This is a genomic window from Pseudomonas sp. zbq_18 (assembly GCF_043102245.1).
Classification (GTDB): Bacteria; Pseudomonadota; Gammaproteobacteria; order Pseudomonadales; family Pseudomonadaceae; genus Aquipseudomonas.
This window is the reverse complement of record NZ_JBICIT010000016.1, coordinates 113,624-170,079: the sequence shown is the minus strand read 5'-3', so window position 1 is coordinate 170,079 and position 56,456 is coordinate 113,624. Positions and strand designations below refer to the sequence as shown.

General features: G+C 62.5%; 54 protein-coding genes and 2 tRNA genes (1 of these 56 cut by a window edge). 42 read left to right on the top strand and 14 right to left on the bottom strand.

The window, feature by feature from the left end:
- Positions 1-87 precede the first annotated feature (87 nt).
- The 23 genes from ACF8C6_RS13405 to ACF8C6_RS13295 all read left to right on the top strand — a co-directional run bounded on the left by ACF8C6_RS13405 (position 88) and on the right by ACF8C6_RS13295 (position 23,376).
- Complete coding sequence (locus ACF8C6_RS13405; RefSeq protein WP_392499753.1) at positions 88-2,310, top strand: AsmA family protein; 2,223 nt, start codon at positions 88-90, stop codon at positions 2,308-2,310.
- Positions 2,307-3,374 (top strand): A/G-specific adenine glycosylase, encoded by a 1,068-nt coding sequence (mutY, locus tag ACF8C6_RS13400; protein WP_341689739.1) that lies wholly within the window; start codon positions 2,307-2,309, stop codon positions 3,372-3,374. Before ACF8C6_RS13405 ends, mutY begins: the two co-directional genes overlap by 4 nt.
- Positions 3,371-3,643, top strand: a complete 273-nt coding sequence (locus ACF8C6_RS13395; protein WP_277689620.1) for an oxidative damage protection protein — start codon at positions 3,371-3,373, stop codon at positions 3,641-3,643. The genes mutY and ACF8C6_RS13395 overlap by 4 nt, the downstream gene beginning before the upstream one ends.
- A 177-nt stretch (positions 3,644-3,820) precedes the next feature.
- Positions 3,821-3,896: transfer RNA gene (locus tag ACF8C6_RS13390), tRNA-Phe, on the top strand.
- A gap of 242 nt (positions 3,897-4,138) precedes the next feature.
- Positions 4,139-4,912: an ABC transporter ATP-binding protein gene (locus ACF8C6_RS13385; RefSeq protein ID WP_277689621.1), complete on the top strand. Its 774-nt coding sequence runs from the start codon at positions 4,139-4,141 to the stop codon at positions 4,910-4,912.
- Positions 4,913-4,930: 18 nt separating this feature from the next.
- The gene (locus ACF8C6_RS13380) at positions 4,931-5,683 is read left to right on the top strand and encodes an ABC transporter substrate-binding protein (protein ID WP_277689622.1); all 753 of its coding nucleotides are present in this window, start codon (positions 4,931-4,933) and stop codon (positions 5,681-5,683) included.
- A 58-nt stretch (positions 5,684-5,741) separates the two neighbouring features.
- Positions 5,742-6,434 (top strand): ABC transporter permease, encoded by a 693-nt coding sequence (locus tag ACF8C6_RS13375; protein ID WP_392499752.1) that lies wholly within the window; start codon positions 5,742-5,744, stop codon positions 6,432-6,434.
- Positions 6,434-7,123 carry an ABC transporter permease gene (locus ACF8C6_RS13370; protein WP_277689624.1) on the top strand — a complete coding sequence of 230 codons (690 nt, stop codon included), beginning with the start codon at positions 6,434-6,436 and terminating at the stop codon, positions 7,121-7,123. Before ACF8C6_RS13375 ends, ACF8C6_RS13370 begins: the two co-directional genes overlap by 1 nt.
- A 40-nt stretch (positions 7,124-7,163) precedes the next feature.
- Positions 7,164-8,369, top strand: a complete 1,206-nt coding sequence (locus tag ACF8C6_RS13365) for a methyltransferase (RefSeq protein WP_392499751.1) — start codon at positions 7,164-7,166, stop codon at positions 8,367-8,369.
- A gap of 291 nt (positions 8,370-8,660) precedes the next feature.
- Positions 8,661-8,736: transfer RNA gene (locus ACF8C6_RS13360), tRNA-Thr, on the top strand.
- 226 nt (positions 8,737-8,962) lie between these two features.
- A complete protein-coding gene (locus ACF8C6_RS13355) occupies positions 8,963-10,393 on the top strand; it encodes a mannose-1-phosphate guanylyltransferase/mannose-6-phosphate isomerase (RefSeq protein WP_392499750.1) in 1,431 nt (476 codons plus the stop codon).
- 80 nt (positions 10,394-10,473) lie between these two features.
- Positions 10,474-11,625 (top strand): glycosyltransferase family 4 protein, encoded by a 1,152-nt coding sequence (locus ACF8C6_RS13350; RefSeq protein ID WP_392499749.1) that lies wholly within the window; start codon positions 10,474-10,476, stop codon positions 11,623-11,625.
- A 72-nt stretch (positions 11,626-11,697) separates the two neighbouring features.
- Positions 11,698-12,819, top strand: coding sequence for a GDP-mannose 4,6-dehydratase (gmd, locus tag ACF8C6_RS13345; RefSeq protein ID WP_392499748.1), 1,122 nt, complete (start codon positions 11,698-11,700; stop codon positions 12,817-12,819).
- 14 nt (positions 12,820-12,833) lie between these two features.
- Positions 12,834-13,817 carry a GDP-L-fucose synthase family protein gene (locus tag ACF8C6_RS13340; RefSeq protein ID WP_392499747.1) on the top strand — a complete coding sequence of 328 codons (984 nt, stop codon included), beginning with the start codon at positions 12,834-12,836 and terminating at the stop codon, positions 13,815-13,817.
- A gap of 9 nt (positions 13,818-13,826) precedes the next feature.
- The gene (locus ACF8C6_RS13335) at positions 13,827-14,624 is read left to right on the top strand and encodes an ABC transporter permease (RefSeq protein ID WP_392499746.1); all 798 of its coding nucleotides are present in this window, start codon (positions 13,827-13,829) and stop codon (positions 14,622-14,624) included.
- Complete coding sequence (locus ACF8C6_RS13330) at positions 14,624-15,955, top strand: ABC transporter ATP-binding protein (RefSeq protein ID WP_392499745.1); 1,332 nt, start codon at positions 14,624-14,626, stop codon at positions 15,953-15,955. Before ACF8C6_RS13335 ends, ACF8C6_RS13330 begins: the two co-directional genes overlap by 1 nt.
- On the top strand, positions 15,952-17,220 hold the full coding sequence (locus ACF8C6_RS13325) for a sulfotransferase (RefSeq protein WP_392499744.1): 1,269 nt from the start codon (positions 15,952-15,954) through the stop codon (positions 17,218-17,220). Before ACF8C6_RS13330 ends, ACF8C6_RS13325 begins: the two co-directional genes overlap by 4 nt.
- 80 nt (positions 17,221-17,300) lie before the next feature.
- A complete protein-coding gene (locus ACF8C6_RS13320; RefSeq protein ID WP_392499743.1) occupies positions 17,301-18,332 on the top strand; it encodes a glycosyltransferase family 2 protein in 1,032 nt (343 codons plus the stop codon).
- Positions 18,325-19,509: a hypothetical protein gene (locus tag ACF8C6_RS13315; RefSeq protein WP_392499742.1), complete on the top strand. Its 1,185-nt coding sequence runs from the start codon at positions 18,325-18,327 to the stop codon at positions 19,507-19,509. Before ACF8C6_RS13320 ends, ACF8C6_RS13315 begins: the two co-directional genes overlap by 8 nt.
- Before the next feature lie 14 nt (positions 19,510-19,523).
- A complete protein-coding gene (locus ACF8C6_RS13310; RefSeq protein ID WP_392499741.1) occupies positions 19,524-21,137 on the top strand; it encodes an aldolase catalytic domain-containing protein in 1,614 nt (537 codons plus the stop codon).
- 9 nt (positions 21,138-21,146) lie between these two features.
- Entirely contained in the window at positions 21,147-21,887 is a 741-nt protein-coding gene (locus ACF8C6_RS13305) for a 3-deoxy-manno-octulosonate cytidylyltransferase (protein WP_392499740.1), read from the top strand.
- Complete coding sequence (locus ACF8C6_RS13300) at positions 21,884-22,546, top strand: HAD family hydrolase (protein ID WP_392499738.1); 663 nt, start codon at positions 21,884-21,886, stop codon at positions 22,544-22,546. The genes ACF8C6_RS13305 and ACF8C6_RS13300 overlap by 4 nt, the downstream gene beginning before the upstream one ends.
- A gap of 68 nt (positions 22,547-22,614) precedes the next feature.
- Positions 22,615-23,376: a glycosyltransferase family 2 protein gene (locus ACF8C6_RS13295; RefSeq protein ID WP_392499737.1), complete on the top strand. Its 762-nt coding sequence runs from the start codon at positions 22,615-22,617 to the stop codon at positions 23,374-23,376.
- Here ACF8C6_RS13295 and ACF8C6_RS13290 read toward each other — a convergent pair.
- Complete coding sequence (locus tag ACF8C6_RS13290; protein ID WP_392499736.1) at positions 23,373-24,458, bottom strand: glycosyltransferase family 4 protein; 1,086 nt, start codon at positions 24,456-24,458, stop codon at positions 23,373-23,375. The genes ACF8C6_RS13295 and ACF8C6_RS13290 overlap by 4 nt on opposite strands.
- A 126-nt stretch (positions 24,459-24,584) precedes the next feature.
- On the opposite strand from ACF8C6_RS13290, the gene rfbB reads away from it, so the two are divergent.
- The 11 genes from rfbB to ACF8C6_RS13235 all read left to right on the top strand — a co-directional run bounded on the left by rfbB (position 24,585) and on the right by ACF8C6_RS13235 (position 38,494).
- Entirely contained in the window at positions 24,585-25,649 is a 1,065-nt protein-coding gene (gene rfbB, locus ACF8C6_RS13285; RefSeq protein WP_392499735.1) for a dTDP-glucose 4,6-dehydratase, read from the top strand.
- The gene (gene rfbA / locus ACF8C6_RS13280) at positions 25,646-26,518 is read left to right on the top strand and encodes a glucose-1-phosphate thymidylyltransferase RfbA (RefSeq protein WP_392499733.1); all 873 of its coding nucleotides are present in this window, start codon (positions 25,646-25,648) and stop codon (positions 26,516-26,518) included. The genes rfbB and rfbA overlap by 4 nt, the downstream gene beginning before the upstream one ends.
- Positions 26,515-27,060 (top strand): dTDP-4-dehydrorhamnose 3,5-epimerase, encoded by a 546-nt coding sequence (gene rfbC / locus ACF8C6_RS13275; RefSeq protein ID WP_392499732.1) that lies wholly within the window; start codon positions 26,515-26,517, stop codon positions 27,058-27,060. Before rfbA ends, rfbC begins: the two co-directional genes overlap by 4 nt.
- A complete protein-coding gene (gene rfbD, locus ACF8C6_RS13270; protein WP_392499731.1) occupies positions 27,057-27,926 on the top strand; it encodes a dTDP-4-dehydrorhamnose reductase in 870 nt (289 codons plus the stop codon). The genes rfbC and rfbD overlap by 4 nt, the downstream gene beginning before the upstream one ends.
- 45 nt (positions 27,927-27,971) lie before the next feature.
- On the top strand, positions 27,972-29,780 hold the full coding sequence (locus ACF8C6_RS13265; protein ID WP_392499730.1) for an ATP-binding protein: 1,809 nt from the start codon (positions 27,972-27,974) through the stop codon (positions 29,778-29,780).
- On the top strand, positions 29,777-31,138 hold the full coding sequence (locus ACF8C6_RS13260) for a sigma-54-dependent transcriptional regulator (RefSeq protein ID WP_392499729.1): 1,362 nt from the start codon (positions 29,777-29,779) through the stop codon (positions 31,136-31,138). The genes ACF8C6_RS13265 and ACF8C6_RS13260 overlap by 4 nt, the downstream gene beginning before the upstream one ends.
- A gap of 389 nt (positions 31,139-31,527) precedes the next feature.
- The gene (arcD, locus tag ACF8C6_RS13255; protein WP_392499728.1) at positions 31,528-32,955 is read left to right on the top strand and encodes an arginine-ornithine antiporter; all 1,428 of its coding nucleotides are present in this window, start codon (positions 31,528-31,530) and stop codon (positions 32,953-32,955) included.
- A gap of 18 nt (positions 32,956-32,973) precedes the next feature.
- The gene (gene arcA / locus ACF8C6_RS13250) at positions 32,974-34,224 is read left to right on the top strand and encodes an arginine deiminase (RefSeq protein ID WP_392499727.1); all 1,251 of its coding nucleotides are present in this window, start codon (positions 32,974-32,976) and stop codon (positions 34,222-34,224) included.
- Between the two features lie 90 nt (positions 34,225-34,314).
- The gene (locus ACF8C6_RS13245) at positions 34,315-35,325 is read left to right on the top strand and encodes an ornithine carbamoyltransferase (RefSeq protein WP_392499725.1); all 1,011 of its coding nucleotides are present in this window, start codon (positions 34,315-34,317) and stop codon (positions 35,323-35,325) included.
- 153 nt (positions 35,326-35,478) lie between these two features.
- A complete protein-coding gene (gene arcC / locus ACF8C6_RS13240; RefSeq protein ID WP_392499723.1) occupies positions 35,479-36,405 on the top strand; it encodes a carbamate kinase in 927 nt (308 codons plus the stop codon).
- Between the two features lie 205 nt (positions 36,406-36,610).
- Positions 36,611-38,494, top strand: coding sequence for a beta-ketoacyl synthase (locus tag ACF8C6_RS13235; protein ID WP_392499721.1), 1,884 nt, complete (start codon positions 36,611-36,613; stop codon positions 38,492-38,494).
- 107 nt (positions 38,495-38,601) lie between these two features.
- Here the strand turns inward: ACF8C6_RS13235 and cysQ are convergent, their stop codons facing one another.
- Positions 38,602-39,423 (bottom strand): 3'(2'),5'-bisphosphate nucleotidase CysQ, encoded by an 822-nt coding sequence (gene cysQ, locus ACF8C6_RS13230; RefSeq protein ID WP_392499720.1) that lies wholly within the window; start codon positions 39,421-39,423, stop codon positions 38,602-38,604.
- A complete protein-coding gene (nudE, locus tag ACF8C6_RS13225; RefSeq protein ID WP_392499719.1) occupies positions 39,420-39,983 on the bottom strand; it encodes an ADP compounds hydrolase NudE in 564 nt (187 codons plus the stop codon). Before nudE ends, cysQ begins: the two co-directional genes overlap by 4 nt.
- A gap of 92 nt (positions 39,984-40,075) precedes the next feature.
- Between nudE and yrfG the strand changes: the two genes are divergently transcribed.
- Entirely contained in the window at positions 40,076-40,744 is a 669-nt protein-coding gene (yrfG, locus tag ACF8C6_RS13220) for a GMP/IMP nucleotidase (protein ID WP_392499718.1), read from the top strand.
- Positions 40,745-40,888: 144 nt separating this feature from the next.
- Positions 40,889-41,353, top strand: a complete 465-nt coding sequence (locus ACF8C6_RS13215) for a hypothetical protein (protein WP_392499717.1) — start codon at positions 40,889-40,891, stop codon at positions 41,351-41,353.
- Between the two features lie 57 nt (positions 41,354-41,410).
- Here the strand turns inward: ACF8C6_RS13215 and ACF8C6_RS13210 are convergent, their stop codons facing one another.
- From ACF8C6_RS13210 to ACF8C6_RS13190, 5 genes are all read right to left on the bottom strand, one after another.
- On the bottom strand, positions 41,411-42,757 hold the full coding sequence (locus ACF8C6_RS13210) for a DUF1329 domain-containing protein (RefSeq protein ID WP_277689757.1): 1,347 nt from the start codon (positions 42,755-42,757) through the stop codon (positions 41,411-41,413).
- Between the two features lie 156 nt (positions 42,758-42,913).
- Complete coding sequence (gene trmB / locus ACF8C6_RS13205) at positions 42,914-43,585, bottom strand: tRNA (guanosine(46)-N7)-methyltransferase TrmB (protein WP_277689758.1); 672 nt, start codon at positions 43,583-43,585, stop codon at positions 42,914-42,916.
- 199 nt (positions 43,586-43,784) lie between these two features.
- The gene (locus ACF8C6_RS13200) at positions 43,785-44,576 is read right to left on the bottom strand and encodes a thiazole synthase (protein ID WP_392499716.1); all 792 of its coding nucleotides are present in this window, start codon (positions 44,574-44,576) and stop codon (positions 43,785-43,787) included.
- Positions 44,577-44,593: 17 nt separating this feature from the next.
- Positions 44,594-44,794 carry a sulfur carrier protein ThiS gene (gene thiS / locus ACF8C6_RS13195; protein ID WP_392499714.1) on the bottom strand — a complete coding sequence of 67 codons (201 nt, stop codon included), beginning with the start codon at positions 44,792-44,794 and terminating at the stop codon, positions 44,594-44,596.
- 94 nt (positions 44,795-44,888) lie between these two features.
- Positions 44,889-45,260: a DUF423 domain-containing protein gene (locus ACF8C6_RS13190; protein WP_392499713.1), complete on the bottom strand. Its 372-nt coding sequence runs from the start codon at positions 45,258-45,260 to the stop codon at positions 44,889-44,891.
- 65 nt (positions 45,261-45,325) lie between these two features.
- On the opposite strand from ACF8C6_RS13190, the gene mtgA reads away from it, so the two are divergent.
- Positions 45,326-46,069: a monofunctional biosynthetic peptidoglycan transglycosylase gene (gene mtgA, locus ACF8C6_RS13185; protein ID WP_392499711.1), complete on the top strand. Its 744-nt coding sequence runs from the start codon at positions 45,326-45,328 to the stop codon at positions 46,067-46,069.
- A 28-nt stretch (positions 46,070-46,097) separates the two neighbouring features.
- Here mtgA and ACF8C6_RS13180 read toward each other — a convergent pair whose 3' ends face one another.
- From ACF8C6_RS13180 to ftsY, 5 genes are all read right to left on the bottom strand, one after another.
- Positions 46,098-46,688 (bottom strand): hypothetical protein, encoded by a 591-nt coding sequence (locus ACF8C6_RS13180; protein ID WP_392499710.1) that lies wholly within the window; start codon positions 46,686-46,688, stop codon positions 46,098-46,100.
- Positions 46,689-46,747: 59 nt separating this feature from the next.
- Positions 46,748-47,602: an RNA polymerase sigma factor RpoH gene (rpoH, locus tag ACF8C6_RS13175; RefSeq protein ID WP_277689650.1), complete on the bottom strand. Its 855-nt coding sequence runs from the start codon at positions 47,600-47,602 to the stop codon at positions 46,748-46,750.
- A gap of 114 nt (positions 47,603-47,716) precedes the next feature.
- A complete protein-coding gene (gene ftsX, locus ACF8C6_RS13170; RefSeq protein ID WP_392499709.1) occupies positions 47,717-48,727 on the bottom strand; it encodes a permease-like cell division protein FtsX in 1,011 nt (336 codons plus the stop codon).
- Positions 48,724-49,392 carry a cell division ATP-binding protein FtsE gene (ftsE, locus tag ACF8C6_RS13165; protein WP_277689652.1) on the bottom strand — a complete coding sequence of 223 codons (669 nt, stop codon included), beginning with the start codon at positions 49,390-49,392 and terminating at the stop codon, positions 48,724-48,726. The genes ftsX and ftsE overlap by 4 nt, the downstream gene beginning before the upstream one ends.
- Positions 49,389-50,831 (bottom strand): signal recognition particle-docking protein FtsY, encoded by a 1,443-nt coding sequence (gene ftsY, locus ACF8C6_RS13160; protein ID WP_392499708.1) that lies wholly within the window; start codon positions 50,829-50,831, stop codon positions 49,389-49,391. Before ftsY ends, ftsE begins: the two co-directional genes overlap by 4 nt.
- A 128-nt stretch (positions 50,832-50,959) precedes the next feature.
- On the opposite strand from ftsY, the gene ACF8C6_RS13155 reads away from it, so the two are divergent.
- From ACF8C6_RS13155 to ACF8C6_RS13135, 5 genes are all read left to right on the top strand, one after another.
- Positions 50,960-52,327, top strand: coding sequence for a M16 family metallopeptidase (locus ACF8C6_RS13155; protein WP_392499707.1), 1,368 nt, complete (start codon positions 50,960-50,962; stop codon positions 52,325-52,327).
- A complete protein-coding gene (locus ACF8C6_RS13150) occupies positions 52,324-53,802 on the top strand; it encodes a M16 family metallopeptidase (protein WP_392499706.1) in 1,479 nt (492 codons plus the stop codon). Before ACF8C6_RS13155 ends, ACF8C6_RS13150 begins: the two co-directional genes overlap by 4 nt.
- Positions 53,802-54,392 carry a 16S rRNA (guanine(966)-N(2))-methyltransferase RsmD gene (gene rsmD, locus ACF8C6_RS13145; RefSeq protein ID WP_392499705.1) on the top strand — a complete coding sequence of 197 codons (591 nt, stop codon included), beginning with the start codon at positions 53,802-53,804 and terminating at the stop codon, positions 54,390-54,392. Before ACF8C6_RS13150 ends, rsmD begins: the two co-directional genes overlap by 1 nt.
- Before the next feature lie 22 nt (positions 54,393-54,414).
- Complete coding sequence (locus tag ACF8C6_RS13140; protein ID WP_392499704.1) at positions 54,415-54,630, top strand: hypothetical protein; 216 nt, start codon at positions 54,415-54,417, stop codon at positions 54,628-54,630.
- A gap of 82 nt (positions 54,631-54,712) precedes the next feature.
- The gene (locus tag ACF8C6_RS13135) at positions 54,713-55,696 is read left to right on the top strand and encodes a hydrolase (protein WP_392499703.1); all 984 of its coding nucleotides are present in this window, start codon (positions 54,713-54,715) and stop codon (positions 55,694-55,696) included.
- On the opposite strand, the gene ACF8C6_RS13130 is transcribed toward ACF8C6_RS13135, so the two are convergent.
- Positions 55,693-56,456, bottom strand: the 3' portion of a protein-coding gene (locus tag ACF8C6_RS13130) for an HlyD family secretion protein (protein WP_392499702.1). It continues 271 nt past the right edge of the window; 764 of the gene's 1,035 nt are visible here — the last part of the coding sequence; its start codon lies off the right edge, out of view; its stop codon occupies positions 55,693-55,695. The genes ACF8C6_RS13135 and ACF8C6_RS13130 overlap by 4 nt on opposite strands.

Sequence of the window (56,456 nt, the reverse complement as noted above, 5' to 3'; positions counted from 1 at the left end):
CCACCACCCTGCGGCTCACCGTCGCGCCACCGGCGACGGCGTTATACTCCCGCCGGTCATAAAAGAACCCCACACAAGGACTGGTCCATGAAAGCCTTCGGCAAGATCCTGGGTCTGCTACTACTCGGCCTGTTGCTGATCATCATCGGTCTCGGCTTCGCCCTGACCCATCTGTTCGACCCCAACGACTACAAGGACGAGATCCAGCAACTGGCCCGCGACAAGGCCAATCTCGAACTGCAGCTCAAGGGCGACATCGGCTGGAGCCTGTTCCCCTGGCTCGGCCTGGAGCTGACCGATGCCACCCTGGCCAGCGCCGACACCCCGGACAAACCCTTCGCCGACCTGCGCCTGATCGGCCTGTCCGTGCGCGTGCTGCCACTGCTGCGCAAGGAAGTGCAGATGAGCGACATTCGCGTCGACGGTCTCGACCTGACCCTGCAGCGCGACAAACAGGGCCGCGGCAATTGGGAAGGCGTCGGTCGCCAGGCCGAACAGCCCGGCAACGGCGCCGAGTCGAAGGCTCCCGCCCAGCCTGACGAGCCGGTCGCGCAAACCACTGACGAAAGCGGCCAGCCGCTCAAGCTGGATATCGACAGCCTCACCGTGAGCAACTCGCGCGTCGACTATCACGACGAGCAGAGTGGCCAGCAGTTCAGCGCCGAAGGCATCGAGCTGAGCACCGGCGCCATCCGCGAGAGCGCCGATATCCCGATCAAGCTGCTCGCCTTCCTCGGCAGCAACAAGCCGGTACTGCGCGCCAAGACCGAGCTGGAAGGCCTGCTGCGCTTCGATCGCGCCCTCAAACGCTACCAGTTGCAGGACATCAAGCTGGCCGGCGAGGCCTCCGGCGAGCCGCTCAACGGCAAGACCCTGACCTTCTCCAGCCAGGGCCAGCTGCTGCTCGACCAATCGGCACAGGTGGCCGAATGGACAGGCATCAAGCTGTCCGCCAACCAGCTGCGCGCCCTCGGCGAGCTCAAGCTGCGCGACCTGGACAAGACCGCCAAGCTCGAAGGCAGCCTGTCCGTCGCCCAGGTCAACCTGCGCGAGTTTCTCGACGGCCTCGGCGTGGCCCTGCCAGCGATGCGCGACCAGAGCACCCTGAGCCGCTTCGAGCTGTCCACTCGCCTGGGCGGCACACCGAACAGCATCAGCCTCGACGACCTGGCCCTGAAGCTCGACGACAGCAGCTTCAGCGGCAAGCTGGCCGTCACCGACCTGGCCAAGCAGGCCCTGCGCGTACAGCTCAAGGGCGACAAGCTCGACCTTGACCGCTACCTGCCGCCGGAAGACAAGGACGCCAGCGCCGGCGCCGCACGCAAGAACGAGGTCAAGCAGACCGTCGCCGCCGCCGGCAAGAGCGGCAGCACACCACTGCCGGACGCACCGACCCAGCAGGCCTGGAGCAGCACGCCCATGCTGCCGCTGGATACCCTGCGCAAGCTCGACGTGCAGGCCGATCTCGGCATCGGCCAGCTGACCATCGACAAGCTGCCGCTGGAGAATGCCAGCCTCAAGGCCACCGCCAAAGCCGGCCTGCTCAGCCTGCAGGAGCTGCGTGGCGAGCTGTACGGCGGCGAGTTCAACGCCACCTCGCAACTCGATGCGCGCCCGGCCGTGCCACTGCTCACCGCACGCAAGCAGCTCAAGCGCATCCCCGTGGAAAAACTGATCGAAGCCCAGGGCGAGAAAGCGCCGCTGCGCGGCAAGCTTGATCTCAGCGCCGACGTGCGTACCCAGGGCAACAGTCAGAAAGCCTGGGTCGACGCCCTCACCGGCAAGGCCAATTTCAGCCTGAGCGATGGCGTACTGGTCGACGCCAACCTGGAGCAGCAGCTGTGCCAGGGCATCGCCACCCTCAACCGCAAGTCACTGTCCGGCGAGCAACGCGGCAAGGACACCCCCTTCGATGAGCTGCGCGGCAGCCTGAACTTCACCAATGGCGTCGCCAGCAACCCCGACCTCAAGGCACGTATTCCCGGCCTGACCGTCAACGGCCACGGCGACGTCGACCTGCGCGTGCTGGGCATGGACTACCGCGTCGGCATCGTCATCGAGGGCGACAAGAGCGCCATGCCGGACCCGGCCTGCCAGGTCAACGAGCGCTATGTCGGCCTCGAATGGCCGCTGCGCTGCCGCGGCCCACTGGAGCTGGGTGCCAAGGCCTGCCGCGTGGACAAGGAAGGCCTGACCAAGGTGGCCGCCAAACTGGCCGGCGACAAACTCAGCGAAAAGATCGAAGAGAAGCTCGGCGACAAGGTCAGCCCGGAACTCAAGGACGCGCTCAAGGGCCTGTTCAACCGATGACCCCCGAGCAATTCAACGGCGCCGTGCTGGCCTGGTATGACCAGCACGGACGCAAGGACCTGCCCTGGCAACAGGGCATCACCCCGTACCGCGTGTGGGTCTCCGAGATCATGCTGCAGCAGACCCAGGTCAGCACCGTACTCGGCTACTTCGACCGCTTCATGGAAGCCCTGCCAAGCGTGCAGGCGCTGGCCGAAGCGCCCGAGGACGAAGTGCTACACCTGTGGACCGGCCTCGGCTACTACACCCGTGCGCGCAACCTGCACAAGGCGGCGAAAACGGTGGTCGAGCAGCATGGCGGCGAATTTCCGCGCTCGGTCGAAGCACTCGCCGAGCTGCCCGGTATCGGCCGCTCCACCGCCGGCGCCATCGCCAGCCTGAGCATGGGCCTGCGCGCACCGATACTCGACGGTAACGTCAAGCGCGTGCTGGCCCGCTACAAGGCCCAGCAAGGCTATCCGGGCGAGCCCAAGGTCGCCGAACAGCTGTGGCAACTGGCCGAGCAGCTGACCCCGCATGAACGGGTCAACCACTACACCCAGGCGATGATGGACCTCGGTGCCACCCTCTGTACCCGCAGCAAGCCCAGCTGCCTGCTGTGCCCGGTGCGCGACGGCTGCCGCGCCCATCTGCTCGGCCGCGAAAGCGACTTCCCCGAGCCCAAGCCGCGCAAGGCTCTGCCACAGAAACGTACGCTGATGCCGCTGCTGGCCAATGCCGAAGGTGCCATCCTGCTCTACCGGCGCCCCTCCAGCGGCCTGTGGGGCGGCCTGTGGAGCCTGCCGGAACTGGACGACCTCGGCGCCCTCGACGCCCTGGCTGACCAGCACGCCCTGCAGCTTGGCGAGCGCCAGGCACTGGCCGGGCTGACCCATACCTTCAGCCACTTCCAACTGGCTATCGAACCCTGGCTGGTGCGCGTGGAGCAGCCGGGAGCCGCCGTGGCCGAGGGCGACTGGCTCTGGTATAACCTCGCCAGCCCGCCGCGCCTGGGCCTGGCCGCCCCGGTGAAGAAGCTCCTTAAACGAGCCGCGCAAGAATTGAATGCAGGAGAAGCCTCATGAGTCGTACCGTCCACTGCCGCAAATACAACGAGGAACTGCCCGGCCTCGATCGCCCGCCCTACCCCGGCGCCAAGGGCCAGGACATCTACGACAACGTATCGAAGAAGGCCTGGGAAGAGTGGCAGGCGCACCAGACCATGCTGATCAACGAACGCCGGCTGAACATGATGAACGCCGAGGATCGCAAGTTTCTGCAAACCGAGATGGACAAGTTCTTCTCCGGCCAGGACTACGCCCAGGCCGACGGCTACGTACCACCAAGCGCCTAAGCACTTGTAGGAGGGGCCTTGGCCGCGACCGCCCTGCGGCAGTCGCAACCAGCCCCTCGAACCCGGCAGCCAAACACCGGCTGCCGCTGAAATTCCGTAACCTCCCGTTTGTACTGAAATTTTTTTCATTCCCTTGCTTGACACTACCCGGCCAAATCCGTTTAATAGCGCCCCGTTGCCCAGGTAGCTCAGTCGGTAGAGCAGGGGATTGAAAATCCCCGTGTCGGCGGTTCGATTCCGTCCCTGGGCACCACTAATACCGAAAACCCCGAGTGAAGCGATTCCTCGGGGTTTTTCTTTGTCCGTCTTTCGTGCCATACGCAGCCTTTGTGTACGGGCGCGACACGCAACTGTCACGATGCGACAACCAGCACCGACAGTGCCATGCACAGGCCGCCACCGGCTTGGCTCTGATGCTGGCGCTATGCTAGGTTCACCGGCACGTCAGGAAGACCCCAGCCGCCGGAGCGCATCCGTATAAGAAGAGGAACCCCCATGGCCGAGGCAACGCCCGCGCTGGAAATCCGCAACCTGCACAAACGCTACGGCGACCTCGAAGTGCTCAAGGGCATCTCACTGACCGCACGCGACGGCGACGTGATCTCCATCCTCGGCTCCTCCGGCTCCGGCAAGTCCACCTTCCTGCGCTGCATCAACCTGCTGGAGAACCCGCACCAGGGTCAGATCCTGGTGGCCGGCGAAGAGCTCAAGCTGAAAGCAGCAAAGAACGGCGAGCTGATCGCCGCCGACAACAAGCAGATCAATCGCCTGCGCAGCGAGATAGGCTTCGTTTTCCAGAATTTCAATCTGTGGCCGCACATGAGCGTGCTCGACAACATCATCGAAGCACCGCGCCGCGTGCTCGGCCAGAGCAAGGCCGAGGCCACCGAGGTAGCCGAGGCGCTGCTGGCCAAGGTCGGCATCGCCGACAAGCGCCATGTCTACCCCAATCAGCTTTCCGGCGGCCAGCAGCAGCGCGCCGCCATTGCCCGCACCCTGGCCATGCAGCCCAAGGTGATCCTGTTCGACGAGCCGACCTCGGCCCTCGACCCGGAAATGGTACAGGAAGTGCTTAATGTGATCCGCGCGCTGGCCGAGGAAGGTCGCACCATGCTGCTGGTCACCCACGAGATGAATTTCGCCCGCCAGGTCTCCAGCGAAGTAGTGTTCCTCCATCAGGGTCTGGTTGAAGAGCAGGGTCCGCCCGAACAGGTCTTCACCAACCCGCAATCGGCTCGCTGTAAACAATTCATGTCCAGCAATCACTGAAAAACGGAGCAATCACGCATGCACAACTATAAAAAGATCCTGCTGGCCGCGGCCGCCACCCTGGCCTTCGGCGCCCAGGCGGTAGCCGCTGACAAACTGAAGATCGGTACCGAAGGCGCCTACCCGCCCTTCAACCTGATCGACGCCAGCGGCCAGGTCGGCGGCTTCGATGTCGAGATCGCCCAGGCCCTGTGCGCCAAGATGGGTGCCGAGTGCGAAGTGGTCACGTCCGACTGGGACGGCATCATCCCGGCCCTGAACGCCAAGAAGTTCGACTTCCTGGCCGCCTCCATGTCGATCACCGAAGAGCGCAAGCAGGCCGTCGACTTCACCGATCCCTACTACACCAACAAGCTGCAGTTCATCGCGCCGAAGAGCAGCGACCTGAAGGCCGACAAAGCCAGCCTGAAAGGCAAGGTGATCGGCGCCCAGCGCGCCACCATCGCCGGCACCTGGCTGGAAGACAACCTGGCTGACACCGTCGAAATCAAGCTGTACGACACCCAGGAAAACGCCTACCTCGACCTGTCCTCGGGCCGCCTCGACGGCGTGCTGGCCGACAAGTTCGTCAACTGGGAATGGCTGAAGAGCGACGCCGGCAAAGACTTCGAGTTCAAGGGCGACCCGGTATTCGACAACGACAAGATCGCCATCGCCGTGCGCAAGGGTGATCCGCTGCGCGAGAAGCTGAACACCGCCCTGAAAGGCATCGTCGAAGACGGCACCTACAAGAAGATCAACGACAAGTACTTCCCGTTCAGCATCTACTGATGCAACCGGCTAGCGCCGCCCGCCCGGGCGGCGCCAGTCCTTCTGCAGTAGCCCTCAGATGACCCTAGACCTACACGGCTTCGGCCCCGCCCTCGCTGCCGGCACGCTGGTGACCATCCAGCTGGCCCTGTCCGCCCTGTGCCTCGGCCTAGTGCTTGGACTGCTCGGCGCCCTGGCCAAGACCTCCCCGTACAAGCCCCTGCAATGGCTTGGCGGCACCTATTCCACCATCGTGCGCGGCGTACCCGAGCTGCTCTGGGTGCTGCTGATCTATTTCGGCACCGTCCAGGGCCTGGCCGCGCTCGGTGAGTTCCTCGGCGTTGGCAGCCTCGAGCTGAACCCCTTCGCCGCCGGCACCATCGCCCTCGGCCTGTGCTTTGGCGCCTACGCCACCGAAGTCTTCCGCGGCGCCATCCTGGCCATCCCCAAAGGCCACCGTGAAGCGGGCATGGCCCTCGGCCTGTCCAAAGGCCGCATTCTCTGGAAGCTGATACTGCCGCAGATGTGGCGCATCGCCCTGCCCGGCCTGGGCAACCTGTTCATGATTCTGATGAAGGACACCGCCCTGGTCTCGGTCATCGGCCTGGAAGAGATCATGCGCCGCTCGCAGATCGCCGTGACCGCCAGCAAGGAACCCTTCACCTTCTATCTAGCTGCCGCTTTCATCTATCTTGGCCTGACCGTGATCGCCATGATCGGCATGCATTTGCTTGAGAAGCGCGCCAGCCGCGGCTTCGTCCGGAGCGCCTGATGAACTGGGAAGTCATCTACAAGTACCTGCCCAAGCTGCTCGAAGGCGCTGCCCTGACGGTCGAACTGGTGGCCGTCGCCGTCGTCGCCGGCCTGATCCTCGCCCTGCCCATGGGCATCGCCCGCGCCTCCAAACACTGGTATGTGCGCGCCCTGCCCTACGGCTATATCTTCTTCTTCCGTGGTACCCCGCTGCTGGTGCAGCTGTTTTTGGTCTACTACGGCCTGGCCCAGTTCGACGCCGTGCGCCAAGGGCCGCTGTGGCCCTACCTGCGTGATCCGTACTGGTGCACCGTCATCACCATGACCATGCACACGGCAGCCTATATTGCCGAGATCCTGCGCGGCGCCATCCAGGCCGTGCCGCCCGGCGAGGTCGAAGCCGCACGCGCGCTGGGCATGTCGCGTGCCCAGGCGATGATCTACATCATCCTGCCACGCGCGGCGCGCATCGGCCTGCCGGCCTACAGCAACGAAGTGATCCTGATGCTCAAGGCCAGCGCCCTGGCCAGCACCGTGACCCTGCTGGAACTGACCGGCATGTCGCGCACCATCATCGCCCGTACCTACCTGCCGGTGGAGATCTTCTTCGCTGCCGGGGTGTTCTACCTGGTCATTGCCTTCGTGCTAGTACGCGCCTTCCGTCTGCTCGAGCGCAAGCTGCGGGTCGACGCCTGCCAGGGCCGCTAATGAGATAGCCCTCTCTCCCGAGAGGGCGTGATCTACCGCCATGACCCTCACCAACGCCACCCTGCTTGAGCGCTTCACGGCACTGGACGATTTCCTCATCGCCCATCAGCGACTGTGGCGTCCCAAGCCCTTCACACACCTGAGCCTACCCTGGGAACAGAATCACCCCGAGCTGGCGCTTTGGCTACGCAGCCGCAGCCTGGAACAGGCCGAAGCCAGCCATAACCAACCGCACCTGCTCGATGCACCCGCACCATTTCCCGCACTGGCCCGCACCGCGCAGGCGCTGAGCGATGTTGGAGAGCTACCGAAGCAAGCACTGCCTTCGCCCAGCCCACGCCTGAGCGTCGATGTACCGGGACGGAAGTGGCAGCAAATCGAAGCCTTCTCCAGCCACTTGAGCTTCGATCAGACCCCGCAGCACTGGCTGGACTGGTGCGCCGGCAAAGGCCATCTCGGCCGCCTTCTAGCCCACCGAGGCGGCACACTGACCTGCGTGGAATACGACCCTGCGCTGGTCACCGCCGGACAACAACTCAGTGCGCGACTGCTCATAGATGCCCAGCACCTGCAGCAAGACGTACTGGTAGAAGATGCAGCGCAACACCTTTGCGCCGCACGCACCCCAGTGGCCTTGCATGCCTGCGGCGACCTGCACGTACGCCTGCTGCAACTGGCCAGCAGCGCAGGCTGCCAGCAGATGGCCGTAGCACCGTGCTGCTACAACCGCATCGCCACAGCGAACTACCAGCCGCTCTCCCGCCCCGCCAAACAGTCCACACTTCACCTCTCCCGGGATGACCTGGGCCTGCCCCTCAGCGAAACCGTCACCGCAGGCCGCCGCCAGCGCCTGCAACGCGACCAGTCGATGGCCCGCCGCCTCGCCTTCGACCTGCTGCAGCGAGAGCAGCGCGGAAGTGACGACTACCTGCCCACACCCTCCCTGCCAGTCAGCTGGCTGAGCAAGGACTTCGCCAGCTACTGCCACGACCTGGCTCAACTCAAGGGTTTCGCCATAAATGGCAAGCCGGATTGGTCCGATCTGGAGCAGCGCGGCTGGCAGCGCCTCGCCGAGGTACGCAACCTCGAACTGCTGCGCAACCTGTTCCGCCGCCCCCTGGAGCTCTGGCTACTACTCGACCGCGCCCTGTACCTACAAGAACAGGGCTACGAAACGCGCCTAGGCACCTTCTGCCTCCACAGCCTGACTCCACGCAACCTGCTGCTGCTAGCTGAGCGCCCCTGACACTCACCCACAGAAACTGTGGATAACTCTGTGCGCAAAGTCTGCACAAGCGGCTGCAGCGCCTATACCAGCTGGCGCCCAGCCGACTGCACGCTTTCTAGCCAGAAACAAAATAGCCATAGAAAACAGATTCTTAGGAAAAACAGCGAGATCCTGCACAGAAATCAACCTGCCGCCGGGAAAGCAGCTCTAGATTGTGCATAAACATTGACCTGCTAATACCCAAGCACCATTTCTTCTGCTCCGCTATGGGTTTACTCCGCCCTCCCAATGGTTATAATGCGCGCCTTCGCCGGTATAGCTCAGCTGGTAGAGCAACTGACTTGTAATCAGTAGGTCCCGGGTTCGACTCCTGGTGCCGGCACCATATGCATGAATGTAAAAAGCCCACCCCATGGTGGGCTTTTTACATTCACAGGCGATTCTGGCCAGACGGCCAGAAATACAGTTAAATTGAGTGGTTTATCACACAACCTTTGCGACATGCGCACTCAGGAATGCCCTCCGTCGCAGCGATCGACTGGTCACGCCAATTCCAAGCGATAATTCAGCGCCAGAGATCTGCCGGATAAGCGAACCTTTAAGGACGATAGATGTTGTACCCCGTGATTGTTTGCGGCGGAGCCGGTAGCCGCTTGTGGCCCGCCTCTCGCGAAAAGCACCCCAAACCATTCCTGTCACTGCCTGACGGTCAATCCCTTCTCCAGAAAACTCTGGCCAGGGCACTTCATCTCCAAGACGTGAAAGACATCCTGACCGTCACCAATCAGGAACTTTTCTTCACTACCGAAGACATCTATCAGGAAGTCGAGCGCTCGCCAGAATGCGAGCTCAACTACATTCTTGAGCCGACTGGCCGCAACACTGCCGCCGCCATAACCAGCGCGGCCCTCTATCTGCTGCACCGCTATGGCCCCGAGGCGACCATGCTGGTGCTTCCCGCCGACCACCTGATACAGGACGAAGAAGCCTTCGCCAGTGCCGCCCGACAGGCCGCGCAACTGGCTCAGGAAGGCTACCTGGTGACCTTCGGCATCGAGCCGACTCATGCCGAGACGGGCTTTGGCTATATCGAAGCCGACACCAGCGGCGGCCTCGTGCAAGGCATGCGCGTCAAGCGGTTCGTGGAAAAGCCGGACCTGGCAACCGCCCTGCACTATTGTGCGGCCGGCAATTTCTACTGGAACTCGGGCATGTTCTGCTTCCAGGCCGGGACGCTGGTCAGCGAGATGCGGGTTCACGCCCCGGAAGTACTCGAGACCGTGGAAGTCACACTCGCTGCCTCGACCTACTCGGACAACGACCAGCGACTTCGCCTCGATGCCGACAGCTTCAGCAAGGTGCCGGACATTTCCATCGACTATGCCCTGATGGAGCGCTCCGACAGGGTCGCCACCGTTCCCTGCACCATCGGCTGGAGCGATATCGGCTCCTGGTCCGCCATGAGCGAGTTGGTCGAGGCTGATGCGCAGGGCAATCGCTTCAGCGGAGAGACGGTCCAGCATGCTGCGGCCAACAACTTCGTACACAGTCCGGAGCGACTGACCGCCCTCGTCGGCGTGCAGGATCTCATCGTGGTCGACACCCCGGACGCGCTGCTGATCACACACAAGGAGCATGCCCAGGATGTCAAACATATCGCGGGGCAGCTCAAGCAGAGCGGACATGAAGCCTATCTGACGCACCGCACAGTGCACCGTCCGTGGGGAACCTACACAACGCTTGAGGAAAGCGAACGCTTCAAGATAAAGCGCATCGTCGTCAAGCCCGGCGCCTCGCTCTCCCTGCAAATGCATCGTCATCGCAGCGAGCACTGGATTGTGGTCAGCGGCGTGGCGCTGGTCGTCAATGGCGACAGCGAGCTGATCCTGAACAGCAACGAGTCGACCTTCATTCCGTCGGGGCACAAGCACCGCCTCGCCAACCCCGGCGTCATCGACCTGGTCCTCATCGAAGTACAAAGCGGCGATTACCTGGGCGAAGACGACATAGTGCGGTTCGACGACAGGTACGGTCGTTCATAAACCATACGATCACACCTGCCGTATAGCACCAGCTAGAGTTCTTGTTCCAGCTGGCCTCTGACGAATGAAGACACCGCCGAATGAAGGTACTGCACTTCTATAAGACCTATTACCCCGACTCCGTAGGCGGGGTAGAGCAGGTCATCTACCAGATCGCCAGTGGCGTTGCCGACCTGGGCATCAGCACCGACGTGCTCTCGCTCAGCAGCAAAGCAGCAGCGCAGCCCGTCGACCTGGGCAGCCACAAGGCCTACCAGGCTAAACTGGACCTGCAGATCGCGTCTACCGGATTCTCCCTCTCTGCCCTGCGCATGTTTCGCGAGCTGGCCAGGGAAGCCGACATCATCCACTACCATTTCCCCTGGCCCTTCATGGATTTGGTGCACCTGGCCTGCCGCCTGAACAAGCCCAGCCTGGTCACCTACCACTCCGACATCGTGCGCCAGGCCACGCTGCTCAAGCTGTATCGGCCGCTGATGCACAGCTTCCTGAGCAGCGTCGACGCCATCGTCGCGACCTCGCCGAACTACCTACACAGCAGCCCGGTTCTGCGGCGGCATCAGGACAAGACCCGGGTCATCCCCATAGGCCTGGACAAGGCAGCCTATCCGGTACCCTCGCACAACAACCGTGAACACTGGCGGCAGCACTTTGGCGAACGATTCTTCCTGTTCGTCGGTGTCCTGCGCTACTACAAAGGCCTGCATATCCTGCTGGAAGCGATGAAAGGCGCCCCCTTCAAACTGGTGATAGTCGGCGCCGGCCCGGTTGAGGAGGAGCTCAAGGCCCAGGCACAGCGCGACAACCTGGATAACGTCTTCTTCGTCGGGGCCGTATCGGACGAAGACAAGGTCGCCCTGCTGGATCTCTGCTACGCCGTTACCTTCCCCTCTAATATGCGCTCGGAAGCCTTTGGCATCTCCCTACTAGAAGGCGCAATGCACGGCAAACCGATGATCTCCAGCGAGATTGGCACAGGCACCAGCTATATCAATCAACATGCGCAAACAGGATTGGTAGTTCCCCCGAGCGATCCCGCGGCTTTCCGACAGGCCATGGATCACCTGTGGGCACATCCCGAGCAGACCAAGCAGATGGGACGCCAGGCTGAAAGCCGGTACTGGGAGTACTTCACCGCCAAACGCATGGCGGATGGTTACGACAACCTCTATCGACAACTGCTTGCGCAGCACGGCCAGAACAGCAGCAGAGTGACTACCCCAAACTCCTGAGCCCGGCCACAACGAGACTATATTTTTCATCAGTTATCCGCCGGAACGCCCGGCCGAAGAAGGAAAGACACCATGACCCGTAAAGTTGCACTCATTACTGGCGTGACCGGACAGGACGGCGCCTACCTCGCGCGCTTCCTGTTGGAAAAAGGTTACATCGTCCACGGCATCAAGCGTCGCGCCTCTTCTTTCAATACCGACCGCATCGATGATCTGTACCAGGACCCGCACACCAAGAACCGTAACCTGATCCTGCACTACGGCGACCTGACCGACACCAGCAACCTGGTGCGCATCATCCAGCAGTGCCAGCCGGACGAGATCTACAACCTCGGCGCCCAGAGCCACGTGGCGGTTTCCTTCGAGTCCCCCGAGTACACCGCAGACGTGGACGCCATGGGCGCCCTGCGCATTCTCGAGGCCATCCGCATCCTCGGCCTGGAAAAGAAGACCCGCTTCTACCAGGCCTCGACCTCCGAGCTCTATGGCCTGGTGCAGGAAATCCCGCAGAAGGAAACCACGCCCTTCTACCCGCGCTCGCCCTACGCGGTCGCCAAGCAGTTCGCCTTCTGGATGACCGTCAACTACCGCGAGGCCTATGGCATCTATGGTTGCAACGGCATCCTGTTCAACCACGAGTCCCCGCTGCGCGGCGAAACCTTCGTCACCCGCAAGATCACCCGCGGCCTGAGCCGTATCGCCGTAGGCCTGCAGGACTGTCTGTACATGGGCAACATGAACGCCCTGCGCGACTGGGGCCATGCCCGCGACTACGTGGAAATGCAGTGGCTCATGTTGCAGCAGGACAAGCCTGACGACTATGTCATCGCCACCGGCCGCCAGTATTCGGTACGCCAGTTCATCGAAGTCTCGGCCAAGGAGCTGGGCGTCAGCATCGAGTGGCGCGGCGAGGCCGAGGAAGAGGTCTGCGCAGTCATCGACGTGGCCAACGAGGCCGTGACCGGCATGAAGGCCGGCGACATCATCGTGCGCGTCGACCCGCGCTACTACCGCCCGACCGAAGTGGAAACCCTGCTCGGCGACCCCTCCAAGGCCAAGCGCGACCTGGGCTGGGAACCGAAGATCAGCTTCGAGGAGCTGGTGGCCGAAATGATCAGCGAAGACCTCAAGTTGGCGCAGCGTGATGCGCTGGTCCAGCAGAGCGGCTACAAGATCATGTCCTACCACGAGTAAGAGGGGAGTTCGACATGCACAAGCTCCCCCTGAATACCCGCATCTACGTAGCCGGTCATCGTGGCATGGTCGGCTCCGCCATCGTGCGCAAACTCCAGGCCGAGGGTTACCAGCACATCATCACGCGCACCCACGCCGAGCTGGACCTGACCTCGCAGGCGGCCGTCCAGGCATTCTTCCGGGACAACCCGGTCGACTACGTCGTGCTAGCTGCCGCGAAGGTCGGCGGAATACACGCCAACAATGAATACCCGGCCGACTTCATCTACGAAAACCTGATGATCCAGTGCAATGTCATTCATCAGGCGTTCGCCGCCGGAGTACGCAAGCTGCTGTTCCTCGGCAGCTCCTGCATCTACCCGAAGCTGGCCAGCCAGCCCATGCAGGAAAGCGCCCTACTGACCGGCGTACTGGAGGGCACCAACGAGCCCTATGCGGTTGCCAAGATCGCCGGCATCAAGCTCTGCGAGTCGTACAACCGGCAACATGGCACCGACTATCGCTCGGTGATGCCAACCAACCTCTACGGCCCATACGACAACTACCATCCGGAAAACAGCCATGTCATCCCGGCACTGATCCGCCGCTTCCACGAAGCCAAGCAGAACCAGGCCGAGGAAGTGGTTATCTGGGGCACCGGCACCCCGAAGCGCGAATTCCTGCATGTGGACGACATGGCCGCCGCCTGCCTCCACGTCATGGGTATCGACAGCGAAACCTACCGCGCCAACACCCAACCCATGCTCTCGCACATCAATGTCGGCACCGGTACCGATGTCACCATCCGTGAACTCGCCGAGCTGTTGGCGCAGGTGGTGGGCTACCAGGGGCGGATCGTCTTCGATAGCAGCAAGCCCGACGGCACACCGCGCAAGTTGATGGACGTGGAGCGCCTCGCCGCACTCGGCTGGCAGGCCCGCATCGGCCTCAAGGAAGGGCTGCAGTCGGCTTACGACTGGTACGCCGAACACCTGGGTCGCGAAACCATCCGACTCTGAGGCAGCCCTATGCTTTACGGCTTCTTGCGGGACACGGTCCGGCTCAAGGGCATCATCCTTGAGCTGGCCAAGCGCGATTACCAGCAGGCCAACCAGGGTTCCTACCTTGGCTTCATCTGGAACTACCTGCAGCCACTGCTGTTCATCGGCGTGCTGTACGCCGTCTTTACCCTGGGCCTTCGCCAGGGCTCGACGCAGGACGGCATGCCGTTTGGCCTCTACCTGCTGAGCGGGATGATCTGCTGGCTGTACTTCGCCGGCAATCTCAGCGCCATTACCGGGGTAATCCGCGCCTACTCCTTCCTGGTGAAGAAGGTCGACTTCCGCCTGAGCGTGCTGCCCTTCGTCAAGCTGCTGAGCTCGCTGCTGCCACACGCCCTGCTGCTGCTCCTGCTGCTGCTGGCGGCAGGCCTCAATGGTCTGCCGCTAGGCTGGCACACCCTGCAGCTGCCCTACTACTACCTGTGCATGGCCTCTCTGCTGGTCGGTATCGGCTGGCTCACCTCCTCGGCCAGCCTGTTCGTACCAGACATCCGCAACCTGGTAGGCCTGGTCACCCAGTTCGGCCTGTGGCTGAGCCCGATCTTCTGGAGTACCAGCCAGATTCCCCAGGGCTACCAGTGGATCGCCAGCCTCAACCCGGTGAGCTACCTGGTGACCGGTTACCGCGACAGCCTCAACGGCAGCCACTACTTCTGGGAGCGCCCGCAGGAGAGCCTGCTGTTCTGGGTCATGAACATCACGCTGCTCGCCATCGGAGCCCTGGTCTATCGCCGCCTCAAGCCGCACTTCGCGGAGGTGGTGTGATGGAAACCACGGCCATCTCGCTCAAGGGCGTCTCCAAGTACTACAAGCTCTACAAGGCCAGCAAGGACCGGCTGAAAGAGGCCCTGCACCCGTTCGGCAAGCAGTACCACGAGAACTACTACGCCATCCGCGACCTCAACCTCGAAGTCAGCCGCGGGGAAATTCTCGGCATCGTCGGGCGCAACGGTTGTGGCAAGTCGACTCTGCTCAAGCTGATATCCCATGTACTGCAACCCAATGCCGGTGAAATACGGGTCAACGGTAAGATCACCGCGCTGCTGGAGTTGGGCGCCGGCTTCAACCCGGAGTTCACCGGCAGGGAGAACATTCACTTCTACGCGACGATCCTCGGCCTGTCCGCCTCGGAAATCGAACACCTGACCCCCACGGTCATCGAGTTCGCAGAGCTTGGCCAGTTCATCGACCAACCCGTGAAGACCTACTCCAGCGGCATGAAGTCGCGGCTGGGCTTCGCCGTGGCCGTGCATGTCGAGCCGGACATCCTGATTCTCGACGAAGTGCTTGCCGTCGGCGACGCCGTATTCAGACGCAAGTGCTTCGCCAAGATGGAAGAGTTCTTCAAGGCCGGCAAGACGGTGCTGTTCGTCTCCCATGACGCCAATGCGGTGAACAAGTTGTGCACCCGCGCGGTACTGCTGCATGGCGGCAAGATCATTCTCGACGGCAAGCCGGGCGACGTGACCCGTTACTACGAGAAACTGGCCCACGCCAAGGAACAGAACCAGCCTGCCGTGCTGGTGGAAATCGCCAGCTTCCAGCAGCAACCACCCGCACCCATCGTGCCAGTTGCGCAGAGCGAAGCCCCGTCAGCCGGTAACAGCTCGCCCTACTACATCGCAGAACTGGTCTCCAAATCCGCGCTGGCCTACCCCACAGACCGTGCCGAGATCCTCGACCCGCATATCACCACGCTCTCGGGAGAGCGGGTCAATGTCCTGCTAAGCGGGGAGAACTATATCTATTGCTATCGGGTTCATTTTCAAGGAGAGGCACACAAGGTTGCCTTCGGCATGCAAATCAAAGATCTGCATGGCGTGGCCATTTCTGCCGCATCGCTGGCCAGTGACCCGACAAGGCTGATTGAACATATACCCGCTGACACAATCTTGAAAATAACCTGGCCCTTCAATTGCCACTTATTGGAAGGGCACTACTTCACCAATGCCGGCGTCAGCGAACATATCAATAGCGACACGGTATTTCTGGCCCGCTTTGTGGATGCCATGACTTTCAAAGTAATAGCCCCGAAGAACAGCCTCGTGAAAGGTATCGTCGACCTGGGACAAACGCTCGAGGTAGAAACCCTGTGAACACGCCGATGCGGGACGATCAGCTGATTTTCATGATCTCGCTGCCACGCAGCGGCTCCACACTGCTGCAGAAGATCCTCGGCGGCCATGACGATATTCATACCCGCTCCGAGCCCTGGCTGATGCTGCACCCCCTGTATGCCCTCAAGCACGACGGTATACAGGCCCGCTATAACGCCCGCCTCGCGGCACAGGGGGTACAGGACTTCATCGCGGATCTTCCCGGAGAGGGCGAGGAGTTCTATTACGCACGGCTGCGTGACTGCTACCTGTCACTCTATGCGCCCTACCTACAGGGCAGCGGCAAGACGCGCTTCCTGGACAAGACGCCGCGCTACTACGAAATCTTCGACGAGCTGCAGAAAACCTTTCCGCGGGCCAAGTTCATCGTTCTTTATCGCAATCCGTTGGCCGTGCTGGCCTCGATACTGGAGACCTGGATAAAGGGCAATCTGGCCAGGCTCAGGGAATACCGGGGCGATCTCTGCAAGGGCACCGAGTTCCTGCAGCGCGACTTTTCCGCCTACGACAATACCCACATCGTCCGCTACGAGGATCTGCTCCGGGATCCGGAGTCTGCAACGGCGGCACTCTTTGCCTTTCTGGAGCTACCCAACCAGCCGGAGTGCATCGACTATGGCAAACAGCCTGCCGAGCGCTGGAAGTACGGTGACCCCAGCACCGTCTATGCCAAGAGCAGGCCGGATGCACAGCATGCCGATGCCTGGCAGCAGCAACTGAACATTGCCGAGAACCGCAAGCTGCTGGCCGACTACCTGCAGATGCTGGGAAAAGCTGGCTTCGAACGCATGGGCTACGACTATGCACAGGCGGAGCTGGTGATCAACCAAAGCACACCTGCGGACTCCGCCACTGCAGCCCTACCTTCATTACGCCAGCTTTTGAGATCGGCAGATGAAGAGAATAAAACTCTACATGATTCATTAATAAAACTCTCTGCAGAAAAAGATAATCTACGCGCAGAGAGCATGAAACTTTCTGCAGAAAAAGAAAACCTGTCTCAAAAGACAAAATCCTTGCTGGATGAGCTAGAAAAACTCAAGCTCAGCCTTCAAATCAAAATCGAAGACAGCAAGTCCCTTGAAAGGGATCTATCCAACATTATTCAGTCTGCAAAACACCTGAAAGAGCAGAGGGCCTTTCAGCAGCCATTTCAAAAGCTGAAAGCCTATAAAGCCCTACTGAGCTCTATTGATGAATCCCAACATGATCATCTGCGAAGATCCACAAGCGAGACTGAATAGATAAGCTCTTGAGAAAGCAGCCCTGACAACCCAGCCAGTTCAAGAGCAACTTGCATTAAATATCATCAAGGAAATCAAATATGTTGAAGAGCGCCGCAGGCATATTAAATATCGCCAAAAAAATCAAACAAGGCCTCTTAAAAAATCTCGCCAAGAGCGGCATTATGAATTCAGCTTTGAACACTAGCAAAAATCACTCAGCGCAACCTTTCCTTAATGCCGGCGCCACAGATATAGAAGCAAGAGCAATCTCAAACAAAATACCCAAAGAATACTGCACCATCCCACAACACACCCCATACCTCTCAATAGTAATTGGCAGCTTTAATCGTCTCAACATGATTAAGCTCTGCATTCAGGCAGTTAGAGAGGAAACATCCAGCTACCGCACCGAAATTATCGTAGTTGACGGCGGCTCAACCGATGGCACTCTTGAATGGCTACTTTCGCAGAAAGACATAATAACGATAGTCCAGCATAATCGAGGCGAGTGGCAAGGAAAGAAAATCGAGAGAAAGCCCTGGGCTTACTTCATGAATCTTGCATTTAAATCAGCATCCGGCAAATTTATATGCATGCTCAGCGATGATTCACTAATAGTGCCAGGAGCCATCAACGAAGGCCTGAAGCTCTTCGAAAGCAGACTTGAAACCAGCCACAAAATTGGAGCCATAGCCTTTTACTTTAGAGACTATCCAATCCGCAAGAAATATGCGGTTGCCATCAATATTGGAAATCTTTATGTAAACCACGGCCTTTATCTGAAAAGCGCACTCCACGAAGTTGGCTACATAGACGAGAACTATCATTTTTATTTTGCCGACACGGACCTAACACTTAAACTTAAGTCCCACGGATATAATTGCATTACATCACCCACATCTTTCGTAGAGCATTACTTCGAAGCAACCCCAGATATCCGGGCAAGCAACAATGATGACAAGAAAGAGAAAGACAGATTACGACTTATCAACAAATGGCGTGGCATCGCCTACCCAGAGGCAGACCATGAGAAGTATATGAAGTGCGTGGGCTACTGGGACTACCACACAGATGAATTCAAAGACGCCAGCAACACTATAGACAGGCTAATAAAGGCCCATCATGATTGACCTTGACCAAATCCTCTACGCCGATAGATTTGCCTTCTTGCAGCGCGGCAAGGATAAACGCCTAGATAGTTTACTGAGTGCAATCAAGAGCCTATTTTTCACCACTTTCAAATTTCCAAGCAACAGATCTGCCGAATTCATATTCTTTCGCAGCCTCGTGAGAGATGACTACAAAAACTTGATGCACGAGGTAGCATCGACGGTACCAACCGAAAAATCCATCATAATTGAGGATTACCTACGCAACAGGTCGAAACCTGCGCCAATGGCCTTTATTTTAGCGCTCAGATTACTGCCTGCCATTACAAAAATACAGGCCACAGACATATATGAGCGAATATTTCTTTATTTAAGGCTCTGCTTCTACTATCGCATACTTCGAAGCCTATCAAAATTCGAGTTCAACACTATTGTTTTTTTTGCAGACATGCAACCAGTCGAATGCCTGTTAGCTCAGCACTTTCGCCACACAGGCAAACGCACCGTCACCCTCCAACATGGACTCTATGTTGACTACGGCGACCTGCCCACAGTAAATGTAATCAACTACCGCCACCAACCATCGGAATACTTTCTAGCATGGGGACAAAACACAGCCGACTTGATCCAGCGGTCCGGCATAAATAGAAAAGTTTTCATATGCGGAAAACCAAGCATTGCCTTGTCTGCAACACACAGAGACACTGCAGCGCCCCATGACACGCATCCCAAGCATTATTTTACTGTAATCTTGGATCAGAATATTTTCCAAGAGCACAACATCAAGATGATCATGCTGCTCGATGAATATGCAAGAGATCGCAACCTCACGATGAACGTGAGATATCATCCCGGCAACAAGCGGGCAACATACGAACAACTCGGAGCAGATTATTGCACCAACCTACAAATTGAGAGCTCTCAATTTGTAGTCGGGCACACAAGCTCCCTGCTCTACGAAGTAATGCTCTTAGGAATCCCCGTAGTAAAATTCAAAACTGAAGTACCATGTATTGCCATCCCTTCAGACCTAACCTTTGAGTCAAAGCCTGAACTGGAGTACGCACTTTCAAAAGCCTCGAGCTACAACTTCTCCAAGCTCTCCACAGATTATATCGCATACTTCGGCAGTGAATCTCTAAACAAGTATGAAGAGTTCTTTTCCAGACTCAATTCCGACACAAATCCTTGCTATTAATTAGCGGAGGAACCATGAAAAATAGACCCACACTTTTAGATTGCACCCTTCGCGACGGGGGGTACTATAATTCCTGGAACTTCAGCCCAGACCTCATAAGTGAATACTTACAAGCAATGGCCGCGCTTGGCACGAAATATGTCGAACTTGGATTGCGCTCACTTAGAAATGATAAATTTCAAGGACCCTGCGCCTTCACCACCGAAGAATTTGTGAATTCATTGCTCATACCTGAGGCACTTGCCTTAGGGGTCATGATCAATGCCGCGGAATTAATTTCCAACGAAACGCCTACAGAAACTATACTCAAACAATTATTCCCAGCCCAGGCATCCTCATCGCGTATAAAGCTGGTGCGAATTGCTTGCCACATGCACGAATTTGCTGTGGTTTTACCTGTCAGCACATGGCTAAAGGATATGGGATACACAGTCGGCTTTAACTTGATGCAAGTGGCAGACCGCAGCCAGAACGAGATCGAGTCTTTGGCTCTGGAGGCCAGTAAATGGCCAATAGATGTCCTGTATTTTGCAGACAGCATGGGCAGCATGTCCCCTGATCAATGCTCAACAATCATCGGCTGGCTGCGCAAGCACTGGACTGGACCATTAGGCATACATACTCATGACAATATGGGCCTTGCCCTGCAGAACAGTCTGCGCGCCTTGGACGACGGCGTCACTTGGCTTGATGCTACTGTTACAGGCATGGGTCGCGGCCCTGGCAATGCTAAGACCGAGTATCTAATTCTGGAGCTTGCGGAACGCTTTGAACTTAAGCCCAACATCACTCCCCTCATGGGCTTGATCCGGCGTTATTTTCTACCGATGCAGCAACGTTGCGGCTGGGGAACTAATACCTATTACTACCTAGCGGGAAAATATGGTATCCACCCGACCTATATTCAGGAAATGATGGCTGACTCTCGCTATAGCGAAGAAGATATATTGGCAGTCATTCAGCACCTGCGAATTGAAGGCGGGAAAAAGTACAGTGCAGACACACTCGACGCTGCTCGCCATTTCTACAGTGGCTCACCGCGCGGCCAGTGGCAACCCCAAAGCATCATGAAAGGAAGGGATGTTCTAATTTTGGGTGCAGGCCCAGGCGTGGCGGACCACCGCAGCGCACTTGAGTCTTTTATTCGAAAAAGAAACCCATATGTTATGGCACTCAACACACAGCTTGCGGTAGAGGCAGATCTAATTGACGCACGTGTAGCATGTCATCCTGTACGCCTGCTGGCAGACTGCGCCGAGCATACAAATCTGCCACAACCCTTGATTACGCCAGCTAGCATGCTACCGGCGGATGTTAAAGAGTCATTCAAAAGCAAGGAGCTTCTTGACTTTGGCCTTGGCGTTAAGAAAGGAACTTTTGAATTTTCCGACAGTTATTGCGTACTGCCAAGTGCCTTAGTAATCGCCTATGCTTTAGCGATTGCCAATAGCGGCAAGGCATCTCAGATTTTCCTTGCAGGCTTCGACGGATATGGCGCCGATGACCCAAGAAGCCGCGAAATGCAGGTACTGCTAAGCAGCTACATGGAGCAAAGCGACCACGTGAGGCTTTGCTCCATTACCCCCACCAGCTACAACATACCCTGCAAATCCATTTATGGCATTTGAGTGATTAGCATGAAGTCAGTTGTCATTATACCCGCTCGCTACAAATCATCTCGTTATCCGGGAAAACCCTTGGTGCCGCTGCTTGGTAAACCAATGATCCTCTGGGTGGCCGAGCTTGCAGCGAAAGCAGTAGGCATTGATTGCGTTTATATTGCAACTGATGACCCAAGAATTGCAGCAACTGTTCAAGATGCAGGCTTCAAATCAGTAATGACCAGATCTGAAGCACTTACCGGGACTGACCGCCTAGCAGAAGCGGCAAAAAAAATCGAAGCAGATATCTACATCAATGTCCAGGGTGACGAGCCCACCCTAGACCCACAAGACATACTGAAAGTTCTAAACAAAAAGATTGAAAATCCAAATTGCATTATAAATGCATATTGCTGGATCTCCGACAATGAGAACCCTGATAGCGTAAACATCCCCAAGGTCATCACAACTGAAAGCGACCGACTTGTTTACATGTCGAGAAAAGCACTACCTGGGTACAAAGATACTAAGCTCGCCCCCACCAAATTTAAGAAGCAAGTTTGCATTTACGCCTTCAACCGCAAAGAACTTGATTCCTTTGAAAAATTCGGTAGGAAAAGCATCCTTGAGGCTGCGGAAGACATAGAAATTCTCCGTTTCCTAGAAATGGATAAACAAATTCTCATGGTTGAATCTTCAGGCGGCAGCTTGGCTGTGGATGTGCCAGAGGATGTAGCACCTGTCGAGGCTGCGCTGCGCGCAGGAATTTCTCTGTGAATATCGCCGCCTATAAAACCTTGATATTCGACTGCGATGGCGTGGTGCTCGACTCCAACAAGGTCAAGACCCAGGCCTTCTACGATGCGGCACTGCCCTACGGCGAGGCCGCCGCCCAGGCGCTGGTCGACTACCACGTGGCCAATGGTGGCATCTCCCGCTACCGCAAGTTCGAATACTTCCTCGATACCCTGGTGGCCCAGCACGCCCGTGACACCGACGGCCCGGGCCTGCAGAGTTTGCTGGACGCCTATGCCGAAGCCGTACGCCACGGCCTGCTCAACTGCGCAGTGACGCCCGGACTGGTACAGCTGCGCGAGGCGACACCGGATGCCCGCTGGCTGATCGTCTCCGGCGGTGACCAGGCCGAGCTGCGCGAAGTCTTCGCCCAGCGCGGGCTGGCGCAGATGTTCGACGGCGGCATTTTCGGCAGCCCCGCGAGCAAGGACGAAATCCTCTCCGCCCAGCTGGCCACCTGCAACATCCGCCCCAGGGCGCTGTTCATCGGCGACAGTCGCTACGACCATGTCGCCTCGGCCGCGGCGGGCCTCGACTTCCTGTTTGTCAGCCGCTGGACCGAATTCCCCGGCTGGCAGGCCTATTGCCAGGAACACGCGCTGACCTGCCTGCAGGCCATCGAGAACCTGCTGGATCATTGATCAGCCATTGCCCCCGGCAATACCGGCACCGAGACTTGGATTCGATGTGCATTTCATTCAGCGTCATCATGATCGTCCGCAACGACAGGCTGCGTTTCCGGCGAGCACTCGCCAGCGTACTGGCACAGAAGACCGAGGCGCTGGAGATCATCGTGATCGACGGCGGCTCGACCGATGGCACCCTGGACGAAATCACCGCCCACCAGGAACAGCTCCACTACTGGGAATCGGGCCTCGACAAGGGCATTGCCGATGCCTTCAATCGCGGCATAGCGCAGGCACGCGGCGAATTCATCGCCACCCTGAACAGCGATGACACCTGGGAACCCGACACCCTGCGCCTGGTGCAAGAGGCACACAGGCAGCATCCGCAAGCCTCGGTGCTGTGCGGTGCGGTGCGCTACCTGGACCCAGCCAGCGGCTATGGCTACACCCGCTATCCCGACCCGGGGGCGCTCAAGTACCGGATGTGGGTCTTCCACCCTTCGCTGTTCGTCTCCCATGCCGCATATGCACGGGTAGGCGGCTATGAGCCGCAGTACTCGCACGCCATGGATTCGGAGTGGTGCCACCGGGCGCTGGCCCGGGGCGAGCAGTTCGCAGTCGTACCCGCCGTGTTGGCGAACATGTCGCTCGGCGGTTTGAGTGACCGCGATTTCACCATCAGCCTGCAGCAGTACCGTGACTCGGTCATCCGTCACGGACTGTGCAGCCGGTTGGAGGCGTGGAGCTACTATGCACTCTTTCTCGCCTTGAAAAAGGGGATGCAGCTACCCCTGCTAACCCCGCTCAAAAGGCTGCGTGACCGCTTGATGCGGGGAAGCGACTAGCTCGACTGCAATAACTCAAGCGTATGCTGCGCCGCCCTCTTCCAGTCGAAGCGAGCGAGCTGCTTAGGAATCCGCGCAACGCAGTCAGCATAAGTTTTCTGATCAGTCAGCAACCGCTCGATACCGGCGCGGATGCTCTCGACCCGCAACGGGTCCACCAGGCAACCTCCGCCGCCGGCGACTTCCGGCATGGAGCTGCAATTGGCGGTGACGACCGGAACGCCAAACTGGAAGGCTTCCAGAATCGGCAGGCCGAAGCCCTCATACAGCGAGGGCATCAGCAGCAGCCTGGCTTGCGAGTACAGGTAGCCAAGCTCGTCCGCGCTGACGGCCCCGAGGGCGACCACATCCGCACCAATGCCCAGCTGCTCGACCAACTGATCGAGGTCGACCAGCCAGCCGTGTCCGCCCGCCAGCACCAGCGGATAGGCGGCGCGTAGTGCCTGGGGAAGCTGTGCATAAGCTTCGAGCATACGCCGGATGTTCTTGCGCGGCTCGGGCGTACCGACGAACAACAGGTACTGCTGCGGCAGGGGGCGAGTAAAGGCTCCCGCCTGCAGGCGGGTCACGCCGCAGGGTATGACCCGGATCTTGTCCCGGGTGGCGGAGAAATAGCGTTCGAGGTCACTGCGGCTGGAGGCGGAGATGGTGATGATGCGCGCGGCCTGGCGCAGCGAATGTGGCATCTGCAGGCGCTCGGACCAGTACTGCAGACGCTTCATGGTCTCGGGAAAGCGTTTCCAGGTCAGGTCGTGGATCGTCACGACGGTCCGTACGGATGAGGGCATGCACAGCGGCAGGTGATGGCGCGGCGACCAGAACACATCGATGGCATCACGCCTGAGCTGACGCGGTACGCCAACCTGGTACCAGAAGTGCTCGGCCAGTGTGCCGGACTGCCCGGAGAGGCGCACGGTGACGTTCGGCCGGTCAGTGAATGGCGCGTCGAAGGCCTGGTCGCAGTAGAGGAACCACTGCACGTCTTGCGCCTCGGTGAGGATGCTCAACAGCTCCCGGGTATAACGACCTATACCCGACAGAGGCCTGCTCAGCGGCCTGCAATCGACACCCACTCTCAACATCTGCGTCTCTTCTGTACGGGGAAGGGCAAGATCAGCCCGCTAAACGGCTGGCGAGTCCCTTGCAAAGCGTAATTACACCCGACAAGCTAGCCGCCTTCAATTTCAATCTGATACAGCAGGCATTGCATGCGTATTCTGGTAACCGGTGGCGCGGGCTTCATTGGCTCGGCACTCGTCCGCCATATTCTGTGGCAGACCGAGCACAGCGTGCTCAATCTCGACAAGCTCACCTACGCCGGCAACCTGGAATCCCTCGCTTGCATCGAGGACAACCCGCGCTATCAGTTCCTCCAGGCCGATATCGCCGATGGCCAGGCGGTGAGCAGTGCCCTCGCCGCGTTCCAGCCCGATGCCATCATGCACCTGGCGGCAGAGTCGCATGTCGACCGCTCGATCGATGGCCCAGCGGCCTTCATCCAGACCAATATCGTCGGCACCTATGCCCTGCTGGAGGCGACCCGCGCTTACTGGTCGAGGCTGCCGGAGGCTCGCAAGCAGAATTTCCGCTTCCACCACATTTCCACCGACGAGGTGTACGGCGACCTGCACGGTATGGACGACTTGTTCACCGAGACCACGCCCTACGCGCCAAGCTCGCCCTACTCAGCCAGCAAGGCTGCCTCCGACCACCTGGTTCGCGCCTGGCAACGTACCTATGGGTTGCCGGTGCTAATTACCAACTGCTCGAACAACTACGGCCCCTTCCACTTCCCCGAGAAGCTGATACCGCTGGTGATCCTCAACGCCCTGGAGGGCAAGCCGTTGCCGGTGTATGGCGATGGCCTGCAGGTACGCGACTGGCTGTTCGTCGAGGATCACGCTCGCGCCCTGCTCAAGGTCGTGACCGAGGGCAAGGTCGGCGAGACCTACAACATCGGCGGCCACAACGAACAGAAGAACATCGAGGTGGTACGCGCCATCTGCGCCCTGCTGGAGGAGCTGGCGCCCAACAAACCAGCCGGCCTGGCGCGCTACGAGGACCTGATCACCTTCGTCAAGGATCGTCCCGGCCACGACCAGCGATACGCCATCGACGCCAGCAAGATCCAGCGCGAGCTCGGCTGGGTGCCGCAGGAGACCTTCGCCAGCGGCCTGCGCAAGACGGTGCAGTGGTACCTGGACAACCTCGAATGGTGCCGCCATGTACAGGACGGCAGTTATCAACGCGAACGCCTGGGAGCAGACGCATGAAAGGAATCATCCTCGCCGGCGGCTCCGGCACCCGCCTGCATCCGATCACCCTCGGCGTGTCCAAGCAGCTGCTGCCTATCTACGACAAGCCGATGATTTACTACCCGATCTCGGTGCTGATGCTGGCCGGCATCCGTGACATCCTGATCATCTCCACGCCCCACGACCTGCCGCAGTTCGAGAAGATGCTCGGTGATGGCAGCCAGTTCGGTGTGCGCTTCAGCTACGCCGAGCAACCGTCGCCCGATGGCCTGGCCCAGGCCTTCCTGATCGGCGAGAACTTTATTGGCCACGACTCAGTGTGTTTGATCCTTGGCGACAACATCTTCCATGGACAGTATTTCAGCGAGATGCTCAAGCGTGCCGCCGATCAGACTCGCGGCGCCACGGTGTTTGGCTACTGGGTGAAGGACCCCGAGCGTTTCGGCGTGGTGGAGTTCGATGCCCAGGGCAAGGCCATCTCCATCGAGGAGAAGCCGGCACAGCCGAAGTCCAGCTATGCGGTGACCGGCCTGTACTTCTATGACAACGACGTGATCGAGATCGCCAAGGCAGTCAAACCCTCGCCACGCGGCGAACTGGAGATCACCGACGTCAACAACGCCTACCTGCAGCGCGGTGACCTGCGCGTGGAGCGTTTCGGCCGTGGCTTCGCCTGGCTCGATACCGGCACCCACGACAGCCTGCTGGAGGCCTCGCAGTACGTGCAGACCATCGAGCACCGCCAGGGCCTGAAAGTCGCCTGCCTGGAGGAAATCGCCTACCAGCAGGGCTGGATCGACCGCGACCAGCTGCTCAGCCAGGCCAAGGCCTTCGGCAAGACCGGCTACGGCCAGTACCTCTACCAGCTGGCAGGTGAGCAGGCATGAAGACCATCGCGACGACCATCCCGGAAGTGCTGATCCTGGAGCCGAAGGTGTTCGGTGACGAGCGCGGTTTTTTCTACGAGAGCTTCAACGCCCGTACTTTTACCGAAGCCACCGGTCTGCAGCGCGACTTCGTCCAGGACAACCACTCGCGCTCGCAGCGTGGCGTGTTGCGCGGCCTGCATTATCAGGTCGAGCAGGCCCAGGGCAAGCTGGTGCGGGTCACCGTCGGCGAAGTACTGGATGTAGCCGTGGATATCCGCCGCAGCTCGCCGACCTTCGGCCACTGGGTCGGTGTGCACCTATCCGCCGAGAACAAGCGCCAGCTGTGGATACCCGAGGGTTTCGCCCATGGCTTCGTTGTGCTCAGCGACTATGCCGAGTTCCTCTACAAGACCACCGACTACTACGCCCCCGCCCATGAGCGCTGCATCCGCTGGGATGACCCGCAGCTGGCCATCGACTGGCAGTTCGAGGGCGTGCCCCAGCTGTCGGCCAAGGACCAGAACGGCCTGCTTCTGAGCCAAGCCGAACTATTCCCATGAAGATCCTCATCACCGGCCGCCACGGCCAGGTCTCCCGCGAACTGCAGCTGGCCCTGGCAGGCAGTGTCGAGTTGTGTGTGCTTGGCCAGGAGCAGCTGGATCTGGCCAACAGCACCGATATCCGCGAACAGGTTGAAACCCAGCGCCCAGACCTGATCATCAACGCTGCCGCCCATACCGCCGTGGACCAGGCCGAAAGCGAGCCGGAGCTGGCCTTTGCCATCAATGCCACCGCCCCCGCGCTACTGGCCGAGGCCGCCGCGCAGCTGGATATACCTCTGATCCATTACTCCACCGACTATGTGTTCGATGGCAGCAAGAGCGCACCGTATACCGAGGACGACGCCACTGCACCACTGGGTGTCTACGGCCAGAGCAAGTTGGCCGGTGAGCAGGCCATTCGTGCGACCGGCGCGAAGCATCTGATTCTGCGTACCAGCTGGGTCTATTCGCTACACGGCAAGAACTTCCTGCTGACCATGCAGCGCCTGCTGCAGGAGCGCGAGGAGCTGCGCGTGGTCGCCGACCAGATTGGTGCACCGACCTGGGCCGGGACTATCGCCCAGGCCACCGCCGAGCTGATCGCACACTGGCGCGCAGGCAACCACGGCCCCTGGGGTACCTATCATCTGAGCGGCCTGGGCGAGACGTCCTGGTTTGGCTTCGCCGAAGCCATCGCCGAGCAACTGCGCCAGAGGGGCAAGCCCTGTGCGCGGCTCGCAGCCATCCCCAGCAGTGCCTACCCGACTCCAGCGCAACGTCCGCTCAACTCGCGCCTGGACTGCACCCGCCTGCAACGCGACTGGAACATTCGCCTGCCCGACTGGCACGCGGCGCTGCTGGAATGCCTGGCCAGCCCGCGCTGACCTTCAGCCGTGCATAATGCTCCTGTCTTTAAGGCGCATTGCAACATGACCGCTACCCAATCCCTCCGCCGCCCACGTTGGCGCAGCCTGGCGCTGCTGGCGCTGCTGCTGGCACCCCTGCTGTGGCCCTTGCAGCAGCTGGCCGAGCGCTATTACCGCAGCGAGCTGGCCGAGCAGAACCGCCAGACCCTCGACCTTTATGTCGCCAACCTGCTCGGCACCCTGCGCCGCTTCGAGGTGCTGCCGCCGATCCTCGGCGACCTGCCGGACCTGCGCGGCATGCTGCTGACGCCCGACAACCCCGCCGCGCAGGAGCGTGCCAATGCCCTGCTCAAGCGCGTACGCGAGCAGACCGGCGCCGACGTGATCTACCTGATGGACACCGAGGGCTTCACCCGCGCCGCTTCCAACCATGACCAGGCGGATAGCTTCGTCGGCCGCAACTTCAGCTTCCGTCCGTATTTCCAGATGGCCATCCAGGGCCAGTTGGGGCGCTTCTTCGGCCTCGGCACCACCTCAGGCAAGCGCGGCTACTTCTATGCCTCGGCCGTACGTGAGGGCGATCAACTGCTCGGTGTGCTGGTGGTCAAGGTCGACCTCGACTACACCGAGCGTCTGTGGGGGCGTACGCCCGAGCAGCTGCTGGTGACCGACGAGAATGGCGTGATCATCCTCACCTCCGAACCGGCCTGGCGCTTCCATGCCAGTCGACCGCTGAGCCGGGCGGAACTACGCCAGATTGCCGCCGATCAGCCCTATCCCAACCTGCAGCCACAACCGGCGCAGATCGACTGGAAAACCTGGCTGCAACAGAGCCGCGAACTGGCCGAGACGGGCTGGACGGTGAGCATTCTCGCCCCGCGCAATCAGGTCGATCGCCCGGTGCAGAACGTGGTGGCCATCGGCGGCGCCAGCCTGCTCGCCTTACTCGCCCTGCTCGGTCTGCTGCTGCAGCGCCGGCGTCATTACCTGGAGCGCATCGCGCTGGATGCCCGAGCCAAACGCGAGCTGGAAATACGCGTGCTGGAGCGTACCCGCGAGCTGGAGAGCCTCAACAGCCGGCTGAAGGACGAAGTACTGGAGCGCGAACAGGCTCAGCAGAAGCTGGTGCGCACCCAGGACGAACTGGTGCAGGCCGGCAAACTCAGCGCCCTGGGCACCATGAGTGCCAGCATCAGCCACGAATTGAACCAACCGCTGGCAGCGATTCGCAGCTATGCCGACAACGCCGGCGTGCTGCTCGACCACCAGCGCACGGACGATGCCCGCGCTAACCTCAAGCAGATCAGCCAACTGACCGAGCGCATGGCCTCGATCATCGCCCACCTGCGTGCCTTTGCCCGGCGCGACCGCCACGCGCCGGAGAGCGTGGCCCTGCAACCGGCCCTGGACGATGCCCTGGCGCTGCTGGCCAAGCGCCGCCGGGCGCTGGACGTCGAGCTGATCCGCGATCTGCCGGATGCCACCCTGTGGGTGCAGGCCGGGGAGACGCGCCTGCGCCAGGTGCTCGGCAACCTGCTGGCCAACGCCCTGGACGCCCTCGCCGAGAAGGCGCCGCCACGCAAACTCTGGTTGAGCAGCGAAACCACTCCCGACGGGGTTCGGCTGCTGCTGCGCGACAATGGCCCGGGCTTCTCGGACCAGGCCCTGGCGCACGCCCGCGAGCCCTTCTTCACCACCAAGACCAGCACCCAGGGCCTCGGCCTCGGTCTGGCCATCTGCGATACCCTGATGCGTGCCCTGGGTGGCGAGCTGCTGCTGGCCAACCATCCCGAGGGCGGCGCGCTGGTCACCCTGCAACTGCGCCGCGCCGAACCCGCCGCCAATCTGCAACCGCCCGAGGAATTTTCATGACGGCCATCGACGCCCGCACCCAGGTCCTGCTGATCGACGATGACGAGCACCTGCGCCAGGCCCTGGCCCAGACCCTCGATCTGGCCGGCCTTCAGGTAAAGGCGCTGGCCGATGCCCGCGATCTGGCCCAGCGCATCCCGGCCGACTGGAGCGGCGTGGTGGTCAGCGATATCCGCATGCCGGGGATCGACGGCCTGCAACTGCTGGCCCAATTGCACGAGCGCGACCCGGAACTGCCGGTGCTGCTGATCACCGGCCACGGTGACGTGCCGCTGGCCGTACAGGCCATGCGCGCCGGCGCCTACGACTTTCTGGAAAAACCCTTCGCCAGCGAAGCCCTGCTCGACAGCGTGCGCCGCGCCCTGGAACTGCGCCGCCTGGTGCTGGACAACCGCAGCCTGCGCCTGGCCCTGGCGGATCGCCAGGAACTGGGCGCCCGCCTGCTGGGACAATGCGCACCCATGCAGCGCCTGCGCGAGCAGGTCGGCGCGCTGGCCGCCATCCATACCGACGTGCTGATCCTCGGCGAAACCGGCGCCGGCAAGGAAGTGGTGGCGCGCGCCCTGCACGACCTGTCGGCGCGCAAACACGGCCCCTTCGTCGCCATCAATGCCGGCGCCCTGGCCGAGTCCGTGGTCGAAAGCGAACTGTTCGGCCACGAGGCCGGCGCCTTTACCGGCGCGCAGAAGCGCCGCATCGGCAAGTTCGAGTTCGCCAACGGCGGCACCCTTTTCCTCGACGAGATCGAGAGCATGAGCCCGGATGTACAGGTCAAGCTGCTGCGCCTGTTGCAGGAGCGCGTGGTCGAACGGCTCGGCGGCAACCAGCTGATCCCCCTGGATATCCGGGTGATCGCCGCGACCAAGGAAGACCTGCGCGTCGCCGCCGACCAGGGTCGCTTCCGCGCCGACCTGTACTACCGCCTCAACGTTGCGCCGCTGCGCATTCCGCCGCTGCGCGAGCGCGGCGAAGACATACTCCTGCTGTTCCAGCACATGGCCGAGGCCGCCAGCCAGCGCCATGGACTGCCCCCACGCAGCCTGCAGCCGGGGCAACGCGCCCAACTGCTGAGCCACGACTGGCCCGGCAATGTACGCGAGCTGCAGAACGCGGCCGAACGCTTCGCGATGGGCCTGGAACTCGGTCTGCAGCAGCCTGGCCCGCTATCGGGCCAGCACTCCGGGCAGAGCCTCGGCGAGCAGGTCGACGCCTACGAACGCGCGCTGATTAGCGCAGAGATGGCCAAAGAGCATGGCTCCCTGCGCAGCCTGGCCGAAGCCCTGGGCCTGCCGCGCAAAACCCTGCACGACAAACTGCGCAAGCATGGCCTGGTCTGGGGCGGCGAAGAACTGGACTGAGCCAGGTTACTGGCCGGCAGGCTCGCCTCTCTCCGCCCACGACCCACGCCCGCCGCCAACGCCTGATGAAGCAACCTATATTTCTATTTGCGTTAAATAAACTTTCATTTATCGCAAAGTTATAAATCTAAAAGTTGCCAACACTCAGTAAGCGACTCACAACTGAAACTTGCGCGCGATAAAAACTCAACTAGCTTTTCCCCCACGCGCCCCTCTTGCGATGTTCCAGAAGCCTTCTAGTTCGGCGCTCCCATGCAATTCCGTGCTCAGCCATAGAACGGGGAATCAGCAGCGGCAGTGCCTGACCGACTATTGACCGAAGTCAACACTTCTTTTGCCAATAGCGCGCTCAATAGTTGCCATTCTGCTCCGCACACTGGAGGTGTTGGATGTCTGACTCAGCAAACAAACTTAAGTTGGGTGCGTTAATTGCCCTGGTCATCGGATCAATGGTCGGCGGCGGAATCTTCTCCCTGCCGCAGAACATCGCCGCCAGTGCCGGAGCCGGCGCCACCTTGATCGGCTGGCTGATCACCGGGGTCGGCATGCTGACCCTGGCCTTCGTGTTCCAGACCCTGGCCAACCGCAAGCCCGAGCTCGACGGCGGTGTCTACGCCTATGCCAAGGCCGGCTTCGGCGACTACATGGGCTTCTCCTCGGCCTGGGGCTACTGGATCAGTGCCTGGATCGGCAACGTCAGCTACATGGTGCTGCTGTTCTCCACCCTCGGTTACTTCTTCCCGGTGTTCGGCGAGGGCAACACCCTGCCGGCGATCATCTGCGCCTCGATCCTGCTGTGGCTGCTGCACTTTCTGGTGCTGCGCGGGATCAAGGAAGCGGCCTTCATCAACACCGTGACCACCATCGCCAAGATGGTGCCGCTGGCGCTGTTCATCGTGATTGCCGCCATCGCCTTCCAGTTCGATGTGTTCACCAGCGACTTCTGGGCCGTCGGCAATACCGAGCTGGGCAGCGTGATGGATCAGGTGCGCAACATGATGCTGGTCACCGTCTGGGTGTTCATCGGCATCGAGGGCGCCAGCATCTTCTCCGCCCGCGCCGAGAAACGCAGCGACGTGGGCAAGGCCACGGTGATCGGCTTCGTCGCCGTGCTCCTGCTGCTGGTGCTGGTCAACGTGCTGAGCCAGGGCATCATGGCCCAGGCCGAGCTGGCCGGGCTGAAGAATCCCTCCATGGCCGGCGTGCTGGAGCAGGTGGTCGGCCCCTGGGGCGCCCAGCTGATCTCTATCGGCCTGCTGGTGTCGCTGGCCGGGGCGCTGCTGTCGTGGACCCTGCTCTGCGCGGAGATCATCTTCTCCTCGGCCAAGGACCACACCATGCCGGAGTTCCTGCGCAAGGAGAACGCCAACCAGGTGCCCGCCAATGCGCTGTGGCTGACCAACGGGCTGATCCAGCTGTTCCTCATCATCACCCTGTTCAACAGCTCCACCTACCTGAGCCTGCTGTACCTGGCCACCTCGATGATCCTGGTGCCCTACTTCTGGTCCAGCGCCTACGCCCTGTTGCTGGCCTGGCGCGGCGAAACCTACGAGAGCGGTAGCGGCGAACGCAACAAGGACCTGCTGATCGCCCTGGTCTCGTCGCTCTACGCCATCTGGCTGGTGTATGCCGCCGGCGTGCAGTACCTGCTGCTGTCCGCCCTGCTCTATGCACCGGGCGTCATTCTGTTCGCCAAGGCCAAGCGCGAACTGGGCCAACCCGTGTTCACCCACATCGAGAAGCTCATCTTCGCCGTTGTCCTGATCGGCGCCGCCATCGCCGCCTATGGCCTGTATGACGGCTTCCTCAGCCTCTAATCCGAGAAGGAGTTCGACATGTCCAAGAAAGCCCTAGGCGTCTATTCCGAGGCCGGCAAACTGCACAAGGTCATGGTCTGCTCGCCGGGCCTGGCGCACCTGCGCCTGACCCCCAACAACTGCGATGAACTGCTGTTCGACGACGTGATCTGGGTCTCGCAGGCCAAGCGCGACCACTTCGACTTCATGACCAAGATGCGCGAGCGCGGCGTCGAGGTGGTGGAGATGCACAATCTGCTCGAAGAAACGGTACAGAACCCCGAGGCCCTGAAGTGGATCCTCGACCGCAAGATCACTCCCAACAGCGTCGGCCTCGGCCTGCAGGGCGAGGTACGTGCCTTTATCGAAAGCCTGGAGCCGCGCAAGATCGCCGAGTTCCTGATTGGCGGCGTTTCCGGGGCGGACCTGATCAAGTACAAGGCCTCCGAGGAAGCCAAGATGTTCGCCGCCTACCTGGGCGAATCCAGCTTCCTCTTCCCGCCGCTGCCCAATACCCAATTCACCCGTGACACCACCTGCTGGATCTATGGCGGCGTCACCCTCAACCCCATGTACTGGCCGGCCCGGCGCCAGGAAACCCTGCTGGCTACCGCCATCTACAAGTACCACCCGGACTTCATCAACGAAGACTTCCAGATCTGGTACGGCGACCCGGACAAGGACCACGGCGCCGCCACCCTCGAAGGTGGCGACGTGATGCCGATCGGCAACGGCACCGTGCTGATCGGCATGGGCGAACGCAGCTCGCACCAGGCCATCGGCCAGGTGGCCAAGGCCCTGTTCGCCAAGGGCGCTGCCGAGAAAGTGGTGGTCGCCGGATTGGGCAAGTCGCGCGCGGCCATGCACCTGGACACCGTGTTCAGCTTCTGCGACCGCGACCTGGTTACCGTCTTCCCGGAAGTGGCCTACCAGATAGTGCCGTTCGTGCTGCGCCCGGACGAGAGCAAGCCGGGCGGCATCGACGTGCGCCGCGAGGAAAAACCCTTCATCGACGTGGTCGCCGAGTCGCTCAACCTGAAGAAACTACGCGTGGTCGAGACCGGCGGCGACAGCTACGAAGCCGAGCGCGAACAGTGGGACGACGGCAATAACGTGGTCTGCCTTGAGCCCGGCGTGGTGGTCGGCTACGACCGCAACACCTACACCAACACCCTGCTGCGCAAGGCCGGGGTCGAGGTGGTCACCATCAGCGCCAGCGAACTGGGCCGTGGCCGCGGTGGTGGCCACTGCATGACCTGCCCGATCATCCGCGACCCTATCGACTATTGATGCCACCCACAGCGGCCCGCACCAGGGCCGCCGTCCACGCCGGGCTTAAGCAGTACCGGCGCCAACGCCATTCTCAAGAGGAATTTCGTCATGGCTTTCAACATGCACAACCGCAACCTGCTCAGCCTGATGCACCACAGCACCCGTGAGCTGCGCTACCTGCTCGACCTCTCGCGCGACCTCAAGCGCGCCAAGTACACCGGTACAGAACAGCCGCACCTGCTGCGCAAGAACATCGCGCTGATCTTCGAGAAAACCTCCACCCGCACCCGCTGCGCCTTCGAGGTGGCCGCCTACGACCAGGGCGCCAACGTCACCTATATCGACCCGGGCTCCTCGCAGATCGGCCACAAGGAGTCGATGAAAGACACCGCCCGCGTACTCGGGCGCATGTACGACGCCATCGAGTACCGCGGCTTCAAGCAGGAAATCGTCGAAGAGCTGGCCAGCTATGCCGGCGTGCCGGTGTTCAACGGCCTGACCGACGAGTACCACCCGACCCAGATGCTCGCCGACGTGCTGACCATGCGCGAGCACAGCGACAAGCCGCTGCACGACATCAGCTACGCCTACCTGGGCGACGCCCGTAACAACATGGGCAACTCGCTGCTGCTGATCGGCGCCAAGCTCGGCATGGACGTGCGCATCGCCGCGCCCAAGGCCCTGTGGCCAACCGACGAGCACGTGGCCGCCTGCAACAAGTTCGCCGAGGAGAGCGGTGCGCGCATCACCCTGACCGAGGACGTCAAAGAGGCGGTCAAGGGCGTCGACTTCGTCCACACCGACGTCTGGGTGTCCATGGGCGAGCCGGTCGAGGCCTGGGGCGAACGTATCCAGGAGCTGCTGCCCTACCAGGTCAACATGGATGTGATGAAGGCTACCGGCAATCCGCGCACCAAGTTCATGCACTGCTTGCCAGCCTTCCACAACAGTGAGACCAAGGTCGGCAAGCAGATCGCCGAACAGTATCCGCACCTGAAGAACGGCATCGAGGTCACCGAAGAGGTGTTCGAGTCGCCCTATTGCATCGCCTTCGAGCAGGCGGAAAACCGCATGCATACCATCAAGGCGATTCTGGTCTCGACGCTCGCCGATGTCTGACCACGCTACTTCAGACATGCACGACTAGTCCCCTCTCCCCTTGGGAGAGGGCTAGGGTGAGGGCGTTGCTGACGACTCGGTGCTGCCGGGAGACTCCCTCACCCCCACCGCCTCTCCCAGAGGGAGAGGGGAGAACGAACAAGGAGAACCAACATGCGACTAGTCATCGCCCTGGGCGGCAACGCCCTGTTGCGCCGTGGCGAGGCCATGACCGCGGAGAACCAGCGCGAGAACGTGCGCATCGCCTGCGAGCAGATCGCCAAGGTGGCGCCGGGCAACGAGCTGGTGATCGCCCACGGCAACGGCCCGCAGGTCGGCCTGCTGGCCCTTCAGGGCAACGCCTACGACCCGGCCAACCCCTACCCGCTGGACGTACTCGGCGCCGAAACCGAAGGCATGATCGGCTACATGATCGAACAGGAACTGGGCAACCTGCTGCCGTTCGAGGTGCCCTTCGCCACCATCCTCACCCAGGTCGAAGTGGACAGCGCCGACCCGGCCTTCAAGACACCGACCAAACCCATCGGCCCGGTCTACCCGAAGGAAGAAGCCGAGCGTCTGGCCGCCGAAAAAGGCTGGAGCATCGCCCCGGACGGCGACAAGTTCCGCCGCGTGGTCGCCAGCCCGCGGCCGCAGCGCATCTTCGAAATTCGCCCGGTCAAATGGCTGCTGGAAAAGGGCAGCGTGGTGATCTGCGCCGGTGGCGGCGGCATCCCCACCATGTATGAGGACGGCAAGCTGCATGGCGTCGAGGCGGTGATCGACAAGGACCTGTGCTCGGCGCTACTGGCCGAACAGTTGGCCAGCGACCTGCTGGTGATCGCCACCGACGTGGATGCCGCCTACATCGACTGGGGCAAGCCCACCCAGAAAGCCATCGCCCAGGCCCACCCGGACGAGCTGGAGCGTCTCGGCTTCGCCGCCGGCTCCATGGGACCCAAGGTCATGGCCGCCTGCGAGTTCGCCCGCAACACCGGCAAGGTCGCGGTGATTGGATCGCTGGCCAATATCGAAGCCATCGTCCAGGGCACCTCTGGCACCCGCATCAGCACCGCAGAAGCGGGCCTGAGTTACCGCTGATATCGGAGGCAAGGACGCCTCCCCTCCTTCTGCCGATATGAAACGCGGAGTGACCTTGCAGTCACGAACTGCGTCACTCAGTCATTCCGATTCATTTTGAGTCGCCACCCGGCAGCTGCCGCCTGGCTATAGCCGTTATTGCCCCCTCTCACGCAATAACGGCTTACCTCTACCAGGCCCGGAGCGATCGAAGGAGTTCTGTGTGATGTCTCGTCTTCCCGTCATCGTCGGCTTCGGCGGCTACAACGCCGCCGGCAGAAGTTCGTTCCACCATGGTTTCCGCCGTATCGTTCAGGAGTCCCTGGACAGCGCCAGCCGCCAGGAAACCCTGGCCGGGCTGGCCGTGATGATGCAGCTGGTGCAGGTCGTTGACGGGCAGTTCCGGGATCAACATGGCAGCCCCCTGAGCTTGGCTGAGATCGAGAGCCGCTTTGCCGAGCAGATCCTCGCCGGCACCCTGGTACGCCGTATCGACAAGCGTCTGCTGGATGTCGATGCCGCGCACTGGCAGAAGAACCTCAGCGCCAGCGGCGCCCAGTTCACCACCCTGCGCAAGCACCTGCCGGAGCCGCTGCCCGCCAGCTGGAATATCGAGCAACTGGGCGAGCAACAGGTGCTGGTCACCCTCACCGAGGCCTGCGAGTTCAAGGTCGACAGCTACCGTGCACTACCGGTGAAATCCGCCGGCCAGCTGCCCGCGGGCTTCGAGCCCGGCGCCCTGTACAACTCGCACTTCCACCCCCGTGGCCTGCAGCTGGCCGTGGTCGGCGCCACCGACGCCCTGCGCTCCACCGGCCTGGACTGGCAAACCATTCAGGATCAGGTGCAACCGGATGAAGTCGCCGTGTTCTCCGGCAGCATCATGAGCCAGCTCGACGAATACGGTTTCGGCGGCATGCTGCAGTCGCGCCTGAAGGGTGGCCGGGTGACCGCCAAGCAGTGCCCGCTAGGGCTCAACACCATGCCGGCGGACTTCATCAACGCCTACGTGCTGGGCAGCGTCGGCAGCACCGGCAGCGTCACCGGTGCCTGCGCCACCTTCCTCTACAACCTGCAGAAGGCCATCGAGCAGATCGCCAGCGGCAAGGCTCGCGTCGCCCTGGTGGGCAACGCCGAGGCGCCGATCACCCAGGAAGTCATCGACGGCTACGGCGCCATGGGCGCCCTGGCCACCGAAGAGGGCCTGCGCAAGCTCGAAGGCCGCGACGACGTGGACTTCCGCCGCGCCAGCCGGCCGTTCGGCGACAACTGTGGCTTCACCCTCTCCGAGTCGTGCCAGTACCTGGTGCTGATGGACGACGAACTGGCCCTGCAGTTGGGGGCCGACATCCACGGCGCCGTGCCGGATGTGTTCATCAACGCCGACGGCTTCAAGAAGTCCATCTCCGCTCCCGGCCCCGGCAACTACCTGACCCTGGCCAAGGCCGTGGCCAGCGCCGCCCAGCTGGTCGGCATCGACGCCGTGCGCAAACACAGTTTCGTGCATGCCCACGGCTCCAGCACCCCGGCCAACCGGGTCACCGAATCCGAATTGCTGGATCGGGTCGCCGCCGCCTTCGGCATCGACAATTGGCCGATCACCGCGGTCAAGGCCTTCCTCGGCCACTCGCTGGCCACCGCCAGTGGTGATCAGGTGATCGCCGCGCTCGGCACCTTCCGCCACGGTCTGTTGCCCGGATTGAAGACCATCGACAAGGTCGCCGATGACGTCCATTGCCAGCACTTGAGCCTGGACACGCGAGATCGCCAGATGGCCGACATGCAAGTCTGCTTCGTCAACTCCAAAGGCTTTGGCGGCAACAACGCCACCGGCGTGGTGCTGGCCCCGCAGGTCGCCGAGCGCATGCTGCGCAAGCGCCATGGCGAGGCCGCCTATAACGCCTGGCTGGACAAGCGCGAGGCCACCCGCGCCAGTGCCGCGCGGTACGACCAGCAGGCCCTGCGCGGCCAGTTCGACATCCTCTACAACTTCGGCCACGACCTGATCGACGATCAGCAACTGCACTTCAGCGCCGAGGGCATCCAGGTGCCGGGCTTTACCCAGCAGCTGCGCTACAAGAAGGACGAGCGCTACGCCGATATGCTGTAGCCACGTAGGCTGGGTTAGCCGCCTGCGGCGTAGCCCAGCGATGAGTCATGTGTAGGTTGCCGGGCTTCGCGGTGCTCTACCCCGCCGACGAAACGGTCCTGAGGCCATCAATCCAGCGCACGGGCCAGCTGGATCAGCTCGGTGCGCCAGGCGGCTGCCTGTGGCAAGCCGAGGAAGGACGGGTTGAGGTAGCTCTCGCGCGCCTCATAGGTCAGCGCCTCGCCCTTGAGATCGAGCACTTCGCCGCCGGCGCCTTCCAGCACACCCTGGGCGGCCGCCGTGTCCCACTGCGAAGTCGGCGCCAGGCGCGGATAGCAGTCGGCGTTGCCTTCGGCCAGCAGGCAGAACTTCAGCGAACTGCCGATATTGGCCAGCTGCAGGTCGCCGAAACGCTCGGACAGGCCCGCCAGCAAACGCTCCTGGGCCGGGCTGGAGTGACGCTTGCTGGCCACCAGGGTGAAGGCCTCGGCCGGTGCCAGGCGCACGCTGATAGCCTGGGCCTCGCCGCCGGCCTCCTGGCGCCAGGCGCCCAGGCCGGCACCACCAAAATAGCAGCACCCCGTGGCCGGGATGCCGACCACGCCCAGCACCACGCGACCGCACTCGATCAGGGCGACATTGACGGTGAACTCCTCGCTGCCGGCAATGAACTCCTTGGTGCCGTCCAGCGGGTCGACCAGCCACCAGCGCTGCCATTGGGCGCGCTCGCTCAGCGGGATGACGCTGTCTTCCTCGGACAACACCGGCACCTCGGGCGCCAGCTCGCGCAGGCCCGCGGCGAGAATCTCATGGGCGGCCAGATCGGCGGCCGTCACGGGAGAGGCGTCGGCCTTTTCGGCTACCGCCACGTCGTTGCGCCAATGCGGCAGGGTGGCCTGGCCGGCACGCTGAACCAGTTCGATCAGCGCCGGCAGATAGGGATGATTCACTTGAATTCTCCACGTTGGGTCAGCAGATCGCGGACCAGATAAAGCGCGGCAAGGGCACGGCCCTCGGTGAATTGCGGGTGCTGCAGCAGGGCGCTGATTTCGCGCAGGTTGACCTTGTCCACCCGCATCGGCTCCGGCTCGTCGCCTGGCAGGCGCTCCTCGTAGAGGTCACGGGCCAGCACCACCTGGATCTTCTGGCTCATGTAGCCGGGCGACAGGCTCAGTTCGGCCAGCAGCTCCAGACGCTCGGCGCCGAAGCCGGCCTCCTCCTTGAGCTCGCGATTGGCTGCCAGGAGCACGTCCTCACCCGGCTCGACCAGCCCCTTGGGCAGCGAAATCTGGTAGTCGTCGGTGCCGGCGCAGTACTCCTCGACCAGCACCGCATGCTCGTCATCGAGCATCGCCACCACCATCACCGCACCGTAGCCGGAGCCCTTGCCGACCAGGCGCTCGTAGGTGCGCTCCACACCATTGGAGAAGCGCAGCTGCAGCTCCTCGACGCGGAACAGGCGGCTGCTGGCGACGATCTCGCGGGCCAGCACCTGGGGTTTCTCACGCATCACTCGCTCCTTGATTCGAGCAGGTATCATACCCGGCAAACCTCATCTGCCGAGCGTGATCTTGTAACGCTGCGCCACTGCCGGATCTCACCATGCCTCTGTTGCCCTGGGCCGATATCGATACCGTTCTGCTCGACATGGACGGCACCCTGCTCGACCTGCACTTCGACAACCACTTCTGGCTGGAGCACCTGCCGCAGCGCTATGCCGAGCTGCATGGCGTCAGCCGCGCACTGGCCGAGGCGGAACTGCTGCCGCTGTTCCGCGAGCATGCCGGCACCCTGCCCTGGTACTGCACCGATTTCTGGAGCCGCGAACTCAAGCTGTCGGTACGCGACCTCAAGCGTGAAGTCGCCCACCTGATCGCACTGCGTCCGGATGCGGACGTCTTCCTGCAGGCCCTGCGTGCCGCCGGCAAGCGCGTGGTGCTGATCACCAACGCCCACCGCGACTCGCTGTCGCTGAAGCTGGAGAAAGTCGACCTGGCACCCTATTTCGACAGACTGATCAGCTCCCACGACTATGGCTTCCCCAAGGAAGACCAGCAATTCTGGTTCGCCCTGCAGCAGGACTTCCCCTTCGACCCGGCGCGCAGCCTGTTCATCGACGACAGCCTGCCCATCCTGCGCAGCGCCGGGCGCTATGGCGTGGCCCACCTATTGGCCGTGCGCCAGCCGGACAGCCGCGGCCAGATCAAGGACACCGAAGAATTCAACGCAGTCGAAGACTATCGCCAGCTCAGCACCGAACTGGGCTCCTGACGACGCTGTGGCGCCAACGCAGTTCCGCGACTGCGCCACTTTTTGCGCAACCCGTGACATGACGCTCAGGTCAGTAACGTCGTGCTTGCCGTCGCCAACCGTACTGGCAGGATGCGCGGCATCACCCTACCGAGGACTGCCTTGATGAAATACCTGCTTATGTTCACCCTTTCCCTAGCCAGCGCCAGTGCCCTGGCCGGCAATACGTCCGCCGGGGTTGGCGGCGCACTGGGTGGCGTACTCGGCACGGTGGTCGGTGAGCAGGTAGGCGGCAGTACCGGTGCGGCCATTGGTGCCGGTGTCGGCGGGGCAGCGGGTAGCGCGGTTGGCGCGGATAAGGGCAGTCGCACCGAAGCCGCTATCGGTGGCGGCCTTGGGGCAGCCGGTGGCCAAGTCATCGGCAGCAAGGTAGGAGGTAGTACTGGCGGCCTGATCGGCGCGGCAGTCGGTGGTGGTGCAGGTGGCGCACTCGGTAACGCCTATGGCGACGACGATGACGACCGCGATGACCGCCGCTATCGCGATGGCGGCCACTACCATGGTCATGATGGCCACCCAGGCCGTGCACTGGGCCACAAGAAGGACAAGTGGCACAAAAAACACCGCTGAGCACAAACGACAAGGCCCGCTGATGCGGGCCTTGTGTTTTACCGAGTCCTCACAGACTCAGATACCACCACTGCGCAAGGCGGCGGCGGTGAAGTCGCTCTTCTTCAGTTGCACGTTGTAGTCGTACATCTTCTCGTTATTGTCCAGGCCATCGACGAAGTAGCGGCTGCCCTTGAAGTCATAGATGGTTTCCAGGGTACTGGCGAACACCGGCACGTCGTAGTAGCTGATCGGATGGGCTTCCTGCATACCAATCAGCTCGCCTTGCTTGTCATACAGATCGACAGCCAGGATCTGCCAGCTGTCTTCGTCGAGATAGAAGCGGCGCTTGGCATAGGGATGGCTGAAGCCCGTACGCAGGTCTGCCTCAACCACCCAGACGCGGTGCAGTTCGTGGCGCATCAGCTCGGGGTTGATGTGGGCCTTCTGCAGGATGGTGTCGTAGGGAATGCCCTTCTGGTGTACGGCATAGCTGTTGTAGGGCACGAGCATTTCCTGCTTGCCCTGCAGCGTCCACTCGTAACGATCCGGCGCGCCGTTGTAGGTATCCACCACGTCGGCGGTCGCCATGCCGCTGGTGTCCGGCTGCATGGCGTCATAGGCCAGCATCGGCAGGCGCCGCACGCGACGCTCGCCACGGCTGAAACGCCAGGCCTTGCGAATGGCCAGTACCTGATCGAGGGTTTCCTGCACCACCAGGGCGGAACCGGCCAGCTTGCTCGGCGCAGTGATCACGTACTTGTAGTAGAACAGGGTGTTGTCCAGGTCACCGGGGGTCATGCCTTCGCGGCCGTAGACGAACATGATGTCGCGGTCACGCTTGAGCAGCACGTAGCTGCCGCCATTGAGCACCACCGCCTGGTTGGTCTCCATGCGCAGCTGCTCGCCACGGTAGCGGGTGATGTGGTTCCAGATCGCTTCCTGGCCGTTCTGCGGAATCGGGAACGGCACGCCGGCGGCGGCGCCCTCGATACCGTTGCCGCCGGAGATCAGCGTGGCATTGGTAGCGTTGAAGCGCGTGGCGTCGTAGATGCGCTGCGGCGAAGCGGCACTGCGGCGAGTCGGGTAAACGCGCAGGTAGTAGTCCGGATTGCGCTCCAGCAGTTTCTGGTAGCCGGGCGTCAGCAGCGCCTTGTACTGGGCCATATTGGTCTTGTCGACGCGGTACAGCTCGGCATCGGCGGCAAAGGGGTCCGGGTGGTGCATGCCGGGCTGGTAGTTGGCCGGCGGCGTGGAAACGCCTCCCTCCCATGGCGGAATGGTGCCCGCCGCATTACCGGCGCGCTCACCGCCCAGCGGCATCAGATCCTGCCCCAGGCGTGCGGCCTGGGTGGCATCGACGCGGGCATGCGCGGGCAGTGACACAGTGGCTGCCAGCGACAGGACTGCAATAGTTCTCAGCACAGCGTTCTCCTCGCGGCGCGCCATGGCGCCGCTGCTCTTATTCGTACGACCAAGTGTAGGTCGTGCCTGCAGATTGCCGTTGGTGGTGAGGCAGAGGCCGTCCTGGCGCCGGGTTGGCCCGGTCATATAGCCCCGCATCCTGCAGGGCCCGGATGATCATTCGCTACGTTGGAACTTGAGGTCCCACACGCCGTGACCGAGGCGCTCGCCGCGCTTCTCGAACTTGGTCACCGGTCGCTCGCTGGGGCGCTCGACATAACCTGCGGCACCGGCAACGTTATGGTAACCGGGCGCCGCCGACATGACTTCCAACATATGTTCCGCATATGGCTGCCAATCGGTCGCCATGTGCAGGATGCCGCCGACCTTGAGCTTGCTGCGTACCAGTTCGGCAAAGCTCAGCTGGACGATGCGGCGCTTGTGGTGACGGGCCTTGTGCCAGGGATCGGGAAAGAACAGCAGGACGCGGTCCAGGCTGGCGTCGGCCACGCAGTCGCGCAGCACTTCCAGGGCGTCGCAGCTGTAGACACGGATGTTGCTGAGGTTCTGCGTGAGCATGCCGTTGAGCAGGGCACCGACGCCAGGCTTGTGCACTTCCACGCCGATGAAGTCCTGCTCCGGTGCGGCGGCGGCCATTTCGAGGGTGGCGTGGCCCATGCCGAAACCGATCTCGAAGGTGCGCGGCGCACTACGGCCGAATACCTGGTCGAAGTCGCGCAGGCCGTCGGCCAGCTCCAGCCCATACTTTGGCCAGCCCTGGTCAAGGCCACGCTGCTGACCCTCGGTCATGCGCCCGGAGCGCATGACAAAACTCTTGATGCCGCGCAGCGGCCGCTCGGCAGCGCCTTCGTCTGCCGGCTCGATGATGTCACTCATAAGATTCTCTTAGAGCCTTTTTAGGATTCGCGAGCTAGAGCCAGGTTAGGCAAAAGCAGGCGAGGAAGCGGAGTTTACAAAGAGTAAATGAGCATTCCGAGCGTGCTTTTAACGACGCATGGCCGACGCGCAGCGGATCATAAACAGGCTCTTACTTGATCAAACCGTCCAGCGGCGACGACGCGCTGGCATACAACTTCTTCGGCATGCGCCCGGCCAGGTAGGCCATGCGCCCGGCAACAATTGCATGCTTCATCGCCTCGCCCATCAGGATCGGGTTCTGCGCATGGGCAATGGCGCTGTTCATCAGCACCGCCTCGCAGCCCAGCTCCATGGCGATGGTGGCGTCCGACGCTGTACCCACGCCAGCATCGACCAGCACCGGCACGGTGGCCTCTTCGAGAATGATGCGCAGGTTGTAAGGGTTGCAGATGCCCAGCCCGGTGCCGATCAGGCCGGCCAGCGGCATCACCGCGATGCAGCCCATCTCGGCCAGTTGGCGGGCGATGATGGGGTCGTCGCTGGTGTAGACCATGACGTCGAAACCTTCCTTGACCAGCACTTCGGCGGCCTTGAGCGTCTCGATCACGTTGGGGAACAGGGTCTTCTGGTCGGCCAGTACTTCCAGCTTGACCAGCTTGTGGCCGTCGAGCAGCTCGCGGGCCAGGCGGCAGGTGCGCACCGCTTCGGTAGCGTCATAGCAGCCGGCGGTATTGGGCAGGATGGTGTATCTGTCCGGCGAGATCACGTCGAGCAGGTTCGGCTCGTGCTTGTTCTGCCCGATATTGGTCCGGCGCACCGCCACGGTGACGATCTCGGCACCCGAGGCCTCGATGGCCAGACGGGTCTCTTCGAGATCCTTGTACTTGCCGGTACCGACCAGCAGACGTGACTCATAGGTACGACCGGCCAGGGTGAAAGGCTTGTCGATGATGGCGCTCATGGCAGATCCTCGGGCGACTAGCCGCCGCCGATGGCGTGGACGACTTCCAACTGGTCGCCCTCGTGCAGAACGGTAGTACCGTGCTGGCTGCGCGGCACGATGTCCAGATTGAGTTCGACCGCCACCCGCTTGCCGACAGCTTCGAGGCGCACAAGCAGGTCCGCGACGGTGGCGCCGTCGGGCAGCTCATAGGATTGGCCGTTCAACTGGATGAGCATGGCTGGTCGGTCAGATTCTGAAAAAGGGTCGGCATTCTAGCCCGATCACGAGCAGCGACCAAGCCACGCGCCCGCCATTTGTCCGCCGCCAACCTCAACGCGCCCGCCAGGCGGCCAGCCCCAGGCACAGCCAGCCGGCGAGAAAGCACACACCGCCCAGCGGCGTGATCATGCCCAGCTGGCCGAGGCCGCTCAGGGTCAAGGCATACAGGCTACCGGAGAACAGCAGGATACCGGCTACGAACAGGCTGCCGGCAGCCTTCGCCAGGCGAGCAGGCAAACGCTCGGCCAGTGCGGCCACACCCAGCAGGGCCAGCGCGTGCAGCATCTGGTAATGCACACCGGTCTGAAACACCGCCAGGTACTCGGCGCTCAGCAGCCCCTTGAGCCCATGGGCAGCAAAGGCGCCCAGGGCAACACCGGTGAACCCGAAAACAGCCGCCAACAGCATAAAGGCACGCAACATGATCCAGTCCCGATCGATTCCAACGCGGCCGCTATAATGGCCGCTCACTCGAACCGGGCCAAGCCATGTTGCGCAATCTGCTCCGTCGCCTGACCAAACTAATGCTGTGGCTCGCTGCGGGTAGCGCCCTGCTGGTGCTGGCCCTGCGCTGGATCGACCCGCCGGGCACGGCACTGATGGTCGAGCGCAAGATCCAGTCGTGGCTCGACAACCAACCCATCGACCTGCAGCGCAGCTGGCGCCCCTGGAGCGAACTGCCGGACGACCTGAAGATCGCCGTGATCGCCGGCGAGGATCAGAAGTTCGCCGAACACTGGGGCTTCGATATCGCTGCGATCCGCCAGGCCCTCGCGCACAATGCCGAGGGCGGCAGCCTGCGCGGTGCCAGCACCATCAGCCAGCAGGTAGCCAAGAACCTGTTTCTCTGGTCCGGTCGCAGCTGGCCACGCAAGGCGCTGGAAGCCTGGTTCACCGGACTGATCGAGCTGCTCTGGCCGAAGCAGCGGATTCTCGAGGTCTACCTCAACAGCGTGGAATGGGGTGACGGTATCTTCGGTGCCGAAGCGGCCGCGCGCCATCACTTCAACGTGGGAGCGCCCTATCTGTCGCGCCAACAGGCCAGCCTGCTGGCCGCGGTGCTGCCCAACCCGCGCGCCTGGAGCGCCAGCCGCCCAGGCCCCCATGTGCAGCGCCGTGCCGCCTGGATTCGCCGGCAGAGCTACCAGCTGGGCGGCAGCCACTACCTCGACCAGTTGTCCTCAGCACTGACAGCGCCACAGTGGTGGCCTGACTGGTTAGCGAAACCCTGATCAACACAGGAGTTCGGCATTAGGGTCGTCAGCGCTGCAGCAGACGCTTGGGCACGATGCGCAGCAGTTGCACGCGCTCATCGCGGATATGTGCGGTCAGGCCCTGCTGGGGATAGACCCAGGCCTCGCCCTCGGACAATTGCAGACGCAGGCGCGCCTCCCCCAGGCTGGCGCTCAGTGCCGTGGCCATAACGGTATGCCGGGGCGACAGGTTGAGCGCCTCGACACGTTGTCCGGCCAGCTGCGCCAGCATCTCCGCCGACTGCGGCTGCTCCGGATCATTGGGCCGTACGCCGCTGACCTCGGCCAGGCTGGCACGCTGGGTATCGCTTAGCGCCAGCTCACCCTCCACGCGCCAGCCCTCTCGCTCGCCACGCAGCAGCAGATGGGGGCCATCCATGCGCGGCTGCAACCACAGCTCGGCATTCGGCAGGAACTGGCTCAACTGGGTAACCGTCAGGCGCTCATCAACCTGCGGGCGAAAGAGTTCGGCATCCCACTGCTGCAATTCAGCCAGGGGCTCGCCCTGCTCTTCGCCGGGCACCAACCACCAGTAGCCCAACAGGCAACTGGCCAGGGCCACGACAGTGAACAGCAAAGCAGGCGGGCGACGGCTCATGGGCAAACTCCAGACAGAAAAAAGCCGCACCTGGGTGCGGCTTTTCGAGGTGATGCGCGTTACGCCTGAATCGAGCCTTTCAGCTTGTTCATGGCGTTTTTCTCCAGCTGGCGGATACGCTCGGCGGAGACGTTGTACTTGGCAGCCAGGTCATGCAGGGTCGCCTTCTCCTCGGCCAGCCAGCGCTGGTAGAGGATGTCGCGGCTGCGCTCGTCCAGGCTTTCCAGCGCCTCGTGCAGACTGGCATTGGCGCTGTCGCTCCAGTCGGCGTCTTCCAGCTGGCGGGCCGGGTCGTAGCGATGGTCTTCCAGATAGTGCGCCGGGGACTGGTAGGCAGTGTCGTCGTCGGCATCGGCAGCCGGGTCGAACGCCATGTCATGGCCCGTCAGGCGGCTCTCCATCTCGCGCACTTCACGCGGTTCGACTCCCAGGCTCTCGGCCACGGCATGCACTTCATCGTTGTTCAACCAGGCCAGACGCTTCTTCTGGCTGCGCAGGTTGAAGAACAGCTTGCGCTGCGCCTTGGTGGTGGCGACCTTGACGATGCGCCAGTTGCGCAGGATGAACTCGTGAATCTCGGCCTTGATCCAGTGCACGGCGAAAGACACCAGGCGCACGCCCATTTCCGGGTTGAAGCGCTTGACCGCCTTCATCAGGCCGACGTTGCCTTCCTGGATCAGGTCGGCCTGGGCCAAGCCGTAGCCGGCATAGCTGCGGGCGATGTGGACAACGAAACGCAGGTGGGCCAGCACCATCTGGCGGGCGGCTTCCAGGTCTTGCTCGTAGTAGAGACTCTCGGCCAGCTCACGCTCCTGCTCGACGGTCAGCAGCGGGATGCTGTTCACCGCATGCACATAGGCCTCCAGGTTGGCGCCTGGGACGAGGGCATGCACAGGTTGCAGGGAAGTGGTCATCAAAAACCTCCGGTATTACAAAACTGGCGCAGTCTAGCACTGCACTTTCAGAGCAGGGAACCCGGGCAAAAGTTCCGTTACAGATGCTCCGCTTACGACAAAAACCATCAACTGTTACCGTGGCGCCAGTTCACTCAGGTGCCGCGCAACGGCCAGCCAGGCGCCAATATAGCCAAGGAACAGCGCGCCCAACAGCAGCGACAGACCATCGGCAGCCGGCACGCCGGCCAGGGCGAAGTCACTGCCATAGAGGCCGGCCAGACGCACCACCGCCGCATTCAGCCAATCCAGGCCGAAGGCCAGCAGGCCCCAGGCCAGCAGGCCGGCGCCGATACCGTAGAGCGCGCCCATATAAAGGAAGGGGCGGCGCACATAGCCGTCGGTGCCGCCCACCAGCTTGATCACCTCGATCTCGCTGCGACGGTTCTCGATATGCAGACGAATGGTATTGCCGATCACCAGCAGCAGGGCCATGACCAGCAGCAGCGTTAGCCCGAAAACGAAGCGGTCGCCCAGGCCGAGGATGGCGGTCAAGCGCTCCACCCACTGCAGGTCGAGCTGCGCCTGGTCGACGCCCGGCAGCTCGCTAAGCGTCTGGCGCAGGGCTTCCAGGCGGGCCTTGTCGATTTCCTTGGGCGTCACCACCACCACGGCGGGCAGCGGGTTGTCCGGCAGCTCGCGCAGCGCCTGGCCCAGGCCGGACTGCTGCTCGAACTCGGCCAGGCCGGCTTCGCGGCCGATGAACTCGGCCTCGGCCACGTCAGCCATGGCGGCGACCTCATCGCGCAGTTGCAGGCCGGCGTCGTCGCCGCCTTCGACCTTGAGATACAGGGAAATCTGCGCCGCCTTCTGCCAGGAGCCACCGAGGCGCTCAACATTGTCCAGCAGCAGGGCCAGGCCCATGGGCAGGGACAGGGCCACGGCCATCACCAGGCAGGTGAAGAAGCTGCCAATGGGCTGGCGCACCAGGCGGCTGAGGCTGTCGACCAGGCTGGCGCGATGACTTTCGACCCAGGCGGCGAACAGTGTGGAGAAATCCGGTCCCTGCTTGATCGGCTTGTCGGCCTTGGCCTGAACCGCACCAACGCGCTCGGCAGCCTTGATATTGCGCTGAGTCTCGCTCATGCCGCCTCCCCGTCGCCGATCAGGCGGCCACGTTGCAGGGTCAGCATGCGATGGCGCATGCGGGCGATCAACGCCAGGTCATGGCTGGCGATCAGCACGGTGGTGCCGAGACGGTTGATGTCCTCGAACACGCCCATGATCTCGGCGGCCAGGCGCGGGTCGAGGTTACCGGTCGGCTCGTCCGCCAGCAGCAGCGCCGGGCGGTGCACCACGGCGCGGGCGATGCCGACGCGCTGCTGCTGACCGGTGGAGAGGTCGGCCGGGAACTGCTCGGCCTTGTCGGACAGCGACACGCGCTCCAGCGCCGCACTGACACGCTTGGCGATATCCGGCTTGGACAGGCCGAGGATCTGTAGCGGCAGGGCGACGTTGTCGAACACCGAGCGATCGAACAGCAGCTGGTGGTTCTGGAACACCACGCCGATCTGCCGGCGCAGGAAAGGGATCTGCGCGGTGGTGATCTGGCTCAGGTCCTGGCCGGCCAGCAGCAGCTTGCCGCTGGTCGGCCGCTCCATCGCCAGCAGCAGACGCAGCAGGGTGGACTTACCCGCGCCGGAGTGGCCGGTCACGAAGAGGAACTCGCCACGCTGCACGCGAAAGCTCAGCTCGTGCAGGCCGACATGGCCGTTGGAATAACGCTTGCCGACTTGCTCGAAACGAATCATGCACGCTCCCTTTCCGCGAACAGGGCCTGGACGAAGTCCTCGGCGACGAAACTGCGCAAATCATCGATGCCCTCGCCCACCCCGATGTAGCGGATCGGCAGGCCGAACTGCTTGGCCAGGGCGAAGATCACCCCACCCTTGGCGGTGCCGTCCAGCTTGGTCAGGGCCAGGCCGGTGAGGGTCACAGCCTGGTGGAACTGCTTGGTCTGGTTGATGGCGTTCTGCCCGGTGCCGGCGTCCAGCACCAGCAGCACTTCGTGCGGCGCCGTCTCGTCCAGCTTGCCGATCACCCGGCGCACTTTCTTCAGCTCTTCCATCAGGTTGTCTTTGGTATGCAGGCGCCCGGCGGTGTCTGCGATCAGCACATCCACGCCACGGGCCTTGGCCGCCTGCACGGCGTCGAAGATCACCGAGGCGGAATCGGCGCCGGTGTGCTGGGCGATCACCGCGATCTGGTTGCGCTCTCCCCATACCTGCAGCTGCTCGACAGCGGCGGCGCGGAAGGTATCGCCGGCGGCGAGCATGACCTTCTTGCCCTCGCCCTGCAGCTTCTTGGCCAGCTTGCCGATGGTGGTAGTCTTGCCGACGCCGTTCACGCCGACCACCAGGATCACGTAGGGCTGTTTCTCGGCGCTGATCTGCAGCGGCTGCTCGACCGGCTTGAGCAGGCCGGCCAACTCTTCCTGTAGCGCCTTGTACAGCGCGCCGCTGTCGGCCAATTCCTTGCGTGCCACGCGCTTGGTCAGGCTACCGATGATGGCAGTGGTGGCTTCGACGCCGACGTCGGCCATCAGCAGACGGGTTTCCAGCTCTTCGAGCAGGTTGTCATCGATGGCCTTCTTGCCGAGGAACAGGCTGGCCATGCCCTCGCCCAGGCTGGCGCTGGTCTTCGACAAACCCTGTTTGAGGCGGGCGAACCAGCCGCCCTGATTGTCACCGGGCTTGCTCTGTTCGACCTGCACCGGCGCAGTTTCGACCGGCGCCGCCGGTGTGATCTCGACAGGCACCGGCTGCTCGAGCACCGGGTGGGTGACTTCGCTGCCGGCATTGATGCGAAAACGCGAGAAGGCCGGCTTGACCTCCACCGCGTCAGCGGCCTGCAGCGGAGCCGGCGCAGGTTCAACTAGCGGCGGAGCCACTGCCTCAGGCGCAGCTTGCACCTCGACGACTGGCAGCGCTGGCGCTATCGGCTGAACAGGGGGGCTCTCGGGCACCGGCGGCACCGGCTCGGCGCTGACGGGTGCCTGGGCGGCGGGCGCGCTCGGCTCGGCAACAGGCGCGTGAGCCTCAGGTGGCGGCGCAACCGGCTCGGGGCTGGCAGGCGCAGCTTGCTCGGGATTGCTCGGGGTATCCTGCGGCTTCTTGCGCAGCCAGCCGAACAGGGATTTCTTCTCGCCGGCGTTCTCCGGCGATGGCTTGTCGTCGTTGGAACCAAACATGAGTCTTGGGCATCTCAGGGGAGCCGCACGGCGAGCCGCGCCGACCCGAAAAAGGATGCGGTATGCTAGCACCTCTTCACCCGCTGGCGGTACGACCGCCCGGGCCGCCCGACAGGTCACGACTCCCTATGACATCACTTGCCCGCCGCTGCGCCGGCCTGCTGCTGATTGCCTTGCACGCGCCACTGGCTGCGCTGGCCGCCGAGCCACAGGCCACTCACGAATTCCAGCTGGACAACGGCCTCAAGGTCATCGTCCGCGAGGATCACCGCGCCCCCGTGGTGGTCTCGCAGCTCTGGTACAAGGTCGGCTCCAGCTACGAGACACCCGGCCAGACCGGCCTGTCCCACGCCCTTGAGCACATGATGTTCAAGGGTAGCCGCAAGCTCGGCCCCGGCGAGGCCTCGCGTATCCTGCGCGAACTCGGCGCCGAGGAAAACGCCTTCACCAGCGACGACTACACCGCCTATTACCAGGTGCTGCCACGCGACCGCCTGGCCGTGGCCCTGGAGCTGGAGGCCGACCGCCTGGCCAGCCTTGCGCTTCCGCCCGACGAATTCGCCCGCGAGATCGAGGTCATCAAGGAAGAACGCCGCCTGCGCACCGACGACAAGCCGACCGCGCTGGCCTACGAGCGCTTCAAGGCCATGGCCTACCCCGCCAGCGGCTACCGCACCCCGACCATCGGCTGGCGGGCCGACCTCGACCGCATGCAAGTCGAGGAACTGCGCGCCTGGTACCAGGCCTGGTATGCACCCAACAACGCCACCCTGGTGGTGGTCGGCGACGTTACCCAGGACGAGGTGCGGGGTCTGGCTGAAAAGTACTTCGGCGCCATTCCGCGCCGCGCCGTGCCGGCCGCCAAGGCACCGCTGGAGCTGGCCGAGCCCGGCGAGCGACGCATGACCCTGCACGTCAAAACCCAGCTACCCAGTCTGCTGATGGGCTTCAACGTACCCGGCCTGGCCAGCGCCACCGATGCCCGCCCGGTGCATGCCCTGCGCCTGGCCTCGGCACTGCTCGACGGTGGCTACAGCGCACGCCTGCCGGCACGCCTGGAGCGCGGCGAGGAGCTGGTCTCCGGCGCTTCCGCCTGGTACGACGCCTTCGTCCGTGGTGACAGCCTGTTCATGCTCTCTGCCACGCCCAATGTGCAAAAGGGTAAGACCCTGGAACAGGTCGAGGCCGGCCTCTGGCGCCAGCTGGATGACCTCAAACAGAACCCGCCCAGCCCCGAGGAACTGGCCCGCGTACGCGCCCAGGTGATCGCCGGGCTGGTCTACGGGCGTGATTCCATCACCAGCCAGGCCACCACCATCGGCGAGCTGGAGACCGTCGGCCTGTCCTGGAAACTGATGGATGAGGATCTCGCCGCCCTGGAGGCCGTGACCCCGGCCGACATCCAGAAGGCCGCGCAGACCTTTTTCACCCGCTCGCGCCTGTCCGTCGCCCACATCCTCCCCGAATCCACCACTGCCGAAGGAAAACAGCCATGAGCGAGCGCAACCGCATGCGCTATGGCCTGCTCGGCCTCGGCGTGATTGGCTTGGTCGGCGGCCTGAGCCTGATCGCCAGTCGCCCGGCCGAGGCGCCGGCCACCGCCAACCCGTCCACGACTCAGCTGGAGTCCCTGGCCAACCTCAACGATCAGCCGCCGAGCAAGCGCACCCTGGAAATCCAGCGCTGGCAGACCGCCGAAGGCGCCAAGGTGCTGTTCGTCGAAGCCCGCCAGCTGCCGATGTTCGACCTGCGCCTGACCTTCGCCGCCGGCAGCAGCCAGGATGAGGGCGCGCCCGGCCTGGCCACCCTGACCAATGCCATGCTCAATGAAGGTGTACCCGGCAAGGACGTCACCGCCATCGCCGAGGGCTTCGAGGGTCTGGGCGCCAACTTCGGCAACGGCGCCTATCGCGACATGGCCATCGCCAGCCTGCGCAGCCTCAGCGCCCAGGCACAACGCGAGCCAGCACTCAGGCTGTTCGAGCAGGTGATCGGCCAACCCACCTTCCCGGAAGATGCCCTGGCACGCATCAAGAACCAGCTGCTGGCCGGCTTCGAGTACCAGAAGCAGAACCCCGGCAAACTGGCCGGACTGCAGCTGTTCGAGCGCCTGTATGGCGAGCACCCCTACGCCCACCCCAGCGAAGGCACCGCACAGTCGATCCCGGCCATCACCACCGAGCAACTGCGTGCCTTCCACCAGCGCGCTTACGCCGCCGGCAATGTGGTGATCGCCCTGGTCGGCGACCTGTCGCGCGCCGAGGCCGAAAGCATCGCCGCCTCCGTCTCCGCCGCCCTGCCCAGAGGCCCGGCGCTGCCGGTGATCGGCCAACCCCAGGAGCCAGAGGCCGGGCTTAGCCATATCGAGTTCCCGTCCAACCAGACCCACCTGATGCTGGCCCAGCTCGGTGTCGACCGCCGCGAGCCGGATTACGCCGCGCTGTCCATCGGCAATCAGATCCTCGGCGGCGGCGGCTTCGGCACCCGCCTGATGGAAGAAGTGCGCGAGAAGCGCGGCCTGACCTACGGCGTCTACTCAGGCTTCAGCGCCATGCAGGCACGCGGCCCGTTCATGATCAACTTGCAGACCCGCGCCGAACTCAGCGAAGGCACGCTCGAACTGGTGCAGGGCATCCTGCGCGACTACCTGGCCACAGGCCCGACCGCGAAGGAGCTGGAAGACGCCAAGCGCGAAATGCTCGGCAGCTTCCCCCTGAGCACCGCCAGCAATGCCGATATTGTTGGCCAGCTTGGCGCCATGGGCTTCTATGACCTGCCACTGACCTACCTCGACGATTTCATGACCGAGGTCCAGGGCTTGAGCGTCGAGCAGGTCAAGGCCGCCATGAACCGACACCTGAGCGCCGACAAACTGGTGATCGTCACCGCCGGCCCCACGGTCGAGCAGAAACCCCTGCCGCCGCCCACCGACAAACCCGCCGCACAACCCAGCGGCGTCCCGGAGCACTGATGCGTAAACCCAGCAAGAAAACCGCCCCTGCGGCCGACAACGGCCAGTTGCGCATCATCGGCGGCGAATGGCGCAGCCGTCAGTTCTACTTCCCCATGGCCCACGGCCTGCGCCCGACGCCTAACCGGGTGCGCGAAACCCTGTTCAACTGGCTGGCGCCCTACGTACCGGGCGCCCAGGTGCTGGACTGCTTCACCGGCAGCGGCGCGCTGTTCCTCGAAGCTCTGTCGCGGGGTGCCAGCCGCGCCCTGGCCCTGGACAGCAACGGCAACGCGCTCGCTGCACTGCGCCAGACCCTGACCACGCTGAAATGCGAGAACGGCCAGCTGCTGCAGACCAACGCCCTGCAGTACCTAGAAAACCAGGCCGCCACGCCCTACGACCTGATCTTCCTCGATCCCCCCTTCGGCCAGGACCTGCTGCGCCCGGCCTGCGAGCTGCTGGAAGAAAAGGGCTGGCTGGCCCAGGACGCCTGGATCTACACCGAGAGCGAGGCCGCGCCCTCGGCCCTGGGCCTGCCCGGCAACTGGCGCCTGCACCGCGAGCAGAAGGCCGGCCAGGTGTACTACTCGCTGTGGCAACGCGGCTGATAGTGCGCGAAAGGCCGGCCCGGTGAAGGACTTCATCTACGGTAACCTGCCCTACCTGCTGGTTGCGCCACTGGCCCTGATCCTGCTGTTCGCCGAGAAGGAGATCGCCTTTGGCGTCTCCCGCAGCGTCATGGAGCCATCGCGCGGCCTAGTACTGGGGCTGACCGAGCAGCGGCTGGTCGCCGCCCTGGTTCTGCTATTCGTTATTCGCAAGATGTGGCTCAACAGACGCCGTTGATGCGCATTCGCCCGGCCAATGGTGCTTCCGCTTTATTGCGCCAGGCTCTAGCCTGACGCTTTGCGCCGTTACAGAAACCGCCATGACCCCCGACTTCCAACCCGCCTGGTGGCTGCCCAGCCCGCACCTGCAGACCTTGTGGGGCTCGCTATGCCGCACGCCGCCCCAGCTACAGCGCCGGCGCGAACGCCTGTGGCTGGAAGATGGCGACTTCCTCGACCTCGACTGGTACGGCCCGCACGAGGCCGGCGCCCCGCTGGTGCTGGTGCTGCACGGGTTGACCGGCTCCTCCAGCTCGCACTACGTGCTCGGCCTGCAGCAGCAGCTGGCGGCACAGGGCTGGGCCAGTGTGGCGCTGAACTGGCGCGGCTGCTCCGGCGAGCCCAACCTGCTGCCGCGCGGCTATCACTCCGGCGTCAGCGAGGATGTGGTCAGCGTGATTCAGCACCTGCAGGCGCAGCGGCCTCTGGCGCCGCTGTATGCGGTAGGTTATTCGCTGGGCGGCAACGTGCTGCTCAAGTACCTGGGCGAAAGCGGCACGAACTCCGGACTGCAGGGCGCGGTGGCGGTGTCGGTGCCGTTTCGTCTGGACCACTGCGCCGAGCGTATCGACCGCGGTTTCTCCAAGGTCTATCAGGCGCACTTCATGCGCGAACTGGTGGCCTACGTGCGCGACAAGCAGCAGCGCTTCACCGACGAGGGCCATCACGAGCGCCTGGCAGCCCTGCAGGCCCTCGGCCCGCTGGACGGCATGCGCACCTTCTGGGACTTCGACGGCCGCTTCACCGCGCCGCTGCACGGCTACACCGATGCCGACGACTACTACCGCCGCGCCTCCAGCCGCTACTACCTGGAGCAGATCCGCACCCGCACGCTGATCATCCAGTCCAGCGACGACCCCTTCGTCTTCCCGCACAGCGTGCCCCAGGCCCACGAACTCTCGGCCAGCACCCGCCTGGAGCTGCACGCGCGCGGCGGCCACGTCGGCTTCATTGGTGGTTCGCCGCGCCTGCCGGACTACTACCTGGAGCGGCGCATCCCCAACTGGCTCAGCACCAGCCGCTAATCAAGCCAGGCACCCACCCAAGGCCATCGGTGAGGGAAGCGCGCCGTCAAACCAAGACGGTCGATACGCCAATGCTCCGGCAGATCACCCTGAATCCGTGCCAGTACCTTCAGACGGCGATTGGGTGCGCTGAACGCCGGCTGTAACTCGGCCGGTATGGCAATGCTGTCTTCCACCCGCCGCACCACCTGCGCGGGCAGAAAGCTGCCGTCGGGCATACGGATGCGCAATGGCTGGCCGGGCACTGCGTAGCCGGCATCACGCGGCTCCAGATAAATCCACAGCTGGACATCATCCAGACGATGCTGTCGGAGCAGCAAGGTGCCCGGCCCGACATTCTCGCCCTCCGCCACCAGCACTTCGCTGACCACGCCTGTCACCGGCGCAACCAGCGTCAGCCCCTGCAGACGTCCTTCCAGCCAGACACGCTCCAGCTGACGTTGCTGTGCGCCAAGATCCGGTACGGAAACCCTGCGCTGCTGACGATCAAACTGCAGCAGATCACGCTGGCGACGATCACGCTCATCACGCGCCGCCTGCACCTCGCCACGGGTCGCGGCTCCGGCAGCCTGCAACGCGGAAAGCTGGCTCAAGCGCTGCTCGGCGCTGCCCAACAGGCGTTGCAACGTGGCACGCTCACGCACCTCCAGCGCATCGTCAGCCGGCAACTCCGCCGGCTCATCCGGCGTGCCCAGCAGCGCCAAACGAGCTCGCCACTCAGGGTTGTCCATTTGTATCAACGCCTGCCCAGCCGCTACGC

What these genes read in the sequence shown, in the direction of transcription:
- ACF8C6_RS13405 (WP_392499753.1), top strand. Translation starts at nt 88, where the DNA reads ATGAAAGCCTTCGGCAAGATCCTGGGTCTGCTACTACTCGGCCTGTTG.
- mutY (WP_341689739.1), top strand. Translation starts at nt 2,307, where the DNA reads ATGACCCCCGAGCAATTCAACGGCGCCGTGCTGGCCTGGTATGACCAG.
- ACF8C6_RS13395 (WP_277689620.1), top strand. Translation starts at nt 3,371, where the DNA reads ATGAGTCGTACCGTCCACTGCCGCAAATACAACGAGGAACTGCCCGGC.
- ACF8C6_RS13385 (WP_277689621.1), top strand. Translation starts at nt 4,139, where the DNA reads ATGGCCGAGGCAACGCCCGCGCTGGAAATCCGCAACCTGCACAAACGC.
- ACF8C6_RS13380 (WP_277689622.1), top strand. Translation starts at nt 4,931, where the DNA reads ATGCACAACTATAAAAAGATCCTGCTGGCCGCGGCCGCCACCCTGGCC.
- ACF8C6_RS13375 (WP_392499752.1), top strand. Translation starts at nt 5,742, where the DNA reads ATGACCCTAGACCTACACGGCTTCGGCCCCGCCCTCGCTGCCGGCACG.
- ACF8C6_RS13370 (WP_277689624.1), top strand. Translation starts at nt 6,434, where the DNA reads ATGAACTGGGAAGTCATCTACAAGTACCTGCCCAAGCTGCTCGAAGGC.
- ACF8C6_RS13365 (WP_392499751.1), top strand. Translation starts at nt 7,164, where the DNA reads ATGACCCTCACCAACGCCACCCTGCTTGAGCGCTTCACGGCACTGGAC.
- ACF8C6_RS13355 (WP_392499750.1), top strand. Translation starts at nt 8,963, where the DNA reads ATGTTGTACCCCGTGATTGTTTGCGGCGGAGCCGGTAGCCGCTTGTGG.
- ACF8C6_RS13350 (WP_392499749.1), top strand. Translation starts at nt 10,474, where the DNA reads ATGAAGGTACTGCACTTCTATAAGACCTATTACCCCGACTCCGTAGGC.
- gmd (WP_392499748.1), top strand. Translation starts at nt 11,698, where the DNA reads ATGACCCGTAAAGTTGCACTCATTACTGGCGTGACCGGACAGGACGGC.
- ACF8C6_RS13340 (WP_392499747.1), top strand. Translation starts at nt 12,834, where the DNA reads ATGCACAAGCTCCCCCTGAATACCCGCATCTACGTAGCCGGTCATCGT.
- ACF8C6_RS13335 (WP_392499746.1), top strand. Translation starts at nt 13,827, where the DNA reads ATGCTTTACGGCTTCTTGCGGGACACGGTCCGGCTCAAGGGCATCATC.
- ACF8C6_RS13330 (WP_392499745.1), top strand. Translation starts at nt 14,624, where the DNA reads ATGGAAACCACGGCCATCTCGCTCAAGGGCGTCTCCAAGTACTACAAG.
- ACF8C6_RS13320 (WP_392499743.1), top strand. Translation starts at nt 17,301, where the DNA reads ATGTTGAAGAGCGCCGCAGGCATATTAAATATCGCCAAAAAAATCAAA.
- ACF8C6_RS13315 (WP_392499742.1), top strand. Translation starts at nt 18,325, where the DNA reads ATGATTGACCTTGACCAAATCCTCTACGCCGATAGATTTGCCTTCTTG.
- ACF8C6_RS13310 (WP_392499741.1), top strand. Translation starts at nt 19,524, where the DNA reads ATGAAAAATAGACCCACACTTTTAGATTGCACCCTTCGCGACGGGGGG.
- ACF8C6_RS13305 (WP_392499740.1), top strand. Translation starts at nt 21,147, where the DNA reads ATGAAGTCAGTTGTCATTATACCCGCTCGCTACAAATCATCTCGTTAT.
- ACF8C6_RS13295 (WP_392499737.1), top strand. Translation starts at nt 22,615, where the DNA reads ATGATCGTCCGCAACGACAGGCTGCGTTTCCGGCGAGCACTCGCCAGC.
- ACF8C6_RS13290 (WP_392499736.1), bottom strand. Translation starts at nt 24,458, where the DNA reads ATGTTGAGAGTGGGTGTCGATTGCAGGCCGCTGAGCAGGCCTCTGTCG.
- rfbB (WP_392499735.1), top strand. Translation starts at nt 24,585, where the DNA reads ATGCGTATTCTGGTAACCGGTGGCGCGGGCTTCATTGGCTCGGCACTC.
- rfbA (WP_392499733.1), top strand. Translation starts at nt 25,646, where the DNA reads ATGAAAGGAATCATCCTCGCCGGCGGCTCCGGCACCCGCCTGCATCCG.
- rfbC (WP_392499732.1), top strand. Translation starts at nt 26,515, where the DNA reads ATGAAGACCATCGCGACGACCATCCCGGAAGTGCTGATCCTGGAGCCG.
- rfbD (WP_392499731.1), top strand. Translation starts at nt 27,057, where the DNA reads ATGAAGATCCTCATCACCGGCCGCCACGGCCAGGTCTCCCGCGAACTG.
- ACF8C6_RS13265 (WP_392499730.1), top strand. Translation starts at nt 27,972, where the DNA reads ATGACCGCTACCCAATCCCTCCGCCGCCCACGTTGGCGCAGCCTGGCG.
- ACF8C6_RS13260 (WP_392499729.1), top strand. Translation starts at nt 29,777, where the DNA reads ATGACGGCCATCGACGCCCGCACCCAGGTCCTGCTGATCGACGATGAC.
- arcD (WP_392499728.1), top strand. Translation starts at nt 31,528, where the DNA reads ATGTCTGACTCAGCAAACAAACTTAAGTTGGGTGCGTTAATTGCCCTG.
- arcA (WP_392499727.1), top strand. Translation starts at nt 32,974, where the DNA reads ATGTCCAAGAAAGCCCTAGGCGTCTATTCCGAGGCCGGCAAACTGCAC.
- ACF8C6_RS13245 (WP_392499725.1), top strand. Translation starts at nt 34,315, where the DNA reads ATGGCTTTCAACATGCACAACCGCAACCTGCTCAGCCTGATGCACCAC.
- arcC (WP_392499723.1), top strand. Translation starts at nt 35,479, where the DNA reads ATGCGACTAGTCATCGCCCTGGGCGGCAACGCCCTGTTGCGCCGTGGC.
- ACF8C6_RS13235 (WP_392499721.1), top strand. Translation starts at nt 36,611, where the DNA reads ATGTCTCGTCTTCCCGTCATCGTCGGCTTCGGCGGCTACAACGCCGCC.
- nudE (WP_392499719.1), bottom strand. Translation starts at nt 39,983, where the DNA reads ATGCGTGAGAAACCCCAGGTGCTGGCCCGCGAGATCGTCGCCAGCAGC.
- yrfG (WP_392499718.1), top strand. Translation starts at nt 40,076, where the DNA reads ATGCCTCTGTTGCCCTGGGCCGATATCGATACCGTTCTGCTCGACATG.
- ACF8C6_RS13215 (WP_392499717.1), top strand. Translation starts at nt 40,889, where the DNA reads ATGAAATACCTGCTTATGTTCACCCTTTCCCTAGCCAGCGCCAGTGCC.
- ACF8C6_RS13200 (WP_392499716.1), bottom strand. Translation starts at nt 44,576, where the DNA reads ATGAGCGCCATCATCGACAAGCCTTTCACCCTGGCCGGTCGTACCTAT.
- thiS (WP_392499714.1), bottom strand. Translation starts at nt 44,794, where the DNA reads ATGCTCATCCAGTTGAACGGCCAATCCTATGAGCTGCCCGACGGCGCC.
- ACF8C6_RS13190 (WP_392499713.1), bottom strand. Translation starts at nt 45,260, where the DNA reads ATGTTGCGTGCCTTTATGCTGTTGGCGGCTGTTTTCGGGTTCACCGGT.
- mtgA (WP_392499711.1), top strand. Translation starts at nt 45,326, where the DNA reads ATGTTGCGCAATCTGCTCCGTCGCCTGACCAAACTAATGCTGTGGCTC.
- ACF8C6_RS13180 (WP_392499710.1), bottom strand. Translation starts at nt 46,688, where the DNA reads ATGAGCCGTCGCCCGCCTGCTTTGCTGTTCACTGTCGTGGCCCTGGCC.
- rpoH (WP_277689650.1), bottom strand. Translation starts at nt 47,602, where the DNA reads ATGACCACTTCCCTGCAACCTGTGCATGCCCTCGTCCCAGGCGCCAAC.
- ftsX (WP_392499709.1), bottom strand. Translation starts at nt 48,727, where the DNA reads ATGAGCGAGACTCAGCGCAATATCAAGGCTGCCGAGCGCGTTGGTGCG.
- ftsE (WP_277689652.1), bottom strand. Translation starts at nt 49,392, where the DNA reads ATGATTCGTTTCGAGCAAGTCGGCAAGCGTTATTCCAACGGCCATGTC.
- ftsY (WP_392499708.1), bottom strand. Translation starts at nt 50,831, where the DNA reads ATGTTTGGTTCCAACGACGACAAGCCATCGCCGGAGAACGCCGGCGAG.
- ACF8C6_RS13155 (WP_392499707.1), top strand. Translation starts at nt 50,960, where the DNA reads ATGACATCACTTGCCCGCCGCTGCGCCGGCCTGCTGCTGATTGCCTTG.
- ACF8C6_RS13150 (WP_392499706.1), top strand. Translation starts at nt 52,324, where the DNA reads ATGAGCGAGCGCAACCGCATGCGCTATGGCCTGCTCGGCCTCGGCGTG.
- rsmD (WP_392499705.1), top strand. Translation starts at nt 53,802, where the DNA reads ATGCGTAAACCCAGCAAGAAAACCGCCCCTGCGGCCGACAACGGCCAG.
- ACF8C6_RS13135 (WP_392499703.1), top strand. Translation starts at nt 54,713, where the DNA reads ATGACCCCCGACTTCCAACCCGCCTGGTGGCTGCCCAGCCCGCACCTG.